52 protein-coding genes and 3 tRNA genes (2 of these 55 cut by a window edge) are annotated in these 56847 nt (G+C 64.1%); 37 read left to right on the top strand and 18 right to left on the bottom strand.

Going from position 1 to position 56847, the window contains the following annotated elements:
• Together ACMT3I_RS10750 and ACMT3I_RS10745 are read right to left on the bottom strand one after the other, a co-directional pair.
• A protein-coding gene (locus tag ACMT3I_RS10750; protein ID WP_414804481.1) for a YajQ family cyclic di-GMP-binding protein crosses the window boundary here: on the bottom strand, positions 1-198 show its start. It extends 291 nt beyond the left edge of the window; 198 of the gene's 489 nt are visible here — the first part of the coding sequence; the start codon lies at positions 196-198; the stop codon falls past the left edge of the window.
• A gap of 93 nt (positions 199-291) precedes the next feature.
• The gene (locus ACMT3I_RS10745; RefSeq protein ID WP_414804480.1) at positions 292-1311 is read right to left on the bottom strand and encodes a LacI family DNA-binding transcriptional regulator; all 1020 of its coding nucleotides are present in this window, start codon (positions 1309-1311) and stop codon (positions 292-294) included.
• 262 nt (positions 1312-1573) lie between these two features.
• On the opposite strand from ACMT3I_RS10745, the gene ACMT3I_RS10740 reads away from it, so the two are divergent.
• From ACMT3I_RS10740 to ACMT3I_RS10730, 3 genes are all read left to right on the top strand, one after another.
• Positions 1574-1655, top strand: a tRNA-Tyr gene (locus tag ACMT3I_RS10740).
• A gap of 250 nt (positions 1656-1905) precedes the next feature.
• Positions 1906-2739, top strand: coding sequence for an inositol monophosphatase family protein (locus ACMT3I_RS10735; protein WP_414804479.1), 834 nt, complete (start codon positions 1906-1908; stop codon positions 2737-2739).
• Positions 2740-3031: 292 nt separating this feature from the next.
• Complete coding sequence (locus ACMT3I_RS10730; RefSeq protein WP_414804478.1) at positions 3032-4417, top strand: M23 family metallopeptidase; 1386 nt, start codon at positions 3032-3034, stop codon at positions 4415-4417.
• A gap of 162 nt (positions 4418-4579) precedes the next feature.
• Here ACMT3I_RS10730 and ACMT3I_RS10725 read toward each other — a convergent pair whose 3' ends face one another.
• Complete coding sequence (locus tag ACMT3I_RS10725) at positions 4580-6253, bottom strand: glycoside hydrolase family 13 protein (RefSeq protein WP_414804477.1); 1674 nt, start codon at positions 6251-6253, stop codon at positions 4580-4582.
• Between the two features lie 175 nt (positions 6254-6428).
• On the opposite strand from ACMT3I_RS10725, the gene ACMT3I_RS10720 reads away from it, so the two are divergent.
• From ACMT3I_RS10720 to ACMT3I_RS10690, 7 genes are all read left to right on the top strand, one after another.
• Positions 6429-7661 carry an extracellular solute-binding protein gene (locus tag ACMT3I_RS10720; protein ID WP_414804476.1) on the top strand — a complete coding sequence of 411 codons (1233 nt, stop codon included), beginning with the start codon at positions 6429-6431 and terminating at the stop codon, positions 7659-7661.
• 91 nt (positions 7662-7752) lie between these two features.
• Positions 7753-9378 (top strand): ABC transporter permease subunit, encoded by a 1626-nt coding sequence (locus ACMT3I_RS10715; RefSeq protein WP_414804475.1) that lies wholly within the window; start codon positions 7753-7755, stop codon positions 9376-9378.
• A complete protein-coding gene (locus ACMT3I_RS10710) occupies positions 9378-10283 on the top strand; it encodes a sugar ABC transporter permease (protein WP_414804474.1) in 906 nt (301 codons plus the stop codon). Before ACMT3I_RS10715 ends, ACMT3I_RS10710 begins: the two co-directional genes overlap by 1 nt.
• 9 nt (positions 10284-10292) lie before the next feature.
• Entirely contained in the window at positions 10293-12146 is a 1854-nt protein-coding gene (locus tag ACMT3I_RS10705) for a glycoside hydrolase family 13 protein (protein WP_414804473.1), read from the top strand.
• A gap of 85 nt (positions 12147-12231) precedes the next feature.
• Positions 12232-12303 (top strand) — tRNA-Thr (locus tag ACMT3I_RS10700).
• 34 nt (positions 12304-12337) lie between these two features.
• Positions 12338-12411: transfer RNA gene (locus ACMT3I_RS10695), tRNA-Met, on the top strand.
• 358 nt (positions 12412-12769) lie between these two features.
• The gene (locus ACMT3I_RS10690) at positions 12770-13021 is read left to right on the top strand and encodes a hypothetical protein (protein WP_414804472.1); all 252 of its coding nucleotides are present in this window, start codon (positions 12770-12772) and stop codon (positions 13019-13021) included.
• Between the two features lie 299 nt (positions 13022-13320).
• On the opposite strand, the gene ACMT3I_RS10685 is transcribed toward ACMT3I_RS10690, so the two are convergent.
• A complete protein-coding gene (locus ACMT3I_RS10685; protein WP_414804471.1) occupies positions 13321-13509 on the bottom strand; it encodes a DUF1918 domain-containing protein in 189 nt (62 codons plus the stop codon).
• 181 nt (positions 13510-13690) lie between these two features.
• On the opposite strand from ACMT3I_RS10685, the gene ACMT3I_RS10680 reads away from it, so the two are divergent.
• The 5 genes from ACMT3I_RS10680 to ACMT3I_RS10660 all read left to right on the top strand — a co-directional run bounded on the left by ACMT3I_RS10680 (position 13691) and on the right by ACMT3I_RS10660 (position 16641).
• The gene (locus tag ACMT3I_RS10680; RefSeq protein WP_414804470.1) at positions 13691-14242 is read left to right on the top strand and encodes a methylated-DNA--[protein]-cysteine S-methyltransferase; all 552 of its coding nucleotides are present in this window, start codon (positions 13691-13693) and stop codon (positions 14240-14242) included.
• Between the two features lie 90 nt (positions 14243-14332).
• Entirely contained in the window at positions 14333-14878 is a 546-nt protein-coding gene (locus ACMT3I_RS10675; protein WP_414804469.1) for an RNA polymerase sigma factor, read from the top strand.
• Positions 14875-15498, top strand: a complete 624-nt coding sequence (locus tag ACMT3I_RS10670; RefSeq protein ID WP_414804468.1) for a methylated-DNA--[protein]-cysteine S-methyltransferase — start codon at positions 14875-14877, stop codon at positions 15496-15498. The genes ACMT3I_RS10675 and ACMT3I_RS10670 overlap by 4 nt, the downstream gene beginning before the upstream one ends.
• Before the next feature lie 25 nt (positions 15499-15523).
• The gene (locus ACMT3I_RS10665) at positions 15524-16144 is read left to right on the top strand and encodes a DNA-3-methyladenine glycosylase I (protein ID WP_414804495.1); all 621 of its coding nucleotides are present in this window, start codon (positions 15524-15526) and stop codon (positions 16142-16144) included.
• A 332-nt stretch (positions 16145-16476) separates the two neighbouring features.
• A complete protein-coding gene (locus ACMT3I_RS10660) occupies positions 16477-16641 on the top strand; it encodes a hypothetical protein (RefSeq protein WP_414804467.1) in 165 nt (54 codons plus the stop codon).
• Between the two features lie 107 nt (positions 16642-16748).
• Here ACMT3I_RS10660 and ACMT3I_RS10655 read toward each other — a convergent pair whose 3' ends face one another.
• The gene (locus ACMT3I_RS10655; RefSeq protein ID WP_414804466.1) at positions 16749-17675 is read right to left on the bottom strand and encodes an ornithine cyclodeaminase family protein; all 927 of its coding nucleotides are present in this window, start codon (positions 17673-17675) and stop codon (positions 16749-16751) included.
• Entirely contained in the window at positions 17672-18688 is a 1017-nt protein-coding gene (locus tag ACMT3I_RS10650) for a proline racemase family protein (RefSeq protein ID WP_414804465.1), read from the bottom strand. Before ACMT3I_RS10650 ends, ACMT3I_RS10655 begins: the two co-directional genes overlap by 4 nt.
• Before the next feature lie 20 nt (positions 18689-18708).
• Here ACMT3I_RS10650 and ACMT3I_RS10645 point away from each other — a divergent pair, with 20 nt between their 5' ends.
• From ACMT3I_RS10645 to ACMT3I_RS10575, 15 genes are all read left to right on the top strand, one after another.
• Positions 18709-19443 carry a GntR family transcriptional regulator gene (locus tag ACMT3I_RS10645; protein WP_414804464.1) on the top strand — a complete coding sequence of 245 codons (735 nt, stop codon included), beginning with the start codon at positions 18709-18711 and terminating at the stop codon, positions 19441-19443.
• 244 nt (positions 19444-19687) lie between these two features.
• A complete protein-coding gene (locus ACMT3I_RS10640; protein WP_414804463.1) occupies positions 19688-21646 on the top strand; it encodes a glycoside hydrolase family 127 protein in 1959 nt (652 codons plus the stop codon).
• A gap of 94 nt (positions 21647-21740) precedes the next feature.
• Complete coding sequence (locus tag ACMT3I_RS10635; protein WP_414804462.1) at positions 21741-23435, top strand: ABC transporter substrate-binding protein; 1695 nt, start codon at positions 21741-21743, stop codon at positions 23433-23435.
• Positions 23436-23441: 6 nt separating this feature from the next.
• A complete protein-coding gene (locus tag ACMT3I_RS10630) occupies positions 23442-24401 on the top strand; it encodes an ABC transporter permease (RefSeq protein WP_414804461.1) in 960 nt (319 codons plus the stop codon).
• Entirely contained in the window at positions 24401-25396 is a 996-nt protein-coding gene (locus ACMT3I_RS10625; RefSeq protein ID WP_414804460.1) for an ABC transporter permease, read from the top strand. The genes ACMT3I_RS10630 and ACMT3I_RS10625 overlap by 1 nt, the downstream gene beginning before the upstream one ends.
• The gene (locus ACMT3I_RS10620) at positions 25393-26277 is read left to right on the top strand and encodes an ABC transporter ATP-binding protein (RefSeq protein WP_414804459.1); all 885 of its coding nucleotides are present in this window, start codon (positions 25393-25395) and stop codon (positions 26275-26277) included. Before ACMT3I_RS10625 ends, ACMT3I_RS10620 begins: the two co-directional genes overlap by 4 nt.
• Positions 26274-27176: an ABC transporter ATP-binding protein gene (locus ACMT3I_RS10615; RefSeq protein WP_414804458.1), complete on the top strand. Its 903-nt coding sequence runs from the start codon at positions 26274-26276 to the stop codon at positions 27174-27176. Before ACMT3I_RS10620 ends, ACMT3I_RS10615 begins: the two co-directional genes overlap by 4 nt.
• Positions 27173-28468: an alpha/beta fold hydrolase gene (locus ACMT3I_RS10610; RefSeq protein WP_414804457.1), complete on the top strand. Its 1296-nt coding sequence runs from the start codon at positions 27173-27175 to the stop codon at positions 28466-28468. Before ACMT3I_RS10615 ends, ACMT3I_RS10610 begins: the two co-directional genes overlap by 4 nt.
• Positions 28469-28530: 62 nt before the next feature.
• Positions 28531-29958 (top strand): aminopeptidase P family protein, encoded by a 1428-nt coding sequence (locus ACMT3I_RS10605; protein WP_414804494.1) that lies wholly within the window; start codon positions 28531-28533, stop codon positions 29956-29958.
• A gap of 70 nt (positions 29959-30028) precedes the next feature.
• Entirely contained in the window at positions 30029-31213 is a 1185-nt protein-coding gene (locus ACMT3I_RS10600) for an NAD(P)/FAD-dependent oxidoreductase (RefSeq protein ID WP_414804456.1), read from the top strand.
• Complete coding sequence (locus ACMT3I_RS10595; RefSeq protein WP_414804455.1) at positions 31213-31539, top strand: (2Fe-2S)-binding protein; 327 nt, start codon at positions 31213-31215, stop codon at positions 31537-31539. The genes ACMT3I_RS10600 and ACMT3I_RS10595 overlap by 1 nt, the downstream gene beginning before the upstream one ends.
• On the top strand, positions 31536-33080 hold the full coding sequence (locus tag ACMT3I_RS10590; protein ID WP_414804454.1) for an FAD-dependent oxidoreductase: 1545 nt from the start codon (positions 31536-31538) through the stop codon (positions 33078-33080). Before ACMT3I_RS10595 ends, ACMT3I_RS10590 begins: the two co-directional genes overlap by 4 nt.
• A complete protein-coding gene (locus ACMT3I_RS10585; RefSeq protein WP_414804453.1) occupies positions 33077-33997 on the top strand; it encodes a dihydrodipicolinate synthase family protein in 921 nt (306 codons plus the stop codon). Before ACMT3I_RS10590 ends, ACMT3I_RS10585 begins: the two co-directional genes overlap by 4 nt.
• An 88-nt stretch (positions 33998-34085) precedes the next feature.
• Entirely contained in the window at positions 34086-35087 is a 1002-nt protein-coding gene (locus ACMT3I_RS10580) for a proline racemase family protein (protein ID WP_414804452.1), read from the top strand.
• A gap of 46 nt (positions 35088-35133) precedes the next feature.
• On the top strand, positions 35134-36663 hold the full coding sequence (locus ACMT3I_RS10575; RefSeq protein WP_414804451.1) for an aldehyde dehydrogenase (NADP(+)): 1530 nt from the start codon (positions 35134-35136) through the stop codon (positions 36661-36663).
• Positions 36664-36727: 64 nt separating this feature from the next.
• On the opposite strand, the gene ACMT3I_RS10570 is transcribed toward ACMT3I_RS10575, so the two are convergent.
• The 8 genes from ACMT3I_RS10570 to ACMT3I_RS10535 all read right to left on the bottom strand — a co-directional run bounded on the left by ACMT3I_RS10570 (position 36728) and on the right by ACMT3I_RS10535 (position 48104).
• Positions 36728-38218 (bottom strand): GH1 family beta-glucosidase, encoded by a 1491-nt coding sequence (locus tag ACMT3I_RS10570; protein WP_414804450.1) that lies wholly within the window; start codon positions 38216-38218, stop codon positions 36728-36730.
• Positions 38211-40547, bottom strand: coding sequence for an alpha-xylosidase (gene yicI, locus ACMT3I_RS10565; RefSeq protein ID WP_414804449.1), 2337 nt, complete (start codon positions 40545-40547; stop codon positions 38211-38213). Before yicI ends, ACMT3I_RS10570 begins: the two co-directional genes overlap by 8 nt.
• Positions 40544-42625, bottom strand: a complete 2082-nt coding sequence (locus ACMT3I_RS10560; RefSeq protein ID WP_414804448.1) for a beta-galactosidase — start codon at positions 42623-42625, stop codon at positions 40544-40546. The genes yicI and ACMT3I_RS10560 overlap by 4 nt, the downstream gene beginning before the upstream one ends.
• Positions 42626-42657: 32 nt before the next feature.
• On the bottom strand, positions 42658-43668 hold the full coding sequence (locus ACMT3I_RS10555; protein ID WP_414804447.1) for an aldo/keto reductase: 1011 nt from the start codon (positions 43666-43668) through the stop codon (positions 42658-42660).
• Positions 43669-43683: 15 nt separating this feature from the next.
• Positions 43684-44553 carry a carbohydrate ABC transporter permease gene (locus ACMT3I_RS10550; RefSeq protein ID WP_414804446.1) on the bottom strand — a complete coding sequence of 290 codons (870 nt, stop codon included), beginning with the start codon at positions 44551-44553 and terminating at the stop codon, positions 43684-43686.
• Complete coding sequence (locus ACMT3I_RS10545; RefSeq protein ID WP_414804445.1) at positions 44550-45518, bottom strand: carbohydrate ABC transporter permease; 969 nt, start codon at positions 45516-45518, stop codon at positions 44550-44552. Before ACMT3I_RS10545 ends, ACMT3I_RS10550 begins: the two co-directional genes overlap by 4 nt.
• 115 nt (positions 45519-45633) lie before the next feature.
• On the bottom strand, positions 45634-46926 hold the full coding sequence (locus tag ACMT3I_RS10540) for an ABC transporter substrate-binding protein (protein ID WP_414804444.1): 1293 nt from the start codon (positions 46924-46926) through the stop codon (positions 45634-45636).
• 155 nt (positions 46927-47081) lie between these two features.
• The gene (locus tag ACMT3I_RS10535) at positions 47082-48104 is read right to left on the bottom strand and encodes a LacI family DNA-binding transcriptional regulator (RefSeq protein ID WP_414804443.1); all 1023 of its coding nucleotides are present in this window, start codon (positions 48102-48104) and stop codon (positions 47082-47084) included.
• A 135-nt stretch (positions 48105-48239) separates the two neighbouring features.
• Here ACMT3I_RS10535 and ACMT3I_RS10530 point away from each other — a divergent pair, with 135 nt between their 5' ends.
• A complete protein-coding gene (locus ACMT3I_RS10530; RefSeq protein ID WP_414804442.1) occupies positions 48240-49031 on the top strand; it encodes an alpha/beta hydrolase in 792 nt (263 codons plus the stop codon).
• A gap of 46 nt (positions 49032-49077) precedes the next feature.
• Here the strand turns inward: ACMT3I_RS10530 and ACMT3I_RS10525 are convergent, their stop codons facing one another.
• The gene (locus tag ACMT3I_RS10525; RefSeq protein WP_414804441.1) at positions 49078-49842 is read right to left on the bottom strand and encodes an SGNH/GDSL hydrolase family protein; all 765 of its coding nucleotides are present in this window, start codon (positions 49840-49842) and stop codon (positions 49078-49080) included.
• A 238-nt stretch (positions 49843-50080) separates the two neighbouring features.
• Here ACMT3I_RS10525 and ACMT3I_RS10520 point away from each other — a divergent pair, with 238 nt between their 5' ends.
• From ACMT3I_RS10520 to ACMT3I_RS10510, 3 genes are all read left to right on the top strand, one after another.
• Entirely contained in the window at positions 50081-51055 is a 975-nt protein-coding gene (locus ACMT3I_RS10520; protein ID WP_414804440.1) for a methionine ABC transporter ATP-binding protein, read from the top strand.
• Positions 51052-51813 carry a methionine ABC transporter permease gene (locus ACMT3I_RS10515; RefSeq protein WP_414804439.1) on the top strand — a complete coding sequence of 254 codons (762 nt, stop codon included), beginning with the start codon at positions 51052-51054 and terminating at the stop codon, positions 51811-51813. The genes ACMT3I_RS10520 and ACMT3I_RS10515 overlap by 4 nt, the downstream gene beginning before the upstream one ends.
• 80 nt (positions 51814-51893) lie before the next feature.
• Positions 51894-52730: a MetQ/NlpA family ABC transporter substrate-binding protein gene (locus ACMT3I_RS10510; protein ID WP_414804438.1), complete on the top strand. Its 837-nt coding sequence runs from the start codon at positions 51894-51896 to the stop codon at positions 52728-52730.
• 694 nt (positions 52731-53424) lie between these two features.
• Here the strand turns inward: ACMT3I_RS10510 and ACMT3I_RS10505 are convergent.
• The gene (locus ACMT3I_RS10505) at positions 53425-53892 is read right to left on the bottom strand and encodes a GNAT family N-acetyltransferase (protein ID WP_414804437.1); all 468 of its coding nucleotides are present in this window, start codon (positions 53890-53892) and stop codon (positions 53425-53427) included.
• Between the two features lie 93 nt (positions 53893-53985).
• Here ACMT3I_RS10505 and ACMT3I_RS10500 point away from each other — a divergent pair, with 93 nt between their 5' ends.
• From ACMT3I_RS10500 to ACMT3I_RS10490, 3 genes are read left to right on the top strand one after another with little or no spacing between them, the layout of a single operon-like run.
• Complete coding sequence (locus ACMT3I_RS10500) at positions 53986-54432, top strand: MaoC family dehydratase N-terminal domain-containing protein (protein ID WP_414804436.1); 447 nt, start codon at positions 53986-53988, stop codon at positions 54430-54432.
• The gene (locus ACMT3I_RS10495) at positions 54429-54863 is read left to right on the top strand and encodes a MaoC/PaaZ C-terminal domain-containing protein (RefSeq protein WP_414804435.1); all 435 of its coding nucleotides are present in this window, start codon (positions 54429-54431) and stop codon (positions 54861-54863) included. The genes ACMT3I_RS10500 and ACMT3I_RS10495 overlap by 4 nt, the downstream gene beginning before the upstream one ends.
• Before the next feature lie 12 nt (positions 54864-54875).
• Positions 54876-56048 (top strand): UDP-N-acetylmuramate dehydrogenase, encoded by a 1173-nt coding sequence (locus tag ACMT3I_RS10490; RefSeq protein WP_414804434.1) that lies wholly within the window; start codon positions 54876-54878, stop codon positions 56046-56048.
• A 23-nt stretch (positions 56049-56071) separates the two neighbouring features.
• Here ACMT3I_RS10490 and ACMT3I_RS10485 read toward each other — a convergent pair whose 3' ends face one another.
• A complete protein-coding gene (locus ACMT3I_RS10485; RefSeq protein WP_414804433.1) occupies positions 56072-56566 on the bottom strand; it encodes a hypothetical protein in 495 nt (164 codons plus the stop codon).
• Between the two features lie 10 nt (positions 56567-56576).
• Positions 56577-56847: the 3' end of a PspC domain-containing protein gene (locus ACMT3I_RS10480; RefSeq protein WP_414804432.1), read on the bottom strand. 1238 nt of this gene lie beyond the right edge of the window; only the last 271 of its 1509 coding nucleotides appear in the window; its start codon lies beyond the right edge, outside the window — the gene reads right to left on this strand; it ends in the stop codon at positions 56577-56579.

The following is a 56847-nucleotide window of genomic DNA, read 5'->3' as shown; positions in this document are numbered from 1 at the left end:
TTCGTACACCTCGAGGATCGCCTTCACGCGTTCCTCGCTGGTGGCCTTCATAAGGACCTTGTCACCGCTCTGCTCAATCGATGCGCCGACGTTCTTGAAGTCGTAGCGCTGAGCGACCTCTTTCTGAGCCTGGTGGAGTGCGTTGTCAGCCTCCATCTGGTCGACCTTGCTGACGATGTCGAACGTTGAATCTGCCATACCTGCCATGTTACCGAGTACGCCGGAATGCGGGCGATCCGCCGCCCATGATGATCCGCTTCTCATAGAAACGATCATCTTCTGATGCGTTTTCTAATAGAGGGATGGGCTGGCGGTGCTCGACCGCACGATCAGCTCGAATGGCATTGGGGTATTCAGGCCTGATTGGTCGTGCTGGCCGGGGTGCAACTGATCCATCAGGATCTCGACGGCCTTCTCGCCCTGTCCCTGCGGGAACTGCGCGATGGTACTCAGGCCGAAGAAATCGGCGAGGTCGTGATCGTCGACGCCGATGACCGACACATCGCGAGGGACGACCATGCCAAGATCACGAGCGGCCAGGATGCAGCCGATTGCCATCTCGTCTGAGGCCGCGAAGATCGCTGTCGGACGGTTGTGCGGGGTGCCGAGCAGCTGTTTCGCAGCCTGGTAGCCACCGCGGATGGTGAAGTCCGCTGGCTGGAACAGCTCGGCAGCCATGGCGATCCCCGCCGCATCCAACGCAGCCTCATAGCCGTACCGACGGCTTGTCGGAAGGTGGAAGTCGAGGTCGTAGTCCTTATTGCCACCGATGTGGGCAATGCGGGTGTGGCCGAGGGCCAGCAGGTGCTCTGTGGCCAGCCGGGCGACGGCGACGTCGTCGACGGTCAGCGTGCGCACGCCCTCAATGGGGCCGCCGACACCGACGAGTGGCTTGTCGAGCGCGTGCAGTCTGGCCACCTCGCTCTCGGTCAGTTCAAGCGAGATGGCGATGACGGCATCCACTCGCTGACGAAGCAGGAAGTGCTCGAACACACTGCGTCGCTCGCCACCACCGCCGGTGAGGTTGTAGAGCGTGAGGTCGTATCCGTTGCGCAGCAGCGACTTCTGGGCTCCCTCGACGACGCTGGAGAAGAACCAGCGGTTGAGGAACGGCACGACGACACCGATGTTCTTCATGCGACCGGATGCCAGGCTCGAGGCGTTCGAGGAGACGACATAACCGAGGTCGCCTGCAGCGGTTTCGACCTTGAGCTTCGTCGCTGGCGAGACGTGTCCGTTGCCGCTCAGGGCGCGCGAAACAGTTGCGGTGGAGACGCCCGCTCGACGGGCGACCTCATCGATGCCGACCATTAAGACCTCGTTGTGCGGTGGGTGGGTGTGTCTGATCTTATCGAGGGCTCGGCGGTTTTCGGACTCCGGGGCCTTCGCGACAGGGATGTGGGAAGCCCGATCGGTTGCCGCCTCGTGTTTTTGGCCGAGAATTCACCGATTCGACACGACTTTTATGCCAATTCTGCGCCGGAGGCGTTCTCAATTTCTCGTAGGGCCGAGTCATGAGTATTCTTGGTACGCGCCTTCGGTCACGTGTTCTACATATGGTCGGGTGTGCACTGGCGAGTTACCCAAGCGGCCAAAGGGATCTGACTGTAAATCAGACTGCTCAGCATTCGGGGGTTCGAATCCCTCACTCGCCACAGACAAAAACCCCGGATCATAACGATTCCGGGGTTTTGTCGTTTAACTCCACATGCGGATGTCGCGCAGGCGGATGCCGTAGCCGCAGGCGGGTGCCGCCAGGGTTGAGTTGGGCGGTGGCCGCAATCTGGGCGCGCGTTATACCGTGTGGCGCGCAGATTTGCGCGCGCCGAGAGGAATTTCGCGCGCCCAGCCCGAGCGGAGAGCTCCGGCCCGCCGTACCGTGCGCGGCGGCGGTAGCGTGGAGGCATGACCACTCCAACGCCACAGGAACTGCTCACGCTCGCCACCACGATCGCACTGGAGGCCGGCGAGCTCGCCCGTACCCGACGCGCAGAGGGCGTCCAGGTCGCCGCCTCTAAGTCGGCACCTGAAGACATCGTGACGCACGCTGACCGTGAGACCGAGGCGCTCATCCGTCGCCTGATCGCTGAGGCTCGGCCGGATGACGGCTTCTATGGCGAGGAGTCGGATGCAACCTCAGGCAGCTCAGGACTGACCTGGATCGTCGATCCGATCGATGGCACAGTCAACTTTCTCTATGGCATCCCCGACTATGCGGTGAGTATTGCCGTTGTGCAGGGTGAAGCTGACCCCGTGACCTGGACGGCACTGGCCGGCGTGGTCTTCAACCCGGCCAGCGGTGACCTCTTCACCGCGGCGGCGGGCGGGGGAGCGTTCCTCGGTGAGCGGAAGCTCGCGGTCAACAGCGGCGTACCACTCAACCTCGCACTGTTCGGCACCGGTTTCTCGTACACGGCAGCCAGGCGTAAGCGTCAGGCGCAGGTGGTCCACGGGCTCATCGGTGAGGTGCGCGACATCCGCCGCATCGGCTCAGCGGCCCTTGATCTGTGCAACGTCGCTGCCGGTCGACTCGACCTCTATTACGAGCGTGGATTGAACCCGTGGGATCACGCAGCCGGCGCGCTGATTGCAGAGGAGGCCGGAGCCCACGTGGGCGGGTTCGGAAGCGAGAAGGCGACCTGGAGTCTGACGATTGCCGCCGCACCCGATCTGTACGACACAGCAGAACCGCTGCTCGCAGAACTTTTTTCAGAATTTATGGCGGACGACGAGAGATAGTGAAGAAAACAGGCACTATCGCCCACCCTGCCAATGCCTGACTGGGCACAGGGTCGTAAAGGTGAACTGTCGGCGAATTTTGTAAGCTGCAATCCGCCCCCTTTTATGGGGGCAAACGCGTGTGTTTCCTTTGTGCTCTCGCGATGCGCGGGTTAGCCTTTTACCAATTCGTTATTTTGGCGTCGGCCAGGATGAGCACCTTCTACCCGTCACTCTTCACGAGAGCACTCACCTTTTGTCACGTCACTCTTCTGCTCCAGACGCCCCCGCGTCCGGTGCAAGCGAACCTGCCATGCAGGTTCCTGTGGTGACGACGGCGACTGCCGATTCGGCACAGCCGCTGACCCGCCGTGAGATCCGTGAACGTGAGCGTCTCGCTCAGCTGAGCGCCCCTGTGGCCGCGGTCGAGGTTGCTGCTGAGGTTGTTGAAGCACCCGTCGAGGACGAGCCCACGGCCGCACCTGCCGCACCTGTTGCTACGGCCACTGTTGCCGCTGTTACGCCTGTTACGCCTGTTGCTCCTGTTGTCGAGGTGCCGGCCGCTGTAGCGCCGATTGACCTGATTTCACCGGCTACGGCCTTGGCGGCCGACCTGCCGACTGTTACCGTGCAGACGGTGGTCATCCCCGTCGTGCACCCCTCTGATGGAGCCGACGGCGTTGACACAGACGGCGTACCCACCACTACGACGTCAACCGAGATTCCGCTGCTGTTCGCCACATCACGACGCGAACAGCGTGAGCAGGCAAGCGCCAAGGCATCGACACCCAAAGTTCGGCTGACCGCCGGTGCGTTCAAGCGGTCTGATGCCAAGGCATCCGCTCATACCTCGCACACGATTTCCGATGCCGAACGTCCCACCCCCGACTGGCGCCCGAGCACGTCGGCCGACAACGCAGCGCGCTCGCGCCGTACGGCCCCTGCTGCGATCACTTCGGGTGCCCCGACGGGCAGGATGCGCAAGTTCGCCGCAAAGGGCGTCACAATCGCCGCTATGGGCTTTGTCGCCCTGATGGCCGTCTCAACGTCACTTCCAGCCGAGGCCCTGCTGTCGTCAGCAGATGTGCAGGCGGCTGCGCTCTCGGCCAAGAAGTCCTCAAATACCGAAGAGACCCAGAGCCTCACCTTCAACGCTGCGGGCTTGACGGCCGACGGCATCTCGGTGGAGCGCGACGGGTTCGACTCCAAGAGCATCGCTGAAGTAGCGGCTGCCAGTGGTATCCGCCTGGAAGCGTCGTTTACGAACAACCCGAACGGCACCGTCCAGTGGCCGTTCTCGGTCGGCGTGCACATCGGTGACGAGTTCGGCCACCGCGACTGCGCCGGCTGCTCATCGAACCACCAGGGCCAGGACTTCAACCCCGGCCTCGGAGCCCCGATCCAGTCGATCGCAGACGGCGTCGTCAGCTATACCGAAGACGGCGACTCCAGCCTCGGCGTGCACATCATGGTTGATCACGTCATCAACGGCGAGATCGTGACCAGCGTCTATGCACACATGATCCACGGCTCGATCCGTTACAAGGTCGGCGACCTGATCAAGGTCGGCGACATCGTCGGACTCACCGGAACCACGGGCATGTCAACTGGCCCACACCTTCACTTTGAGATTCGTCTCGGTGGCCGCAACGGCGTTCACGTCGACCCGCTTGCCTGGCTGTACGCCAACACGAACTAGGCTCCCGCCGCGCGCTATCCGGTTAGTTTCTGGCGCGTGTCGTAGTGGGGCGCGCTGCCCCTACGGACGCTGTGTGCCGCTTAACGCACTGCAAGCCGTGGCCCAGCCCCGAAGGGACTGAGGCACGGCTCGCAGCGACGGGCCAGGTCGTGAGTTACCGGACTATGCGGCCAGCCACACGGTGGTGTCACCCGGAAGAACGCGGCCATCAAGCGGCTCGCTGCTCAACAGGATGTCGCCGCCCGGCAGATCGACAGGCTCGGTACCGGTGTTCGCAATGACGATCACGTCGCCGTTGCGGAACGCAGCGACATCCGCTCCGTAGCCGTCAAGCCATTCCACGGCGCCGAGCGCCAGGTTGTGCTCGCGACGAAGCTTGAGCGCGAGCGTGTAGAGCTCGAGCGTCGAGTTCGGATCACCGATCTGAACGTCGCGAGCAAGGTCTGCCCACTCCGTCGGCTGCGGCAACCAGCTCTGCTCTGAGGGTCCGAATCCGTACGAGGGGCTGTTCGCCTCCCACGGAATCGGCACGCGGCATCCGTCACGGCCGTAGCGCTCGTGGTTGGTGCGGAACCAGGTCGGGTCCTGGCGGGCATCATCCGGCAGATCGATGACCTCGGGCAGGCCGAGCTCCTCGCCCTGGTACAGGTAGCTGGAGCCGGGAAGTGCGAGCATCAGGCTGGTCGCTGCACGTGCACGGCGGAGTCCGACGACCGGGTCAGGCAGGCCGGGCGTCTTCGGTCCGATGCCATGGCCCTGCAGGTTCTCTGCGGTGAGTGCCAGGCGCGAGGCGTGGCGCACGACGTCGTGGTTGGAGAGCACCCAGGTGCTGGGAGCGCCAACTGCACCAAACGCCTCAAGAGACGCATCGATCACCGAGTGAAGCGCGGCTGCGTTCCACGGGGTCTCGAGATAGGCGAAGTTGAACGCCTGGTGCATCTCGTCGGGACGAACCCACTTGGCGACCTGCGACAGCGGGTCAACCCACGCCTCGGCGGCCAGGATGCGATCGCCAGGGTACGTGTTGAGCAGCTCGCGCCAGTCGCGGTAGATGTCGTGCACGCCGTCCTGCGCCCAGTAAGGAGCGGGAGCTGGCGGTTCGGTGCTGATCGCGGGTTCGAGGGTTGCGCTACCGCCGCCCATGCTGCCGCCTTCGACTGGCGGGAAGTAGTCGGGCAGGCCGGCGGCCTTGATCATGCCGTGTGCAACATCGACGCGGAAACCGTCAACGCCGCGGTCAAGCCAGAAGCTCAGGATGTCGCGGAACTGCTCGCGCACCCAGGGGTTGTCCCAGTCGAGGTCGGGCTGAGTCGTGTCGAACAGGTGCAGGTACCACTGACCGGGGGTGCCATCGGCTTCGGTCACGCGGGTCCATGCGCCGCCACCGAACACCGATTCCCAGTTGTTCGGGGGCAGCTCGCCGTTGTCGCCCTTACCCTCGCGGAACATATAGCGGCCACGCTCTTCGCTCCCCGGACCGGCAGCGAGTGCGGCCTGGAACCACGGGTGTTCGCTCGAGGTGTGGTTGGGCACGAGGTCGACGATGACGCGGATGCCGAGGTCATGTGCCTGGGTCAGCATCACGTCGAAGTCGGCGAGTGTGCCGAACAACGGATCGATGTCGCAGTAGTCGGCCACGTCGTATCCCGCATCACGCTGGGGCGATGTGTAGAACGGCGACAGCCAAATGGCGTCGATACCCAGCTGCTCCAACGCGGGGAGCCTGCTGGTGATGCCGGCAAGGTCGCCCATGCCGTCGCCATTGGCGTCCGCAAATGAGCGCGGATAGATCTGATAAATAACGGCGGTTCTCCACCACTCTGTGTTGCCTGTCATAGGCGATACATTACGGCATATCCAAATATATGGAAGCGTTTGCACGCTGGCCTGATCGAGGAATCATCACGAACCGATCTCGAAGCAGAACCATTGAGTTGTCAAGACGACGCTGAGAAGCTATACATGTAATCGCTTGCATTTTTGTCAGCAATCACTACGAAAGGCAACACCAATGACGGTGAAAAAGAAAGGCCTGCTTGCTGCTGGTGCAGTAGCGGTCGTCGCCTCCCTGGCCCTGGCCGGATGTTCTTCAGGAGACACAGGAGCGGGAGACTCGTCTTCCGCCACCAGCACTTTGACGGTCTGGCTCGATTCCGAGCGCGTAGATGCGCTGAAGGATGCGGCTGCGGCGTACGAAGACAAGACCGGCGTCGAGGTCAAGCTCGTGTCCAAGGACAACGCGAAAATCAAGGATGACTTCATCCAGCAGGTGCCGACCGGCAAGGGTCCCGACATCACGATGGGTGCACACGACTGGCTCGGAGAGCTCGTCACGAACGGCGTCGTCTCGCCGATCGAGCTCGGTGACAAGGCTGCAGACTTCCTGCCTGTCGCGCTCAACGCAGCGACATACGACGGCAAGGTCTACCAGCTTCCATACGCTGTCGAAAACCTGGCACTCCTGCGCAACGCAGACCTCGCTCCCACGGCGCCCAGCAGCTTCGACGACATGATTGCGGAGGGCACCGCAGCAGGTGTTCAGTACCCGTTCGTCGTCGAGCAGGGCGCTGACGGCAACCCGTACCACCTCTACCCGTTCCAGACCGGATTCGGTGCACCCGTCTTCGGAACCGACGCACAGGGCGGCTACGACGCCACGAACCTTGAGCTCGGCAATGCCGGCGGCGAGGCATACGCCACGTGGCTCGGTAGCCAGGGCAAGACCGGAACCGGCGTTCTCAACACCGAGATCACTGGCGATATCGCCAAGGAAGCGTTCACCACTGGCAAGGCAGCCTTCTGGCTGACCGGTCCGTGGAACGTGGGAGCAGCAACCGACGCCGGCATCAACGTCGCCGTCGATGCAGTCCCAAGCCCCGGCACCGAGACGGCCCAGCCGTTCGCCGGTGTGAAGGGCTTCTTCATCAGTGAGCAGAGCAAGAACAAGGTTGCAGCAACCGACTTCCTGGTCAACTACATCGCTACCGAAGACGTGCAGCTCTCGCTGTTCAAGTCTGGCAACGTGCTTCCTGCGCTCACCGCAGCAGCGGAGACCGCTTCAGAAGACCCGATCGTCGCCGGATTCGCTGCCGCAGGCGCGAACGCAGTGCCGATGCCGGCCATCCCGGCAATGGGCCAGGTCTGGCAGTACTGGGGCATCGCAGAGGCCGCAATCATCAATGGTGCTGACCCCGTCACCACCTGGCAGAAGCTGACCGCCGATGTGCAGGGCGCAATCGGCTAATAGCTTCATCTGAGCCCTCGGGTTGTCGCTGATAGCGGCGACCCGAGGGCTTTACCCTCAGCACGACCATTGGATTCGGAAAGTACTAAAAATGAGCACCACCATCGAAGAGGATGCTGTCGCCACCGGCGCGCAGAAACCACCGACCAAACGTCAGCTCCAGGCAAAGAATTTTGCCGAGTCTGCATCGGTCGGTGTGAAGACGCTGTTGGTCAAGATCGTGTCGCTCGGCATCGTCGATGCCATCGCGGTCTACGCGTTGTTCATCCTCTTCGCCCAGGCGGAGTGGCTCATCTTCACGATAGTTCTCGTCGTGACGGCGCTCGTGAACTGGATTTACTTCTCGAAGCGCAAACTGCCGGCCAAGTACCTGACGCCAGGCGTGATCTTCCTCATGATCTTCCAGATCTTCGTCATCGGTTACACCGCATACATCGGCTTCACCAACTACAGCACCGGGCACAACGCCGACAAAGACCAGGCTGTTTCGGCTCTGATGAGCTCGGCTCTCGAGCGCGTGCCTGACTCCCCGACCTATGGTGTCACCGTGCTTGACCAGGGCGGCGAGCTCAACCTGCTGGTCACCGACCCGGATGGCGTCGCAAGCGTCGGCAACGCTGATACACCGCTCAGCACGGTGGATGACGCCACGTTCGACGGCGCCAAGGCTGTCGGCCTCGACGGCTACACCACCCTCAACTTCGCGTCAGTACTGCAGCGCACCGACGAGATCACGTCGATGTCCGTGCCGTATTCCGATGACCCGAATGACGGAGCGCTCCGCACGCCGGATGGCAGCAGCGCCTACCTCTTCAAGTCAAGCCTTGAGTACGACTCGGTGGCACAGACCATGACGGATATCGAAACCGGCGTCGTTTACACCGACACCGGTGAGGGTGCATTCACCGCGCAAGACGGCCAGCAGCTGCTTCCCGGTTGGAAGATCAACGTGGGTCTCGACAACTTCGCCCGCGCGTTCACCGAGGAAAGCATCCGTGGACCGCTGATCAGCGTGACGATCTGGACATTCGTGTTCGCGATCATCTCGGTGGCCACCACCTTCCTCCTTGGCCTGTTCCTGGCCATCGTGTTCAACGACAAGCGGATGCGCGGACGCAAGTGGTATCGCGTCGCGATGGTCATGCCGTACGCGTTCCCCGCGTTCCTTTCTGCGCTTGTCTGGGCCGGCATGCTCAGCGAGAGCTTCGGTTTCATCAACCAGGTGCTGCTCGGTGGGGCATCGATTCCGTGGCTGACTGATCCGGTTCTTGCCAAGGTGAGCATCCTGGTGGTCAACCTGTGGCTCGGCTTCCCGTACATGTTCCTGGTGTGCACCGGTGCGCTGCAGTCGATCCCCGAAGAGCTTGAAGAGGCGGCAACCGTCGATGGGGCCAAGCCGTGGGCTGTCTTCCGTCTGATCAAGCTGCCGCTGCTGCTCGTGACCGTCGCGCCGCTGCTGATCGCCTCGTTCGCGTTCAACTTCAACAACTTCAACCTGATCTACATGCTCACGGGTGGCGGGCCGCGTGACCCCGCGGCCAGCGTAAACGTCGGCGCGACAGACATCCTGATCTCGATGGTCTACAAGGTGGCCTTCACCGGACAGACCCGTGACTACGGGCTGGCCAGCGCCTTCTCGATCATAATCTTCATCCTGGTGGCCATCATCTCGATCATCAGTTTCAAGCGCACCAAGGCCCTGGAGGAGTTGAACTAATGTCCGTAGTCACCACACAGTCCGGAGAGATCATCTCCACCAAGCGACCGTTCAACCTCGGACGCTGGTTCCGGGCAACCGGATGGCGCCACGGTATCGGCCTCGTCATGGTTGTCTTCTCGCTCTTTCCGCTGCTCTACGTGGTCTCGGCGTCGCTGAACCCGACGGGCACGCTGACCGGCTCGAACTCCCTGTTCTCGAAGATCGGCTTTGACGCGTACGCTCGGCTGCTGAACAACCCCGACCAGCCTTTCGCTGCCTGGTTCGGCAACACTCTCATCATCGCGAGCATCACCTCACTCGCCACCGTTTTCCTCGGTGCGCTTGCCGCATATGCCTTCTCGCGTATGCGTTTCACGGGGCGCCGCACTGGCCTGCTCACGATCGTGCTTGTTCAGATGTTCCCGCAGTTGCTCGCCGTCGTCGCCATCTTCCTGCTGATGAGCACCATCAGCGACATCTTCCCGGCAATCGGGCTGAACACCCACATCGGCCTGATCATGGTCTACCTCGGTGGGGCCCTCGGCGTGAACACCTACCTGATGTACGGCTTCTTCAACACGGTGCCCGCCTCGATCGATGAGGCCGCCAAGATCGATGGTGCCGGCCACGCGCGGATCTTCTTCACGATGATCCTGCGCCTTGTTGGTCCGATCCTCTCGGTCGTCGGCCTGCTCTCGTTTATCTCGGTGACCAACGAGTTCGTGGTGGCGAGCGTGCTGCTTGTCGATCCGGAGAAACAGACTCTTGCCGTCGGTCTCTACAAACTGGTGTCGAACCCGAACTATGCCGATTGGAGTGCATTCTCCGCCGGCGCCGTGCTCGCAGCACTGCCGGTGGTGATCCTGTTCATGTTCTTGCAGAAGTACATCGTGGGCGGCTTGACCGCCGGCGCCGTCAAGTAAGTTCGAGGCATGATGCTGCTCCCGCACCACGACGGATCCCCGCTCTACGTGTCGACCTCGTCGCCGAATATCGGTGACGAGGTGCGGGTGCGGGTACGCGTGCCCGCCTCGTTTGGCGAGGTGGCTGCCGTTCACGCCAGGTCGAATCCGAATAGGGAACCGCGTTTTGCGCCGGCATCCGTCGTCCGCGCTGACACCGGCTCCAACGGCTGGGACTGGTGGGAAGCTGTCGTTGAGGTGGAGAATCCGGTGCACGGCTACCGATTCCACTTGGCAATGGCCGACGGGCGCCAGTTCTGGCTGAATGCGTCTGGACTGCACGACGTCGAGACACTCGACTCCGAAGACTTCAAGCTGGTAGCGCATCCGGCAGCCCCTGACTGGGCGGCATCGAGCGTGATGTACCAGATCTTCCCCGACAGGTTCGGACGTTCTGCGGCTGCCGACGAACGGGAGGTGCCGGACTGGGCGATCCCCGCTGCCTGGGAGGACGAGGTCGACCAGCTTCCGCCCGGCCGCTCCACGCAGTTTTACGGGGGAGACCTCGACGGGGTGATCGAACACCTCGATCACCTGGAACGCCTCGGTGTCACCCTGATCTACCTGACTCCGGTTTTTCCTGCTGGATCAAACCATCGTTACGACGCGTCGAGTTTCGACGAGGTCGACCCGCTACTCGGCGGTGACGAGGCGCTCGTTCGCCTGGTGGAAGCTGCCCATGCTCGCGGATTCAAGATCATCGGCGACCTCACGTCGAACCACTCGGGCGATCGCCACGAGTGGTTCGTCGCAGCTCTCGGTAACCCGGATGCCGCCGAAAGCGAGTTCTATTACTGGCGGGATGCCGAGCACACGACCTACGAGTCCTGGCTGGGCGTGCCCAGCCTGCCGAAGTTCAACTGGAATTCAGCAGAGCTGCGGGAGCGCTTCGTCGAAGGCCCTGGCTCGGTCGTCGCGCGCTGGCTCAAGCCGCCGTACAGCCTGGACGGCTGGCGCATCGATGTGGCGAACATGACCGGCAGGCTCGGGTCTGAAGACCTGAACTCCGAGGTACGCCAGACGATCCGCCGCACCATGCTTGACATCAACCCGGATACCATCCTGCTGGGGGAGTCGACCAACGACGCCTCAATCGATTTTCAGGGCGATGCGTGGCACGGTGCCATGACGTACGCGAACTTCACGCGGCCGCTCTGGAGCTGGCTGTCTGAGCCAGGCAGCCAGGCCGGCGGTGGCATCGGCTTCGCTGCCAACCAGGTTCCGACATTCACCGGCAAGCAGTTCTTCGACGCACACACTCGGTTCTCTGCTGGCTTCCCGTGGCGCACGCGGCTGGCCACCATGAACGCACTCGACACCCACGACACTCCGCGATTTCGCACGAGTGCCATCGATGGGGCGATTCCGGTCGCCCTCGGATTGTCGGTCACGCTGCCCGGCATCCCCGTGGTGTTCGCCGGCGACGAGTTCGGCCTGATTGGAGTCGACGGTGAGCACTCCCGTACCCCGATTCCGTGGGAGTCGGCATCCGCTCCCGAAACGGAGCAGGTGATCGAGCTATACAGCGATCTGATCGGCCTGCGGCGCAGTCAGCCAGCGTTGAACGGTGGCGGCATGCGCTGGCTTCATGTCGGCGATGACCTGCTCGTCTTCGTGCGTGAGGCGCCGGAGGCATCGGTACTGGTGGCTGCGGCCCGCGCGGGGGCAGAAGCGACGCTACCGATGGCCGCAGTGGCCGGAATTGAGGCAGCGACACGAGAATTTGGAAGCGGGGAGATAGCAATTTCGGGCGACAACTTCCGCGTAATTACGGGCGATACGTCGTTTACGGCGTGGGTTCTGCCCGGGGTTGCGGCACTCTAGGGCGCCTCGTGTACGCAACCGCCCCGGAGGGGTGATAATCTATATCGGTTGCCAAAAGCGGCATGTTTCTTCTCGTAAGAAGCTCGCCCCCTTAGCTCATTGGTAGAGCACTTCCTTGGTAAGGAAGAGGTAGTGGGTCCGATTCCCACAGGGGGCTCAGGCTTGGTCGTAGTAGTCTGCGAACAGGTTTCGGCGGGGTAGCTCAGGTGGTTAGAGCACACGGCTCATAATCGTGGTGTCGCGGGTTCAAGTCCCGCTCCCGCTACACATAAAGGCTCTTTGATTGGGTATTTTCCTGATCACGGGGCCTTTCTCTTTGCCCCGATGCCACCCAGCTTCGCCTGGGCTCGAGATCGGCGCAACGCTCCGATCGGAGCCCCGTTCTCGTCCGGCGAGGGAGCTGATGCCACTCCTCGATGCTCGTGCATAAGCAGCCGCGTGCATAACTCCTGCAATTTGGCTTCGGCGCTGATCCAGGGCGCGGAAGCATCAGACGGCCACTGAGCCGTGCGCGGTTTTTGCAGGAGTTATGCACCAGTGCGGAACAGTGAGGCGCACTTGAGTCCTCACGGCATACCCCGTAGGGTATAAATACCACCCGGGTATCGAGGAGTCAACCGTTTATGAGAATGTCGAGCCTGTTCACCGAGCTGCGACTCTGGGCGCCTCGCCGTTGGACGATTGCCGCCGGTGTTGCCATGGCCGCCTATGTTGCGCTGGCGCTCGTGTCTGGCGCTGTTGTCGCCGTGAGCGGATCTCTCGTCGCACCAGGGCCCTGGTGGGCCTATGCGCTGCCGGGGGCAGGGGCAGCAGTCATGGGGTTGGTCGTCGCCAGCTACTTCGACGCTCCGATCGGTGCGGCCGACGCTGTGTGATCTGCGCTGGCCCGCCCTTGGTTTCATCGCCATCTATCTCTCGACTGATTTGCACAGCGTAGTCCCGATGCTCACGGGGGTCGTTCGCCCCGTGGTCGCCCTCTCTGCGATCGCGCTGCTCGTGTGGGCGCTGGCGGAGCGCCTTGAGGCGGAGCGGGTGGCCCAGGCGAACGACGGCGATGGCGAGGTGTGCACGACCTGTCGCCCGCTCTTTCCCCTTGCGCGGGGCTGAACTCCACATACCCCTCGGGTCTCGCCATGCTGGCCGGCGGTCGGTTCGGCTGGCCGATGGCCAGAAACTAGTCGTGCGTGTGCTCGATCAGGAAGTCTGAACCGGGGTACACGATAGTTTCGTGGCCGTCTTCGAACTTCACCAGGTAAGGCGGGTTGCCGTCGTCGCCACGCACCTCCAGAATCGTGCCGTGTCGGTCGGGAGTCTCGACAGTCTTGCCTCGAATGATGATTCGGTCGCCTGTGTGAGCCTGCATGTGAATACCTCCGTGTCGGCCACGCTACGCCGCGGGCATAATGCTGCACAGTGGGATGACCGCATCTCACGTTGCGCCCTTCCCGAACGTCTTCAATACAGAACGCCTCTCTTTGGTGGATCGTGTAGCTGAAATTCGAGGCTGACTTCGAGAGAATGGGAACGACAGGATGGAACGCGTGATGAGCGACTCAAGCGGTGACTCTTCCAGCAGCGACGCTGAAACGAGCAATGTCGACATCCGCCACCGGATCATCGATTCGCCCGTGGGGGAGCTGACCCTGGTCGGCGCTGGTGACGCGCTGTCTGCCGTGTACTTCGCCGAGCACAAGAGGCGACCAGAGGCCACGACGTGGGGAACCAGAGACGACTCGGCGTTCGAGGGGGCGGTCACCCAGCTCGGCGAATATTTCGCCGGAACCCGGACGGATTTTGACCTGCACCTCGCGCCGACCGGCGACGCGTTCCAGCAGAAGGTCTGGGCTCAACTGCGAGAGATTCCCTATGGCCAGACCCGCTCATACGGCCAGCTTGCCGTCCTGCTCGGCGACAAGAACCTGTCTCGCGCGGTCGGCGCAGCCAACGGCAAGAACCCGATCAGCATCATCGTGCCGTGCCACCGCGTTGTCGGAGCAGACGGCAACCTCGTCGGGTATGCGGGCGGGCTCGACCGCAAGCGGTTTTTGCTCGCGCTTGAGGAGCCAGCGGATGCCGCATTGGGACGATTGTTTTGACATCCACCCACACGATTGTGGCGCTCGATCACGGGACTTGGGCACGCGATCTCACGAATACGCACTCCAGCGCGTCTGCTTAGTGTGACCATGAAACCGTTCGAGCAGGTTGTCGCCGACCACGGCGCTACAGTGCTGCGCGTCTGCCGCGCGGTGCTCGGGACAGTCGATGCGGATGACGCCTGGTCGGAGACATTTTTGGCTGCGTTGCGTGCGTACCCGGCGCTCGAGCCCGGCGCGAACGTCGAAGCCTGGCTCGTGACGATTGCACACCGCAAGGCGATTGACGTGATCAGGGCCAGGGGGCGAGCTCCAATCCCGGTCGAACAACTGCCTGATCGAGAATCGACCGTCGGGGTGCCAGGCCAGAGCGACACCGAGCTGTGGGCCGCACTCGGGATGCTTCCGACCAAGCAGCGACAGGCCGTCGCCTATCACTACGTCATCGGCCTGCCGCACCGGGAGGTCGCCGAGATCCTCGGCGGAACGACCGATGCCGCGCGTCGCGCCGCGGCAGACGGCATCAAGTCGCTCAGGCTGCGCCTGGCTGCAGCGGCGCTCGAACCCACGGCGCTCACTTCTGCGGCGCCAACGCTGACGGCGCTCACCTCGAGAGTGAAGGGAAGCATCCGATGAACACCCACACCGACCCAGAGGTCTCGGCGCTGCTCGCTCCACTGCGCACCGTTGCTGACCCGGATCTCGCGCGCCTGCAGGCCGCGCTCGGGATCGCCGCAGCCGAACGTGGCGACCTTGATGTCGCCTACCGCACGCTCGACACGCCCGTCGGCCTGATGCTGCTGGCCGCGACCGAGCAGGGCGTCGTACGCATTGCCTTCGAGCGAGAAAACCACGACGCGGTTCTCGAGCTGCTCGGGGCAAAAGTGAGCCCGCGGATCCTGCGGGCACCGGCCAGGCTCGACCCGGTTGCTCGCGAGCTCGACGAGTATTTTGCCGGCATCCGTCACCGCTTTGACGTGCCACTGGATCTCAGGATGATTTCGGGTTTTCGCCGCAGTGTCGTCGAGCACCTTGCCGAGATCGAATACGGGCACACCGAGAGCTACGCACAGGTGGCGCTCGCCGCTGGCAGCCCCAGGGCGGTGCGCGCTGTCGGCACTGCCTGCGCGAAGAACCCGCTTCCGCTGGTGATGCCGTGCCATCGCGTGGTGCGCTCCGATGGCTCGTATGGCAACTACGCCGGCGGTCCTGACGCCAAGCACACATTGCTTACTCTTGAGGCAGCAACCAGATGACCGAAGGGATTCGCCGGTGAGTGAGATGGAGACTGTGGCTGCCGCAGCGACCGCTGCAATGATTGCCAGCGTGCGCGGCGACGACGGGTTGGTCAGGCCGATGTGGGCGGCGACGGATCCGCTGATGCGCGAGTACTACGACACCGAGTGGGGCATGCCGGTACGCGACGAGCACGGCATGTTCGAGCGGCTCAGCCTGGAAGCATTCCAGTCAGGACTCTCGTGGGCGACCATCCTGAAGAAGCGCCCGGCATTCCGTGCCGCTTTCGATAACTTCGACCCCGACCTGATCGCCGAGTACACGGACGCCGACTACGAGCGACTGATGGCGGATGCCGGCATCGTGCGCAACCGGCTGAAGGTACTCGCCACAATCACGAATGCACGGGCGACGAGAGCGCTGCGGGATGAGGGCGGGCTCGTTGATTTCGTCTGGTCATTCAGGCCGAGCGAAACGCCGAAGCCACGATCGCACGCCGAGGTGCCCACGCAGTCAGTCGAATCCCTTGCGCTGTCGAAAGCGCTGAAGAAGAAGGGCTTCGTGTTCGTCGGCCCGACAACGATGTACGCACTGATGGAAGCAACGGGCATCGTTGACACGCACCTGCTCGACAGCCATCGGCGCGGCTCGTCGGGCGTCTGGTGAGCGCGGTATCTCCGCTGTCGTCGGCAGCAGTGCCACAGCTCGAGTGCTCGGTGCCCGGGATGCCTTCACCTCAGGGGCCTGGTGCCGCGAAGGGCGCTCGGCAATTTGACAGCGAAGGATGCTAACGCTCGAGCAGCAGCGTGGGCGCCCTTCCGTGCGTACGAACTTTTCCGCCTGTGGTCGTCTGAAGCAGCCGGAATTTGACATGATCAGCCATTCTGAACGGCATTCGACACGCCCGGGTTGCAGCGGCTTTCCCTTATCGGCCCGTTTGGGGGGTAAGCTCTTTGGCCGGAGATAGTCTCCGAGAATAAGAACAGAGAAGAGTCGCTGTGAATCTCCTGCTGATCATTGTTGCAATCGTTGCTGTCCTGCTCCTCATCACGGGTGGCTTGGTGCAGTCGTTGCAGTTCCTGCTGTGGGTCGGGCTCGTCCTCGTCGTCATTGCAGTCATCGCGTTCTTGCTGCGTTCAATTTCCGGCAAGAAAAGCGTCTAGACGCTAAAGCGCCGCTCCATTCGGGAGCGTGCGAACGAGGGCCGCGTGAGTATCACGCGGCCCTCTGTCGTTCTCGCCAGCTGAACGGTGACCAGCCCGCCGCGCCGTCAGCGTCGCAGGACCTCCGCTGCAATGACGAGGTCTTCCCACGACATTCCAGAGCTGGAGAACACGCGAGGACGTGTCTGATCGACGGGCGTCTCACCGGTGATGATGGCCCGGAGCGGAATGAACGCGTCGGCCGTCACTACCCCCTCGCCAAGGGGGATCAGCAGATCTCCCGCCTCCCGCATCGCAACGGCAATGTCTTCGACGACAAGCTGCGACCGGGAGATCAGTGCAGAGGGGAGCTCGCGCGCATCGACCTCATGGGAGCCGACGGCAATGATGCAGCAGCCGTCTGGAACCAGGTCGCCGTCGAAGAGCGGAGTTCTGGCCGTCGTTGCACATACGACGAGCTGGGCATCCCGCACGTCTGCCGCGGTGCCGACGCTCGCAGGCAGCCCGCTCGCGCTCACCCTGGATGCCAGTTGTGCAGCCCTGTCCTGGTTGCGCGCCACGATGGTGACGGTGCGGATCGTCCTGATCGCCCGCATCGCCTCGATGTGACCCCATGCCTGTGGGCCGGATCCAAACACCACGAGATGGTCGACCTGGGCGGGGGCCAGCAGGTCGGCGGCTGCCGCGGAGACCGCTGGTGTACGCAGGGTGGTCAGTGCGGTGCCGTCGAGCAGTGCGACCGGGCTGAGCGTCGCGGCGTCCATTAAGAGGTAGAGGCCCTGGATGCGTTCCTTACCGACGGCGGGATTGTCGGGGGCGACGGTAGCGACCTTGACGCCGACGAAGTCCGCTGATTGCGACGGCATCAGGAGTAGCTGCCCGGCAGTGACGTCGAGAATGCCGCGGTCGAAGTCGGCGGAGGGATCAAGCCCGGCGCGCAACTCGCGCTGGATTGCGCGAATCGCATCCTCGAAGCTCACGCGCGCGAAGACTTCATCCGCGCAGATGAAGGGCAGGGGAGGGGTGTGGGTCACAGCAGGAATCCAGTCGTCAAGGGGTCGTTGTCCGCCAGTATGAATGTGTGCTCGCCCGTGGGGTATGCCATCCCCGCGACGTGCGGGATCACCGCTCCCCTGGCGTCGCCGGAGATCGGCTCGACCCAGCCGCGGAAACGTGTGTCGACGATCGAGTCGTGCGTGAGTACCTGCCCCGGAGCGAGTCGACCGGAATCGGCAAGCAGGGCAAGCCGCGTTGCCGTGCCGGAGCCGCAGGGTGAGCGGTCGATCCGACCGTCGGCGAACACCGTGACGTTGCGCTGGTGCGGGCCATCCGGGGTGTCGCCGAGGTCGTCGAAGATGATGGTGCCGTAGACCCCGTTCAGGCGGTCGTCGTCTGAATGGCGCGCGAGTTCGCTGTCGTTGAGTGCCCACTTGATCTCGCGTCCGATGGCCAGCAGGTCGTCGTAGTGCTCTGGCGTCACCTCCAGCCCGAGAGCGGATGCCGGCACACAGGCGTAGAGGGCGCCACCGAATCCGAGGTCGACGTTGACGTCGCCGCGCGAGGACTGCACCTGCACGTGCCGGGCGACCGGGTATGACGCGACGTTCTCGAAAACCACTGCCGTCACGACCCCGGCCACCTGGCGCACGTGCGCGACAACTCGGCCAGACGGAACATCGATGGTGACCGGTGTGACGCCATCCGGATTCGCCTCGACGCGGCCGCTCTGCACTGCCCACACGCCCAGGGCGATCGTGCCGTGGCCGCAGGCGGTCGAGAAGCCGTCGTTGTGCCAGAACAACACACCGAAATCGGCGCCACTGTCGTCTGGCGGTGTGATGAAGCCGCCATACATGTCGGCATGCCCCCGGGGCTCTCGGCACAGGAGCTGCCTGATCTCATCGATCTCTGCGGAACCCTGCGCAAAAACCCGCCGTTGAGCGACGGTTTTTCCGTCGATCTCGGGCAATCCGTCCACTACTATTCGAAATGGCTCACCGGCCGTGTGGTAATCGACGGTGCGAACAGTCTTTGTAATATGGCACATATCAGGATGCTAGCGACCCGATGGGTTTCGTGCGAGCGTCTGTGTGGCCAGGGTGCATCTTCCAGTATGAGAGCGAGAACACGATGAACGCCTCGGCGATTCACAAGGTTGAACAGTTGGCGAGCCTGCGCGACCGTATCGGTGAATCGCTGTCCGCCGCGATCATCTCGGGGGAGTTGGCGCCCGGCACGCTTGTCTCTGTACCGACGCTGGCCGCTCAGTTCGAGGTGTCGGCAACGCCCGTGCGAGAGGCGATGCTAGACCTTGAGCAGCGTGGCTTCGTCGTCTCAGTGCGCAATAAGGGCTTTCGCGTCACCGACGTGAGTGAGCAGGACCTGAAAGAGATCCTTGAGCTGCGTCAGATGCTTGAAGCACCGGCGATGCGGGCGCTCGCCGCGAACTTCCCGCTCGAAACCTTGCCGACCATGCGGGCAATCGCCGATGAGATCAGTGCCCATGCAGACAACGCGAACCTCACCGGTTTTGTCGAGCGGGATCGCGACTTTCACCTCGGGCTGCTTGAGCTCTACGGCAACAAGCACCTCGTCGACATGGTGCGTGAGCTGCGTCAGCAGACCCGCATGGTGAATCTCGCCAGGATGACGCAGAGCAGCAAGCTTCACGACTCCGCACACGAGCATCACCTGATGCTCGACCTGCTCGAGAAGGGTGACGGCGAGGGTCTCGAGGAGCTCGTCGTGCTGCACCTCGGCCATGTCGTCGGCTGGTGGTCAGGTACGCCAGAGGTCAGCTAACTGACCCATGTACATCCCGCTGCGCCGGCGCGCATAAACACGTGGGGCGCGCGGAATATCGCGCGCCACCCACACAACTCCGCGCCCATGCCCCGCGCGGGATGCGTCGCCGTAGCCCGGCTAATTTTTACACAAATGTAATATGTCACCTATTACATCGATGTGCGCAGCAAGTAGTGTGATGTGTCACACGGCACAAACGAGTGAATCCGCTACGTGCCACGACAATGAGGTGCATCTGACGATGAAGACGACAAACCACCGCCACGCAGCAGTAGATACAGCAGCCGGGCGAGTGCGTCCTCTTGCATCGTCGAGCGCCACCCTGACCTCGGGGGTACTCAGCGACTGGCAGGAACGAAACCGCGTGCGCACCATCCCGCACTCGATCGCCGAGCTGCGCGCCGCTGGCAACCTCGACAACTTGCGTAGCGTCGCCGAGGGCTCTGATGGCACTGATGCCGAGACCGCCTATCGCGGCCGGTACCCCTTCCTTGACACCGACATTTTCAAGACGCTTGAAGGGCTCGCGTACGAGCTTGCGCGCCCTGGCGTCGCCGATGGCACGAGGGCATTCTTCGAAGAATCGGTCGCGCTGATCGAGGCCGCCCAGGCACCAGACGGCTACCTCAACTCGTTCTTTCAGCACCCGAGTACTCCGAAGCAGCCGTGGGAAGACCTGTCGTGGGGCCACGAGCTCTACAACCTCGGCCACCTCATCCAGGCCGGTGTCGCCGCCTCGCGCCAGCTCGGCGACGACAGACTGCTGGCCGTCTCCCGTGCATTCGCCGATCTGGCCGTACAGAAGTTTGGCCCGACGGGCGATGCGCAGGTGTGCGGTCACCCCGAGATCGAGATGGCACTCGTCGAGCTCTACCGAGCAACCGGAGACGACAACTACCTCACTCTCGCCACGCTGTTCATCGACCGCCGAGGTCATGGCACAGTCGACCTCAGCGTGTTTCCCGCCGAGTACTTCCAGGACAACGTGCCACTTCGCCAGCTGCCCTCGGCAACCGGCCACGCGGTTCGCATGGTCTATCTGGCGGCAGGGGCTACCGATGTCGCGCTTGAAACGGGCGACGACGAGCTCCTCACCGAGATGATCAGGCTGTGGGACGACATGGTCGCCACCAAGCTGTACGTGACAGGTGGCCTCGGTAGTCGTCACTCAGACGAAGCGATCGGTGACCGCTACGAGCTTCCGTCCGAACGCTCATACAGCGAGACCTGTGCGGCCATCGGCACCATGCAGTGGGCCTGGCGCCTCTTCATCGCGACGGCAGACGCACACTACCTCGACGTCTTCGAGACCGTCCTGTACAACGGCTACGCGGCCGGCCTGTCAGCCGACGGATGCGGATTCTTCTACGACAACCCGCTGCAGCGCCGCGAAGACCACGAACAGCGTTCAGGCGCCGAAGCAGACGGGCCACTGCTTCGCCGGGCGTGGTTCGGCTGCCCGTGCTGCCCGCCCAACATCATCCGTTGGAATGCTGAGCTGCACGACTACCTCGCCGCTGTTGATGAGAGCACGCTCTACATCGGCCAGTACTCCAATGCCACGCTGCGTGAAGGTGGTCTCGACCTCGAGATGCGCACTGACTATCCGTGGGACGGCACCGTCACTCTCGAAGTGAACGCGGCGGATGACGCGGCGAGCACGCTCGCCCTGCGCGTTCCGGGCTGGTGCCACGCGGCATCCATCACACTCAATGGAGTCATTCAGGCCGCCACGAGCGAAGACGGCTGGCTGCGACTCGATGCCCCTCTCGCAGCCGGCGACATCGTCGAGCTCGGCCTCGACATGCCGGTGCGTGCCCACGGTTCGCACCCGTACGTGGATGCCACACGCGGATCGCTCAGCGTCGCCCGCGGCCCGATCGTCTACTGCGCAGAGCAGCAGGACAACGAGGTCAACCTCGACGACCTCATCGTTTCGGCTGCCGATGTGCACGCGGCGACGACATCCAGAGTGCAGCTGACCACTGACACTCCCGCCGACTCGGTTCTTGTCACCATCCCGGCGCTGAACGTCCCACCGACATCCCCGGGCGAGACGGCCCCGCTCTACCCGGAGCTCGGCACACCCTCTCGCACTGTTGCCCCACAGGGCACGGCGGCGACCGTCAACCTCGTTCCCTATTACCTCTGGGGCAACAGGGACGCACGCGCAATGCGTGTGTGGCTCCGACAGCAGTAGCCGGCACGCACGCAGCAACCGCACAACACAGCACTACTTGGCACCACTTCACAGGGACAAGTCGTTCCGCCTCACCCACGAGAGAGAAGAATCCATGAAGAAGCGCTATGCGATCCTGGGCATCGCCCTGACCGCCACCCTTGCACTGACCGGCTGTTCAGCCGGTGGATCAACGACCGAGAACACTGTTGGCGTCAGCGGGGAACCCGTCACCGGCGGCACGCTCAACGTGCTGGCGAACGCCGATTTCTCCCACCTCGACCCAACGATGGGTTTCGATGGCGGAGTCAACAACTTCTACCGCCTGATCTACCGCACCCTGACAACGCAGTCGACGGGTGAAGGCGCAGAGGGAACCGAGATGGTTCCCGACCTCGCAACCGACCTCGGCACGCCGAACGCCGACGCGACCGAGTGGACGTTCACTCTCAAGGACGACATTTTCTTCGAGGATGGAACGCCCATCACGAGCGCCGATGTCAAGTTCGGCGTCGAGCGTGGTTTCGACCCAGCACTCTCCGCCGGCTCACCGTACGCTCGCATTTTGCTTGCCGACACCGACGGCTACCAGGGCCCGTACATCTCTGGCGACCTGTCATCCATCCAGACGCCTGACGAGAAGACCATCATCTTCTCGCTGAACAAATCGTACGCCGACTTCCCGAGCGTTGTCGGGCAGAACAGCTTCGTTCCGTTCCCGGTCGACGGCGACGTCACCGTAACGAGCCCAGACAAGCAGCCCATCGCATCCGGCCCGTACAGGGTCGAGAAGTACGAGCGCGGCTCCAAGCTCACCCTGGTGCGCAACGAGTTCTGGGATGCCAAAACTGATGACGTGCGCAAGGCATACCCCGACTCGTTCGTCTGGACCTTCGGCCTTGACGGTTCGACCATCGACGAGCGCATGATCGCCAACCAGAACACCGACAAGAACGCCATTGCCGGCTCGGTGCAGGCTGCCTCCATCTCGCGCATCCAGACGGATGCCATCAAGGCCCGGACGATCGACGGTATCCAGGGCTGCACCACATACATGACGATGAATACCACCAAAGAGAACATGAGTAACCCGCTCGTGCGCCAGGCGATCAGCTACGCGATCGACAAGACCTCCGTGCAGGCCGGTACCGGCGGAACGTTGCTCGCTGACGTCGCCAACACCATGCTGCCGCCGACGGTTGCCGGGCAGGCCGACTTCAACCTGTACCCGTCAGAGGGCAACGCAGGCGACCCAGAAAAGGCCAAGGAGCTGTTGGCCGAAGCCGGCCTACCGAACGGATTCGAGTTCACCCTGGACATCCGCAACCAGCCGAAGATGCAGGCGCAGGCCGAAGCTGTGCAGCAGTCTCTGGCCAAGGCCGGCATCACGGTGAAGTTCAACCTCATCGACACCGCGACCTACTACGAGGTCATCGGCACCACGTCGCAACAGAATGACGCAGCGATCACCGGCTGGTGCCCTGACTGGTCGACCGGAGCAACCTTCCTTCCGCCGCTGTTCGATGGCCGCATGATCTTCGACAAGGGAAACTCAAATGTCGCTCAGTTCAATGACGCAGCAGTCAACTCCCGGATCGACGAGATCAACGCCATGACCGATGTCAACGAGGCCAACGCTGCCTGGGGCGCACTCGACGAGCAGATACTGGCGTTGGCGCCGGATGTGCCGCTGCTGTACGAAAAGACAGTCATGGTCGTCGGCTCCAACATCGCAGGCGCGTACTCCCACGCTGGATTCTCGGGCGGCATCGATTACGTGTCGGTCGGCCTCGCGAGCGTCTCGAAGTAGTACCTGATGTCGACGGTTCCCAGCGAGCTGGCCGTCGAGGTTGAGAAGTTGGGGGCGTCACCGATCGGTGGCGCTCCCTCTCCAGCCCGACGAATCCTGTCTTCTCTCCGCGGGTCACCCGCGGTGCTCCTCAGCGCTGCGTTCATCGCGGCAGTCATTCTGCTCGCGATCCTTGCGCCCGTTCTCGCGAAGATTTCGGGATGGGGACCATTCGACTTCGATCCATCGGCGATCAATGCCGACCTGGGTGGAATTCCCATCGGCCCTGGCGGCGGCATCAGCGCAGAACACTGGTTCGGCGTTGAGCCACAGAACGGGCGAGACATCTTCGCCCGCATCGCCTACGGGGCCAGAGTCTCACTGATGATCGCCGTGTCGGCCACGATCGTCACCACGGTGACCGGCGTTGTGCTCGGCATGGTCGCCGGCTTCTATGGTGGCTGGGTCGACCAGGTGATCTCGCGCGTCATGGACTTCTTGATGGCGTTCCCCTCGCTCATCTTCATGATCGCGCTGCTGTCTGCACTGCCGGCCGGCAATCGACCCGTGCTGCTCGTCATCGTGCTGAGTATTTTCGGCTGGCCATACACAGCTCGGATCATTCGCGGCCAGACGATGTCACTGCGCAACCGCGAGTTCGTCGAGGCGGCCAGGGCCAGTGGTGCATCCAGCCGTCGGATCATCTTCACGGAGGTGCTGCCGAACCTGCGAGGAACAATCATCGTGCTCGGCACACTGGCGATCCCCGGCTACATCGGTACGGAGGCCGGCCTGTCATTCCTCGGAGTCGGAGTCATGCCGCCGACACCCTCGTGGGGCCAGATGATCTCGACCGCCGTCGGCTGGTATTCGGTCGACCCCATGTACTTCCTGATTCCGGGAACGTTCCTCTTTCTGACAGTGCTGTCGTTCACCGTTCTCGGCGATCACCTGCGTAAGGCCCTTGACGGACGGGATGCTGCCTAATGGTTCTCTACCTCATTCGCCGCACGGGTCTCGCCCTCGGCATTCTCACACTGATCAGCCTCTTCACCTACGTGATCTTCTTCGTGCTGTCGCCAGACCCCGCGGTACTCATCTGCGGCAAAACGTGCACCCCAGAACGCATCGACATGATCAGGGGTCAGCTCGGCCTCGATCAACCGTTCTGGGTGCAGTACTGGGAGTTCATCCGCGGCATCTTCGTCGGACGCACGTACGGCACGGGGCCAGGGGCCATCGAGTGTGCCGCTCCGTGCCTCGGCTTCAGCTTTCAGACGAACGAGTCGGTCACCGAGATGATGATCTCGCGCCTGCCCGTCACCGCAACGGTCGCCATCGGCGCTGCCGTGCTGTGGCTGCTTGCCGGTATCTGCGGCGGACTGCTCTCGGCAGTGAAGCAGGGAACCTGGTGGGACAAGAGCGCGATGATGGTTGCGCTTGCCGGCATCAGCCTGCCCAACTACTTCGTCGCGCTGATCCTGCAGTACGTGCTCGTTGTGCAATTGCAGATCCTGCCGTTCCCGTCTGCCGTGGCATTCGGTGACGATCCGGTGCTGTGGTTCCAGTCGTACCTGATGCCGTGGATGGTGCTCGCCTTCGGCTACGCCTCCATGTACGCCAGGCTCGTGCGCGCCAATGTGCTCGACACCCTCGACGAAAACTTCATGCGCACCGCCAGGGCCAAGGGGCTGTCGACTCCACTGATCCTCACCAGACACGCGCTGCGCCCGTCGCTCACCCCCGTGGTGACCCTCTTCGGCATGGACTTCGCCGGCCTGCTTGGTGGAGCGCTCATCACCGAGACGGTGTTCGGGCTGAACGGTGTCGGCAAGCTTGCGGCCGATTCCATCGCCAAGAACGATCAACCAGTGATCATGGGCGTCACGCTGCTCGCAGCATTCTTCGTCGTCTTCGGCAACGTGATCGTGGACGTGCTGTACACGTACCTCGATCCCAGAGTGAGGGTCAAAACACGATGACAAGCACAGTGCACACCACCACACCGGCACAGGCGGTCAGCAAGGCGACGCCATCGCTCAACGCTGCGCCGCTGTTGTCGATCGAGAATCTGACAATCACGTTTCAGACTCAGAGCGGCCCCATCGACGTTGTCAAGGACCTCTCGGTCGAACTGGGCGCTCACAGCACGCTCGGCATCGTCGGTGAATCGGGCTCGGGCAAGTCGATGACCTCGCTGGCAATCATGGGGCTGCTGCCCCGAGGAGCGCGCACCAGCGGCAGCATCAAGCTCAACGGGCATGAGCTGCTCGGCAAGTCAGATCGTGAGCTTCGTCGCATCCGTGGCGAGAAGATGGCAATGGTCTTCCAAGACCCACTGTCATCGCTGAACCCGTATTACACGGTCGGGCTCCAGATTGAAGAGATGTACCGAGCGCACAGGGGAGGGTCGCGCAAAGCTGCCAGGGCTGTGGTGATCGAGGCGCTTGAACGCGTCAAGATCAAGGATGCCGGTCGCCGCGTCGATCACTATCCGCACCAGTTCTCGGGCGGCATGCGTCAGCGCATCATGATCGCGATGGCGCTGTGCCTTGAGCCTGAACTCCTGATTGCGGACGAGCCGACGACTGCCCTCGATGTCACCGTGCAGGCACAGATCCTCGATCTGCTTGCCGAGCTGAAGGCAGAATCAGGCTCTGGAATGGTCTTCATCACGCACGACCTCGCTGTGGTCAGCCAGGTCGCACAGAACCTCCTGGTGATGAAGTCGGGCTCCGTCGTTGAACGAGGCACCGCGGAGGAGATCTTCTCGAATCCACGCGCCCCGTACACGAGGGCGCTGCTTGCGGCGCTGCCGCGTATCGACGATCCGTTTGACGACCTGAAAAGGGTGACAGTATGACCGCGCCAGCAGCGCAGCCGGAGAGCATCCTCACCGCACGCAACCTCACCAAGGAGTTCATCACCCGCGGCGACGGCGCCTTCAGCGCGAGCAAGAACCGTTTTCTCGCCGTCGATGACGTGAGCTTCACCGTACCGACGGGCCGCACCCTCGCCGTCGTCGGTGAATCAGGCAGTGGCAAGTCGACCACCGCGCGTCTGGCCGCCAAGCTGCTCGATATGACAAGCGGAAGCCTGGAGTTCGAGGGCGCGGATGTCACGAACGCCCCAGCCAAAGACCTCGCGTCGTTCCGCAGCAACGTTCAAGTGGTGTTCCAAGACCCGTTCTCGTCGCTCAACCCCAAGCACACCATCGAGCGCATCATCTCAGCGCCCCTTGACTACCAGGGCATCACAGTGCCCGGTGGCACGGCTGCGCTGGTACGCGACCTGCTCGATCGAGTTGGCCTGAATCCTGACCATGCCCAGCGCTACCCAGCCCAGTTCTCGGGCGGGCAGGCGCAGCGCATCGGCATCGCCAGGGCACTGGCCGTGAAGCCGAAACTTGTCGTGTGCGACGAGGCTGTGTCGGCGCTTGATGTGTCGGTGCAGGCTCTGGTGATCAACCTGCTGCGCGACCTGCAGAAAGAGCTGGGCCTCAGCTACATCTTTATTGCCCACGATCTTGCGGTTGTGCGGCAGATTGCCGATACGGTCGCAGTCATGAGTCAGGGCACGATCGTTGAACACGGCAGCAGGGACGAGATTTTCACTAATCCCCAGCATCCATACACGCAGACCCTGCTCTCTGCAGTACCTCGCATCAATCCGGAGTGGGAGCGTAAGCGTGCGGCGCTGCTCGTGGCCGAGCATGGTCGTGCTGATGACGCTGCCGCAGAAGAAGAAGGAGTCCTGGCATGATCACAGCCAGCTACACGGTGCCGGGAATGAGCATCACTGATCACGAGGTCGAGGTTCCGCTCGACTGGTTCGACGAGTCGTCGACGGCACACATCACCGTGTTCGCCCGGGAGATCGTCGACCCGGTGCGTCGACGTGACGACCTGCCGTACCTGGTCTTTCTGCAGGGTGGCCCCGGCGGCAAGGGCCCACGGCCTACCGGCCCTGATGGCTGGCTCGGGCACGCGCTCGCCACGCATCGCGTTGTTCTGCTCGACCAGCGCGGCACCGGTCGGAGCTCGCGCATCGACGGCAGCGTCATCACCGCGATCGGCGATGACGCTGCCCGCGCTGCGTATCTCAGGCACTTCAGGGCTGACTCGATCGTGAAGGACGCTGAGTTCTTGCGCCGTACGGTCTTCGGCGGCAAGCCCTGGTCGACACTCGGCCAGAGCTATGGCGGATTCCTCACCCTGAGCTACCTGTCATTCGCACCAGAAGGCCTGAGCGCCTGCTACGTCACGGGCGGCCTGGCCAGTGTGAAGCCAGACGCCTCCGAGGTATACCGCCGCACGTACCCGCGCACCGAAGGCAAGAACCGCGAGTACTACGCGCGCTATTCACACGACGAGGCGCAGGTTGCACGTATAGCCGATCTGCTCGAGACGGGGGATGTGCGGCTGCCGGATGGCGACATCCTGACGGTGCGGCGTTTTCAGAGCCTCGGCATCGACTTCGGTATGAAACCCGGTTTCGAACGGATGCACTGGCTCGTCGACGAGGCATTTGCCACCGGACCAGATCGCCTGAGCGACACCTTTCTCAGCCAGGTCCTTGGCCGGAGCTCATACGCAGACAATCCGCTCTTCGCCGTGATGCAGGAGAGCATCTACGCCTCTGACACCACCGGTTCGACGGCTTGGGCCGCCGAACGGGAGCGCGCGCGCCTACCGCAGTTCGCCGAGTCTGCCCGGCCACTGCTGTTCACCGGCGAAATGATGTACCCGTGGATGTTCGAGGAGATCCGCGCGCTCCGACCCTTCAGCGGAGCGGTCGAGCTGATGGCCACCGCCACCGAATGGACGCCGCTGTACGACCTCGACGTGCTGGCCTCGAACGAGGTTCCGGTGGCTGCTGCCGTGTACTACGACGACATGTACGTCGACTCGCACCTCCAGCTGGACACCGCCGCTCGCGTCGGCAACGTCCAGGCCTGGGTTACCAATGAATATGAACACGATGGCATCAGGGCGGACCGGGTATTCACGCGGCTCACCGAACTCGTTGCCCAGAATGGCGGAGCACGACAGTGACAGATACCCACACCCACCAGCACACAGCGGCCGCGACATCCGCAGCGCCCGTGACATCCTCGATGCCGCGACCCAGGAATCCTGATCCCAGGCTGCCACGCCTGGCCGAGGTGCCGGGGTTCGTTGATTACATGGGCACTGGCTGGGGTACCCCGGATCGCACCGCGCCTGTCGAACCCGGCGTGGCCGCTGCGGCAGCAGCTCACCGCGAGCGGCTGAGCACCGCGCTCCCCGGCCACGCGATCGTGGTGGCAACGGGCCGTGCGCCTGTGCGTGCCAACGACTCGTATTACGGCTTCCGTCCAGACAGCAACTTCTTCTGGCTGACCGGATGCGACGCAGAGGACGCCGTGCTCGTCATGCAGCCGGTCGCAGGCGGTCACGACGCGACGGTCTATATTCCGGCTCCGGCATATCCAGGCGAGGTTGGCTTCTTCGCCGATGCCGCCCATGGTGAACTCTGGGTGGGCTCTGCGCCCGGTATGCCCGAATGGTCTGCAGCGCTCGGCCTGACCGTCAAGCCACTCTCGGCTCTCGAAGCCGACCTGCGCTCGGTGAAGGATCCGATTGCTGCCGGGCAACTGGCGTCAGCGCCCGCTGAACTTGGTGTGCGCCATCCGTCACGCGAACTCGGCCGGATCCTCGCGGAACTGCGCATGGTGAAGGACCAGTGGGAGATTGACGAACTTCGCCGCGCAGTCGATGCCTCTGTCGAGGGATTCGCGAGTGTGATCAAGGAGATCCCGACGGCCATCGCCGGCGGAGGAGAGCGTTGGTTGCAGGGCACGTTCGACCGCCACGCCCGCACCTACGGCAACGGCCCCGGCTATTCGACGATCGTGGGCAGCGGCAAGCATGCGCCGACGCTGCACTGGGTGCGTTGCGACGGCCCGGTGCTCGAGCAGGAGCTGCTGTTGCTCGACATGGGTGTGGAAACCAGGGCGTTCTACACGGCGGATGTCACGCGCACCTTCCCGGCGTCGGGAACCTTCAGCCCAGAGCAGCGTCTCGTACACGACCTCGTCGAGAAATCTCACCGGGCCGGGCTTGCCGCAGTGCGCCCCGGACGTTCGTTCTCTGACTTCCACGCGGCGTCGATGGAAGTGATCGCCAACGGCCTGCACGACTGGGGGCTGCTCCCTGTCTCCGTCGACGAAGCGCTGAGCCCGACAGGCCAGCAGCACCGTCGCTATCTGGTGTGCGGCATCGGCCACCACCTGGGCCTCGACGTGCACGACTGCGCGCAGTCGAGCTACGAGTCGTACCAGGGCGGCATGATGACACCCGGCATGGTGCTGACCGTCGAGCCCGGCCTGTATTTCCACGCATTCGATGAGACGGTGCCGCCCGAGTTGCGCGGCATCGGCGCGCGAATCGAGGACGACATCCTGGTGACCGCAGACGGGTCTGACGTGCTCTCCGACGCCCTGCCGCTTGATGCCACCGGCCTCGAGCAATGGATGCGAAACCCGAAGATCAGCCGCTCATAATCCGCGTGGAATTCGGTCGCCCATGTGGGCCAGTAGTGTGTAACATATTACTAAATCGGGAGGACGCACAATGGCACAGGATGTGATCATCATTGGCGCAGGCATCATCGGTGCCGCCTGCGCTCGCGCCCTCTCGGTTGCCGGTTTCGATGTGACAGTCGTGGATCGTGGCACAGTCGCCGGCGGTACGTCATCCGCGTGTGAGGGAAACTTGCTGGTGTCTGACAAGGGTGCCGGCCACGAGCTGGTGCTTGCGCAGTACACCGCAACGCTCTGGAAACAGGCGGCCGCCGATCTGCGTGAGCAGCTCGGCGACTCTTTTCCCTCGGTTGAGTACGACCCGAAGGGCGGCCTCGTTGTCGCGACGACGCCAGAGGGAGCAGCCCCGCTGCTTGCCTTTGCCGCCGGACAGCGCGCTGCCGGGGTCGATGCCAGGGTGATCAGCACCGACGAGGCGCGGATTCTCGAGCCAGACCTCGCCCCGTGGATCCAGGCCGCCGTGCATTACCCCGAAGACGCGCAGGTGCAGCCCACGATCGCCACCGATGCGCTGATGGCCTCGGCCAGGCTCTCCGGCGCCCGCGTGATTGAGAACACCGCTGTGCTCGGGCCACTGCTCGACGCAGACGGAGCCATCGCCGGCGTGATCACCTCTGAAGGTTCGTTGCGCGCGAAGCGTGTCATCGTCGCTGCCGGTCCCTGGTCGGCCGAGGTCGCGGCGCTGCTCGGGGTGCACCTTCCGGTGCGGCCACGCCGCGGAGAGGTCCTGGTCACGTCCCGGATGCGCCACCGCATCTTCCATAAGGTTTATGACGCCGATTACGTGGGTGCCGTCGGCTCAGACGACAGCGCGCTGCAGACCTCGAGCGTCGTCGAATCGACCGGGGCCGGAACCGTGCTGATCGGCTCATCCAGGCAGCAGGTCGGCTTCGACGGTCGGCTGCGAGTCGACGCCCTCCACGAAATCGCCGGCAAGGCCATGCGGCTGTTCCCCTTCCTCGCCGATGCGGCAATCATGCGCAGCTATGGCGGCTTCCGTCCGTTCATGCCCGACCATCTGCCCGTCATCGGTGAAGACCCTCGGATGCCAGGCCTCTGGCACGCGACAGGTCACGAAGGCGCCGGAATTGGGCTCAGCCTGGCCACCGCCGAGATGATCAGGGACCTCATGCTGAACCGACAGACGGCAGTGGACGCCGCACCATTCTCATTGGCCCGCGCATCGTTGGCGCCTCACCTGACGGAGGTGGCCTGATGGCTCCGCGACTTCTTCCATTCGGCTCTGATCCCGTTCGACCTGCTCCACCGACACCGGTGACGATCACCGTCGACGGTGAGACCACCACCGGCGTGACCGGCCAAAGCCTGGCCGGTGTGATCCTGGGCAGCGGCACCCTCGGCTTCCGCCGCACCTCGGCGAACAACGCGCCGCGCGGTGTGTTCTGTGGCATCGGGGTCTGCTTCGACTGCCTGGTCGAGGTGAATGGCCAGCGTGATGTGCGCGCGTGCCAGCGCCGCGCATCCTCTGGCGATGTCGTCGTCACGCAGCACGACGACCTGCCGGGCGGTGAGGGCGAATGAGCGGACTGACCGAGGCGACTGCACCGGCATCAGCACTGCCCCCACGCAGCGTCCTCGTGATCGGCGCCGGCCCTGCCGGTATGGCCGCTGCCAGGTCGGCCCGTGCCGCCGGTGCGACGGTGACAGTACTTGACTCCTCCGACCAGCTCGGCGGCCAGTTCTGGCGGCACCTGCCCGAGGCGCGCCCTGCAGCGAACGAGCGCATCCTGCACCACGGCTGGGACACCTTCCGCACGCTCTCGGCCGCACTCGAGGGAGATGACGGATGCCGCGTCATCCGCTCGGCCCAGGTGTGGGCGATCGAGCTGCGCGACGATGCGCCGGGTACCGTGCACGTCGTCATCGGCGAACCCGACGGCGTCGGGCGTGACCGGCTCGTGCTGCACCCCGACACGATCGTGCTGGCCACCGGCGCCCACGACCGCACGCTACCGTTCCCCGGCTGGGACCTGCCCGGCGTCTTCACCGGCGGCGCTGCTCAGGCGCTGGCCAAGGGGGAGCGCATCGCCGTCGGCGACCGGGTCGTCGTCGCAGGCGCCGGCCCATTCCTGCTTCCCGTCGCTGCGTCGCTGGCCGCGACCGGGTCTCGGGTGCTCGGCGTCTATGAGGCCAACCGGATTCCGGCGCTGATCCGTGGCTGGCTGCCCCGGTTCTGGCAGCTGTTCCCTGCGGCGAGCAAGGGCGCAGAGCTCGGCGGCTACGTGGCAGGTCACCTCAAGAACCGCATCCCGTATCGTCTGGGCAAGGCTGTCATCGCCGCGCACGGAACCGACAGGGTGGAGGCCGTCACCGTGGCATCCGTCACCGCGGACTGGGCACCGATTCCCGGTACAGAGAGGCGGATCGCCGTTGATGCTGTCTGTGTGAGCCACGGCTTCGCCCCGCGCCTCGAACTCGCGATTGCTGCCGGCTGTGAGCTGACTCCTGAGCGTTTCGTGCAGGTGGATGCTGGCCAGGAGACCACGGTGCCCGGTGTCTTTGCCGCGGGGGAGATCACCGGCATCGGCGGGGTCGACCTGGCGCTGGCCGAGGGCGCGATCGCCGGGCACGTCGCGGCCGGCGGCAGTGCAACCGACGAGGTTCTGGCGCGGTCAGTTCGTAAACGCACCACCTTTCGCGGCTTCGCTGCGCGGATCGAGGGGGCCCACGGCATCCGTGACGGCTGGCCGAGCATGCTCACCGACGAAACGATCGTCTGTCGCTGTGAAGAGGTGAGCTACGGCACGCTCTGCAGCACGGCAGACAGTACGCACTCCCACTCGCTCCGCGCGTTGAAGCTCAGCACGCGGGCAGGACTGGGCATCTGCCAGGGCCGGATCTGTGGTCGCACGGTTGAGGCGCTGCTCGGCAGTCGCACCGGCGGCCTGAGCGATGGCGTCAGCACCGATCGCCGTCCGATTGCGGCCCCAATTCGGCTGGGGGAGCTTGCCGCTTCGCCGTGTGCCGCCCACGAGTTCTCTACCGACATACCTGTCACCGAATCGCACGACTTAGACGAATTACCAGAATCACACCAAGCACCTACGAAAGGACCGAAATGACCAAGCAGGCATTCGATCTCGGTGGCGTCATCGTCGCCACGACGCTCGCATTCAAGGAAGACGCGTCAGCTCCGGCCGGACTCGCCGTCGACTACGACAAGTTCGCAGCACACTGCGACTGGCTGATCAGCAACGGATGCCGCGGCGTCGGCCCGAACGGATCACTCGGCGAGTACTCGTCGCTCACCGACGAGGAGCGCCGCAAGGTCGTTCAGGTCGCTGTCGAGGCTGTTGACGGTCGCGGACTCGTCGTCGCCGGCGTGCACGGCGTCGGCTGGCACCAGGCCAAGAAGTGGGCAGAGTATGCGAAGGAAGACGGTGCCGACGGAGTGCTGCTGCTGCCGCCGACCCTCTACCGTGCCAATGAGGCCGAGGTCATCGAGCACTACACGCGGGTAGCCGAAGTCGGCCTGCCGATCATGGCGTACAACAACCCGTACGACACCAAGGTCGACCTCACCCCAAGCCTGGTGGCGAAGCTCGCCCAGATCCCTGAGGTCGTCGCCGTCAAGGAGTTCTCCGCCGACATCCGTCGTGTGCTTGAAATCAAGGAACTCTGCGACATCGACGTCATCGCCGGCGCAGACGACTTGCTCTTCGAGTCGCTCGTCGCCGGAGCAACCGGTTGGTTCGCCGGCTACCCGAACGCATTCCCGCGCGAGGCAGTCGAGATCTACAACCTGGTCAAGGACGGCCGCATCAACGAAGCGCTCGAGATCTACACGCAGCTGGTCACCGTGTTCCGGTGGGACTCCAAGACCGAGTTCGTGCAGGCCATCAAGCTCTCGATCGACATGGCAGGCGGCAGCTACGGCGGACCGACTCGGCCGCCGCGTGGCCCGCTGAGCCCCGCGGTCGAGGCGCAGGTTCGGGCCGACACCACGAAGGCGCTCGACTACCTCGCCACCCGCGGCTAAAACCGACACACACGCGCTGCCTCGTCGGCCCCTCTTTCTTCGGGAGGGGCCGACAGGGCAGCGGAAGCACTACTGAGAGGATTGCACCATGCGCTCCACGCGAATGTATACAGCGGTTGACTCGCACACCGAGGGGATGCCCACCCGGGTGGTCACCGGCGGCATCGGCGTCATCCCTGGCGCGACGATGAACGAGAAGCGCCTGCATTTCATGGAGCACATGGATGACATTCGCTTGTTCCTGATGAACGAACCGCGCGGCCACGCCGCCATGAGCGGGGCGATCCTGCAGGCTCCCACTCGAGCGGATGCCGACTGGGGCGTCGTGTACATCGAGGTGTCTGGCTGCCTGCCGATGTGCGGTCACGGCACCATCGGCGTGGCCACTGTGCTTGTCGAGACCGGCATGGTCGAGGTCGTGGAGCCGGTCACGACAATCCGCCTGGACACCCCGGCCGGCCTGGTGATCGCCCGCGTCGCCGTCAGCGACGGTCACGCCGATTCCGTCACCCTGGAAAACGTGCCGTCGTACAGCGTGCGCCTCGATGACATCGTCGACGTGCCCGGCTACGGCCCCATCAGCTACAGCCTCGCCTTCGGCGGCAACTTCTACGCCATGGTCGACCTCGATGCGGTGAATCTGCCATTCGACCGCGCTAACCAGCAGGACATCCTCGCCGCCGGGCTCGCGATCATGGATGCCATCAACGCCACGAACCCGCCGAAGCACCCCGAGATCGAGGGGCTCGACCACTGCCATCACGTCGAGTTCATCGCGCCGGGTTCGACTGCCGAGTACTCCAGGCACGCGATGGCGATCTACCCTGGCTGGTTCGACAGGTCGCCATGCGGCACCGGTACCTCAGCTCGGATGGCCGAACTCTGGGCCCGCGGCGAGCTCGGCCTCGACCAGGACTTCGTGAACGAGTCGTTCATCGGCTCGCAGTTCACCGGCCGCCTGATCCGCGAGACAACCGTCGCCGGGATCCCGGCTGTCATTCCCACCATCACCGGACGAGCGTGGGTGACCGGCATCGGCCAGTACCTGCTCGACCCGACTGACCCTTTCCCCACCGGATTCCAGTTCTAAATTTCAGTTTTACAATCCAGTTTCAGTTCTAAGGAGCGTACGTGCGATGAACGCCGCAACGAGTACAGCAGCAGTCACCACCCCCGAACAGCTCGACGAGATCGCCGCACGCGCCGCCTCGGCCACTCCTGTCTGGGCGGCGACGCTTCCAACAGTGCGGGCAGCGGCCATGGTGGCAGCAGCGGATGCCCTGATGGCAGCCCGCGACGAGCTCGTCGCGATCGCGCAGGTCGAAACCGGCCTCACAGAGGCGCGTCTGACCGGTGAAGTTGGACGCACCGCTGTGCAGCTCAAGCTTTTCGCCGAGGTCGTCGTCGACGGTTCGTACCTCGACGTACGGATCGATGAGGCCGACCCGGCATTCGTGCTCGGCGCGCGCCCCGACCTGCGTCGCTATCGCATCCCCGTCGGTCCGGTGCTGAACTTCGCGGCAAGCAACTTCCCGTTCGCGTTCTCTGTCGCCGGTGGTGACACCGCTGCTGCGCTGGCTGCCGGCTGCCCTGTCATCGTCAAGGCGCACTCCGGTCATCCGCAGCTGTCGAGTCGCACCGCGCAGATCGTCGCCGATGCGCTCGAGGGTGCAGGCGCTCCGACCGGCATCCTGCAGCTGATCAGTGGTCAGGCCGAGGGCGTGCAGATGCTGAAAGATGAGCGCATCGCCGCCGGTAGTTTCACCGGCTCGATCAGGGCAGGTCGCATCCTGGCCGACATCGCCGCAGGCCGCCCTGCCCCGATCCCGTTCTATGGTGAACTCGGCAGCGTCAACCCGGTGTACGTCACGCAGGCCGCGCTGGACGAGAACGCGGATGTCATCGCCGCCGGCTACCTCACCAGCGTCTCTGGCTCTGCCGGTCAGCTGTGTACCAAGCCCGGCTTCCTGTTCGTGCCGAGCGGTCACACCCTGGCAGAGACGCTCGTTTCTGGTGCCTCAGCCCTCGGTGAACACCGGCTGCTGAACCCCGGTATTGCCGCCGGTTACGTGGCCAGGCGCGACGCGATCCTTGCTACAGAGGGCGTTGAGCCGGTCGTTGCCGGTTCGGTTCGTCTCGACGACGATGGCAACGCCTGGGTGACCCCCACCATCGTGCGCGTTTCAACCGCTGACCTGCTCGCCGGGCGCGCCACCCTGACCGATGAGGCTTTCGGTCCGCTCTCTGTGATCGTTGAGTACGACGATGCTGCGGCGCTCGCCGAGATTTCGAGTGAGCTGTTCGACGGCAACCTCACCGGAACGGTGCACGCCGGAGGCGGCGAAGACAGTGCAGCACTGCGCTCGATCATCGACTGGATCGCCCAGCACGCCGGCCGTGTGCTGCTCGGCGGCTGGCCGACCGGTGTCGCGGTGACCCCTGCCCAGCAGCACGGCGGTCCATGGCCGGCGACGAGCAACGACAGTGGTACCTCGGTCGGCAGCGCGGCGATCAGCCGCTTCCTGCGGCCTGTCGCCTACCAGAGCGTGCCGCAGCAGTTGTTGCCGACGCCGCTGCGCGACGACAACCCGTGGAACGTGCCGCAGCAGCGCAATGCTGCCGGATCGTCGCAGACCTGGGGCTCGCTGAACGGTGGCGTTCGCTAACACAACAAGGCCGGGCCCCACCGAATGATTCGGTGAGGCCCGGCCTTGTTGGTGTCGCTCGTGGTTAGCCGAGCGGCTGGATGGTGCGGGTGGCGATCACCTTCGAGTACCACTTGGCGCTGTCCTTGAGGATGCGCTCCTGCGTCTCGAAGTCGATGTAGACGATGCCGAACCGCTTCGAGTAGCCGTAGCCCCACTCGAAGTTGTCCATCAGCGACCACACCTGGTACCCGCGCAGGTCGACGCCGCGAGCCATGGCCCTGTGAGCGGCGGTGAAGTGGCGCTGCAGGTAGTCGGTGCGCTGCTCGTCGTGCACAACGGAGATGCTCTCGCCGGACTCTGCGGTTTCAGAGGTGACGACATCGACGAAGGATGCGCCGTTCTCCGTGATCATCAGCGGCAGGGTCGGGAACTCCTCGTGCAACGACACCAGCAGTTCTTCGAGACCGGCCGGCTCGATGTTCCAGCCCATCTCGGTGTACGGGCCGGCCTGCGCGATGAACTCGACGCGGTCTGCACCTGGCCAGGGCGATCCACCCATGTCCTTGTGGCCGTCGTTGTTGGCTCGGGGGCTGACGCCGTCCCAGATCCGAACGAGGGTGGTCGAGTAGTAGTTCACGCCGAGCAGGTCGAGCGGCTGGTGGATCAGCTCAAGGTCGCCAGGCAGGATGAACGCCCAATCCGTGACATCCGCTGTGTCAACGAAGACGTCCTCAGGGTATGCGCCGTGCAGCAGCGGGCCGAGGAAGACGCGGTTGGCGAGTCCGTCGATCTGGCGCACTGCCTCCGCAGCCTGTTCGCCCTCTCCCCGGATGACGTGCAGGTTGAGGGTGATCGAGAACGCGGGGTCGTTGGTGACGACCTTCTTCAGCGCGGTGACGGCGAGGCCGTGTGCGAGGTTCAGGTGGTGCACGGCGGCGAGAGCCTTCGCGCCGTCGGTGAGGCCTGGGGCGTGCGCGCCAGAGCCGTAGCCGAGGTAGGCAGAGCACCACGGCTCGTTGAGCGTCGTCCAGGTGATGACCTTGTCACCGAGTGCCTCGCCCATGATGCGGGCGTACTCCGCGAAGGCGTATGACGTGGCGCGGTTGGTCCAGCCGCCCTTGTCCTCAAGGGCCTGAGGGAGGTCCCAGTGGTACAGGGTCGCGATGGGCTTGATGCCGCGAGCGATCAACCCGTCGACCAGGCGCGTGTAGAAGTCGAGCCCCTTGGTGTTGGCAGGGCCGGTGCCCGTCGGCTGGATGCGAGACCACGAGATGGAGAAACGGTATGCCTCAAGACCCAGCTCCTTCATCAGGTCAAGGTCGGACTCCAGGCGGTGGTAGTGGTCATCCGCCACGTCACCGGTGTCGCCGTTCCAGACCATTCCTGGCGTGTGGCTGAAGGTGTCCCAGATGGAAGGGCCGCGGCCGTCTTCGGTGGCAGCTCCTTCGATCTGGTACGAGGCCGTGGCCGAACCGAAGATGAAGTCGGTGGGGAACTCCAACCCCCAGTCGCGGTAGTCGGCGTTGCCGACGGACACGGCCGCAGAGCGCGTGGTGGTGGGTGCGTTAGACATAGGTAAGGACGGCCTTTCCATTCGATGTGGTGACGATGTCGCCGCCGGCGAAGCGAACACGGATGTCCGCGCCTGTGGTCGACACCTCTGCTGTTGTGCCGGTTGTGGTCACGGTGACGAGGGTCTCTGCACCCGTCTCAGGGCTCACTACTCGGGTGGTGGTGGGCTCCGTTGTTGCGCCCGGGTACACCGTGACGAGCAGGCCGTCGAGGTAATCGTAGTCGGGGCGGTCGGTGCGGTCTCCGGTGGCGAGCACAGCGCCGCTGCGGATCCAGATCGGCATGCTCAGCACGGTGTGGGTTTCGCTGCGCCAGGTCGATCCCTGGGCGACTTCACCGGTGAGGTAGTTCGTCCAGGTGCCGGCAGGCAGGTAGTACTCGACGCTGCCGTCTGCACTGAAGACCGGTGCGACGAGGATGTCGGCGCCGATCATGTACTGGCGGTCGAGGTAGGAGCACGAGGGGTCGTTCGGGAACTCCAGCTGCATCGGGCGCATGAATGGCAGCCCGCGCTCGTGGGCTTCGAGGCCCACCGAGTACAGGTACGGCATCAGCTCGAGCTTCAGCTTGGAGAACTTTCGGGTGACCTCGACGGCCTCCTCGTCGAATGCCCACGGCACCCGGTAGCTGGAGGAGCCGTGCAGGCGGGAGTGGCTGGAGAACATGCCGAACGCGACCCAGCGCTTGAAGACCTCCGGGTCTGGCTTGCCTTCGAAGCCGCCGATGTCGTGGCTCCAGAATCCGAAGCCGCTGAATGCGAGCGACAGCCCGCCGCGGAGGGTCTCTGCCATGGACTCGTATGAGGAGGAGTTGTCACCGCCCCAGTGAATTGGCATCCGCTGCCCGCCGGTGGTCGCTGACCGGGCAAACAGCACGGCCTCGCCCTGCCCGCGGTGCTCTTCGAGCACGTCGAAGACGGCCTGGTTGTACAGCTGGGTGTACCAGTTGTGCATGGCCTCAGGCGACGAGCCATCGTGCCATACGACGTCGGTGGGTATGCGCTCGCCGAAGTCGGTCTTCAGCGCGTCGATGCCCTGTTCGAGCAGCACGCGCAGCTTGGCCTGGAACCAGGCGGTCGCTTCGGGGTTCGTGAAGTCGATGAGGCCCATGCCGGCCTGCCACTGGTCCCACTGCCAGATGCTGCCGTCTGCGCGGCGAACGAGGTAACCGGCATCCGCTGCCTCATCGAACAGCTTGGAGCGCTCGGCAATGTAGGGGTTGATCCAGGCGCTGAGGCGGAGCTCTCGCTCGTGCAAGCGGGCCAGCATGCCCTCTGGATCCGGGAAGACGCGGGCGTCCCACTCGAGGTCTGTCCAGTTGAACTCGCGCATCCAGAAGCAGTCGAAGTGGAAGACAGACAACGGCAGGTCACGCTCGCGCATGCCGTCAATGAAGCTGTTCACTGTCGCTTCGTCGTAGTCGGTGGTGAAGCTGGTCGACAGCCACAGGCCGTATGACCAGGCAGGCACCTTCGCTGGGCGACCGGTAAGTGTTGTGTACCGCTCGAGGACGTCCTTCTGGGTCGGGCCCTGGATGACGAAGTACTCAAGTGCTTCGCCTGCGGTGGAGAACTGCACGCGCTCGACCGACTCTGAGGCGACCTCGAACGAGACGTGCTCGCTGTGGTTGACCAGCACGCCGTAACCGCGGTTGGTCGTGTAGAACGGGATGTTCTTGTACGACTGCTCGCTGGATGTTCCGCCATCTGAATTCCAGATGTCGATGGTTTGGCCGTTCTTGACCAGGGCGCCGAAGCGCTCGCCGAGGCCGTAGACGAGTTCGCCGACGCCGAGGCTGAGCTGCTCGTGCACGTAGGTGCTCGCCGGGGCCAGGCCGGTCGTGGTGATGCCGACTTCGCCCACGGGTTCGGTGGCGATGGGCGCATCGGAGGCGAGGCGCATGTAGCCGACCGACTTGTGCTTGCTCGAGGTGAGCACGCGGCCGTCTGACTCGAACGTGAGGTTCCACGGGGCGCCTGGCGTGATGCGAGCGGTGAGGCCACCGCTGGTCAGCGTGCCAGAGGCCATGGCGCCGTCGACCGATTGGGTCTCTGCACTACCAACACCCTCTGTCGCGCCGACGAGGTCGAAGCCGGCAGCTGGGCGCCTGCCCTTGTGGTGCTCGATCCGCACCCGGATGACGCCCTCAAGCGGGGATGACAGCGTCACGGTCAGCATGGGGCGGTTCAGCGTGTCGCCACGGGTCTCGATGACCTTGGTGGGGGCGTAAACGCGGAGAGTGTCCCCGTCGGGCATGATGTCGTACGCCTCCTGGGCGTACAGGGCACTCACGCCGGGGCGTGCCTGCCAGAAACCATCGGTGAACTTCATACGGTGTCCTCTCGGATGACGGCGACGGCTCCGGCGGCAACGGAACCGCCAGAGGTGAACCGGGTGCCAGACACGAGGTCGAGTCCGGTTGCATCGAGAGCGAGCGGCCCTGATGAGTGGTTGATGGCAAAGAGCCAGGTGGTGGGGGCGGCGTCAGTATCCGTCGTGACTGCGACGCGGCGGACGAGCTCAAGACCGCGGTCGGCCGGTGCGACGGGGGTGAGCCCCGCACGATCGATGAGCAGGTCGAGCAGCGCGCCGGTTGAGGGACGGTCGAGCTGGGTCGAGACGTACTGCGCTGTCCCTGCGCCGACTTCCCTGAGGGTGATCGATGGAAGTCCGGCGAGCTCTCCTGACGTGTAGCGGGCAACGACGGATGCTGTGGTCACTTCCATCAGCTCACTCCAGATGGTGCCCGTCCACGATCCGTCGCCGGTGATGTCACCCGCAAGGCCGACGGTGTCACCCTCAAACAGCGGGAAGAACTCTTCGACGCGCACGCCGAGGAGATCGCGCAGGGCGCCTGGGTAGCCGCCCTCGATCACTCGGTTGTGCTCGGTGACGATGCCGGAGAAGCTCGTGACGACCAGGTGGCCGCCGTTCTCGACGTAGGAGGAGAGGCTCGCGGCATCCGCTGCAGCCAGCAGGAAGAGGGTGGGCGCCAGCACCGCCGTGTACCCCGCGAGCGGAGACGACGGGTGCACGACATCGACCTGGATGCCCCTGGCCGTCAGCTCGCGGTGCATGGCGAGGGCGACGTCGAGCGAGTTCACGTCAATGGTGGGCTTCGCGCCCGACTTCAGGGCCATGGCGGAGTGATAGTCGAACAGGATGGCGACCTGCGATGGCTGCACGCGGCTGCCAACCACCTCGCGGATGCCCTGCAGCGTCTTGCCGAGCGCGGTCACCTCGCGGAAGATCTTGGTGCGTGCACCGGCGTGCGGCACTACGGAGGAGTGGAACTGCTCGCTGCCGGCTGTCGACTGGCGCCACTGGAAGAACAGTGCGCCGTCTGCGCCGCGGGCGATGTGGGCCAGGCTGTTGCGGGTGAGCTCGCCGGGGGCCTTCGCGCGGTTGCGCGGCTGCCAGTTCACCGCAGAGGTGGAGTGCTCGATGAGCAGCCACGGGTCACCGCCCGACATACCGCGCACGCGGTCGGCGGAGAACGCCAGTTCGCCGTAGGTCTCCGGGTCGTTGCCCATCGTGTAGTGGTCGTTGGCGACGAGGTCGACGTCTGTGGCCCAGCGGGCGTAGTCGAGGCCGTTGGGGTGGTTCTGCACCATGAAGTTGGTGGTGATGGGGATGTTCGGGGTGACCCGACGCAGCACCTCGCGCTCTGCCAGGTAGTAGTCGAGCAGCGCGTCTGAGGTGAAGCGTTCGAAGTCGAGCAGCAGGCCTGGGTTGTGGCTGGTGCTGGTGTAGCGCGGCGGAACGATCTGCGTGAACGCGGTGTAGTGATGCCCCCAGAACGCGGAGCCCCATGCGTCGTTCAATGCCTCGATGGTGCCGAACTTCTTCTCGAGCCAGACCTGCCAGGCGCGGCCGGTCTCGTCGTCGTAGCTGTGGGCGTTCTCGTTGCCGAGCTCGTTGCTCACGTGCCACAGCTTGAGTGCAGGGTGGGTCGCGTAGCGGGTGGCGATGGCCTCGACCATGCGCAGCGCGTAGCGACGGAAGGTTGCAGAGCTTGGATACCAGCCCAGGCGGCCACCCTGGGAGTTGCGTACACCGTGCTGGTTGACGGTGGCGATCTCCGGGTGCGCCTGCATCAGCCACATGGGCGGAGCTGCGGTGGGCGTGGCCAGGTTGACGCCGATGCCGGCCTCTGCGAGCAGGTCCATGATGCGGTCGAGCCAGCCCCAGTCGAAGACGCCGTCGGCGATCTCGAGCAGGCCCCAGGAGAAGACGCCGACGTTCAGCGAGTTCACGCCGGCTTCGGTCATCAGCGCGATGTCCTCTACCCAGACGGACTCTGGCCACTGCTCTGGGCTGTAGTCGCCACCGAGGGCGAAGCCGTCTGCGATCCAGGGGAAGGTGGTTCCGACCGGTACATCGGCGGAGCGGGACACGAAGTCCGTCATGGGTGGGTCACTTTCTCTTGCAACGAATGGGGTCAAGGCCAGGTGGTTCCGGGCGGTTCCTGCCAGACGGAGCGGTCTGGCACGAGCTGTTCAAGCTCGGCCCAGAGCTCCTGCGGAATGTCGACGGCGTCGGCCGCCACCGCCTGCTCCACTTGTGCGACGGTGTTGCCCCCGACAATGGTGGATGTGATCCGCGGGTCACGAGTGCTGAACTGCAATGCCGCGGCCGACAGGCTCACCCCTGCGCGCTGGCAGGCCAGGCCCATCTCGTAAATTGCGCCAGACAGAGCGGATGACGTGGGTCGATACGCGTAGGTGCGTGCGACCTCCGGCCATCTGGCGAGGGCACCGCTGCCGAGCACAGCGGCATTGATGACGCTGACGCCGCTCTCTGTCGCCACGTTTAGCAGTTGGTCTGAGGAACGGTCAACGAGGGTGTACCGGTTGTGGGTAATGACGGCGGTGAACAGGCCGGTCTCCACGTAGCGCTGGAGCATGGGTGCGGGGCCGCCGGAAATGCCGATCTGGTCGACCAGCCCACGGTCGCGCATCTCGACGAGTGCTCGCACCGGTCCGTCGACCGCGAACGCCTCATCCCAACCGATCAGCTCTGGGTCGTGCAGGTACAGCATGGGGAATCGGTCGAGACCGAGCTTGTCGACGCTCTCATCGAGACTCTTACGCATCCGCTCGCCTGAAAACGAACCGGTGACGGGGTCACGATCGAGTTTGGTCTGCAGCACGACTCCGGTCGGGAGCCCGCCGCGGCGACGGATGGCATCGCCGATGTAACTTTCGCTGGCCCCAGCGCCGTATTCATTCGAGGTGTCGATGAAGATAATGGCGCCGGAGCTCGCCGCAACAGCATCCGCATCAGCAGCAGCGTCGAGCATCGCCTCGAACACCGTGACCTGGTCGTCGCCGAAACGGGCGCGCGACCAGGACGAGGTGCCGAGGCACAACCGGGAGACAGCTGGGCCATCCGGTCCGAGGGTGCGCGGTGCCGTGGGGACCGCCGCCTCGTGCTCGATCTGTGCTGACATGACCTGTTCTGTTCCCTAACCCTTGACCCCGCCGGAGAGCAGGTCGAGGCGCCAGAAGCGCTGCAGGAAGAGCATCAGTGCGATCAGCGGGATGATGGAGATCGCGGCGCCCGTGATGGCCACCGAGTACAGCGCAGGGGTGCCTGAGCCCTTCGACAGCAGCGTGTACAGGCCGACGGTCAGCGGGTAGCTGTTCTGGTCGCTGAGCATGATGAACGGCAGCAGGAAGTTGTTCCAGATGCCGACGAACTGCAGCATGAAGACCGTCACCATGCCGGGGAGCATCATGGGCAGGCCGATGCGGAGGAAGATCTTCCACTCGCCGGCGCCGTCGAGACGGGCGGCCTCGATGGTTTCTTGCGGAACAGCGGCAGAGGCGTAGACGCGGGACAGGTAGATGCCGAACGGGCTGATGATGAGCGGGAGGAGCACAGACAGGGTTCCGCCGGCCAGGCCAACCTGCGAGAGCAGGAGGTACTGCGGGATGGCCAGGGTGATCCCTGGGATCAAGACGCCGGCGAGGATCGAGTAGAAGATGACCGTGCGGCCCTTGAACTCATACTTGGCCAGGCCGTAGCCGGCCATGGTGGAGACGAACGTCGACAGCACTCCGCCGAAGCCGGCGTAGAGAAGCGAGTTGGCAGCCCACAGGCCGTACTGTCCTCCGCCGTAGCTGAACAGGTCAGCCAGGTTCTCCATCAGGCCACTGCCTGGGATGAACGAGAATGTCGTGAAGAGTTCGCTCGGCGACTTCGACATGGCGGTGAAGACCCACAGCACCGGAACCAGGCAGTAGAGCGCACCGATCATCAGGATGGTTGTTGGCCAGACCTTGCCGCGATTGGTGGCCAGCTTGGCCGTCTCGCGAGTTGCGGCGGCGGTCATGACTTGTCTCCCTTGTTGCGGCGGTTGCTGAGCCAGATGACGATTCCAGACAGGGCGACGGTTCCGACAGCGAGAACCACGGACAGCGCCGCGGCGCCGGGGAGGTCATCGGTGAGGAACGCGTTGCGGTAGATGGTCATCAGTGGCACCCAGGTTTGACTGATGATGTCGGTCATCGGCTTCAGCGTTGTGGGTTCGCTGTAGAGCTGGAGGGCGCCGATGACGGAGAAGATTCCAGTGAGGATCAGCGCTGGGACAACGAGGGGGATCTTCACGCGCAGGGCGATCTGGATCTCGTTGGCGCCGTCGATGCGTGCGGCCTCGTAGATCTCGCCTGGAATGCCGCGAAGCGACGTGTAGATGATGATCATGTTGAAGCCGACTCCACCCCAGATGGCGATGTTGGCGATTGATCCGAAGATGCCACCCGGCTCAAGGAACGGGATGGTGCCCCAGCCGAGCGCCTTCGTGATGTACGAGAAGGGGCTGGTGGATGGCAAATACATGAAGCCCCAGAGCAGGGCGGCGATGACGCCGGGCACGGCGTACGGGATGAAGATGGCGGTCTGTCCGAACCGGCTGGCGCGCACGCCTGGGGTGTCGAGCAGCAGGGCGAAGAGCAGTGCAAGGCCCAGGGTGACGGGCACGGCGATCACTGCGTATAGCGCGAGGTGCCAGAACCCGCTGCCGAGGGCGGGGTCGGTGAGCACGGCGATGTAGTTGTCAAAGCCGGCGAAGACCAGCGCTTTGGTGCCGAGGATGCCGCCGCCCTGAATCTTGTACGCCGTGAAGCTGAGGTACGCCGCGTACATGATCGGGACGAGCATGAACAGCACAAACAGCACAACCGCGGGCCCAACGAACAGGTACGGGGCGAAGCGGATGCGCGAACGCGGTCGCTTCCGCGGTGGGACGGAACCCGTGCGCGTGAGTGGCGCCGCCGGTCTGGCGGAGGTGACAGTCATCGATTCTTCCTTCTTCAGGAGGGGGCCGGCGCTCTGGCGTGCGCCGGCCCCCTCGACGCGACTGGCGTCGCGAGTGAGCTCGGTGTTGCGGGTGTTGCTGAGGTGCGTTGCTGGACTACTTGTTGGTGATCTCGAAGCCTGACTTCTTCATATCGGCGACAACGATCTTCTGCACGGCGGTGAATGCGTCGCGCCATGAGGTTCCAGCGGTTATGGCCTTGTTGAGCTCATCGGTGAATGCGCTCTCCGCCACGTTGACGTTCGGACCCCACGTGACAGGGATCGCGTTCGACGAGATGGTCGCGGCGAGTTCGTAGAAGTCGGTCTGCTGCGGCATCAGTGCCGGCGGAGCGCTGGACTTAGCCGTTTCCTGGCCGGAGATGGCGGCCGGGTATGCGTTCTGCACGGTGAGCAGCAGGTCGGCGCCTTCTTCGCTGGCGTTCAGCCATGAAATGAACTCTGCAGCCTGTTCAGGGTGGTCTGAGTCCTTGGTCACGATGTTCGCCGAACCGCCCTGGTAGGCGACGGACGGGTCTCCGGCGGTCCACTCAGGGAAGTTGGACATGGACCACTTGCCGATGGTGTCTGGTGCGACGCCCTCGATGACCCCTGGGGCCCAGAGGCCACCCGGCCAGGACAGCATGGTGCCGCTGTTGGCCTTGGCGTTCCACTCGGGGGTGAGGATCGGGTCGGTCGAGATCAGGTCGGCTTCGACGAGGCCCTGGAAGAAGTCGGCCACCTTGAGGGATGCGTCGTCGGCGATGCCGACGGTCCAGGTGCCGTCTTCGACTGACCACCACTTGGAGCCGGCCTGGTTTGCGACGCCGGCGTAGAACGCCCACTGGTCTGCAGGGAGCGATGCGAGGTATGCGGTCGGGTCAGCGGCGCGAACGGCTGCTGCTGCGGTGGCGAACTCAGCCCAGGTGGTTGGGACGGGGATGCCCCACTGCGCGAGCAGGTCTGAGCGGTAGAAGAACGCCATCGGTCCGATGTCCTGCGGAAGGCCGTAGATGTGGCCGTCGAAGGTGGTCTGCGAGAGGGTTCCCTCGTCGTACTTGTCTGTCACATCTGAGACGAGGTCGGTGATGTCCAGCGGCACATCTGCAACGATCAGCGACGGCAGCGTTGGGTACTCGACGGCGGCGATGTCGGGAGCGTTTCCGGCGCGGCTCGCGGTGAGGAGCTTCGCGGAGGAGTCTTTTCCGCCACCGGCATCCGTGTACTTGACCTGGATGTTGGGGTTGGCCGCGTTCCAGGTGTCGACCATCTCCTGGGTGCCAGGTGCCCAAGACCAGAAGTCGAGCGTCACCTTCTCATCGCTGTCGCCAGAGCCGGCGGAGCATCCGCTGAGTAGTACAGCGCTCACGCCAACGGCTGCAATTGCGGTGACGAACTTGCTTTTCTTCATTTCAAAACTACTTCCTTGTAGGCGAACACCGCGTGGTGTTCCCACTTTTTGAACTGGCGTAAATGCTGCCTCGTGACCTGGCCATCGAAGCGCTTCGATATTGTGGGGGCGTCCTTTTCGTTTGAGTCGGTGGGGCTGATGGAGGAGGGGCCGCGCTAGTCGGTCACGATGGTGAAGGGACGAGCGGTTGAACTCTTGCGGATGTAGACCGGATCGATCAACTCGATGTGCGGGTTGGCGAATCCGCCCAGCTGCTGGATGACGAGTTCGACGGCACGGCGGCCCGACTCGAGCGATGGCAGCGGGATGACGTCCACCGGCGGGACAAAGTGATCGGTGGAAAAGCTGGAGCACGCAGAGACGATCGACAGCTCGTGGGGGACTGCGATCTCGCGTTCTCGCAGCATCTCGAGCAGGATTCCGTGGATGTTTTCGTTGCAGTTGAGGACGATGGCCGTCATCGCAGGTAATTGTGCGCGCAGGCCGTCGTACGATTCCTCGACTCCTGCTCTCGTGGCTTCTGTGGTGTGGCACGCGGTGTCAATACCGGCAGCCGCCCCAGCGGCGAGGAATGCGTCTCGGAAGCGCGGGGCGTAGTTGGAGCCGCGTACATACAGGTTGTTGGCATGGCCCATCAGGCCGATCGAGGTGTGGCCGAGGGCGACGAGCTCGTCAATGGCCAGGCGTGCTGCGCCTTCGAAATCGAGGTCGACACAGGTGAGTCCGTCGGTGTCGTTCGGGATTCCGATGAGTGCGGTCGGCAGGCCCAGGTCGCGGATGACGTCGACACGTTCGTCGTCGACAGTCACGTCGAGCATGATGACGCCGTCGACGAGAGAGCTGGACGCGACGCGACGGAGGCCAGCAATGGCCTCGCCCTCGGTGAGCAGGAGCACGTCGTAGTCGAAGCTGCGGGCGGCCGTCACGACGGAGAGCACGAATGCCATGAGCGCTGGCGGGTGGGTGTCAGCGTGCATCGGGGCTGTTAGGGCCAGGATGTTGGTGCGGGAGCCGGCCAGCATGCGAGCGCCGGCGTTCGGCCGATAGCTGAGTTCGGTCACTGCCTGGGCAATGCGCGTCTTGGTCTCGGCCGCGATGGGGCGTTTTCCCGACAATGCATACGAGACAGTGCTTATGGAGACACCAGCGACCCGAGCTACGTCGTTGATGTTGGCCACAATAACTCCATTGTTTCGGCATTGTCTAAGCGCTTCGATGAATCGCGCGCACATCAAAGCTAAGTCATTGATGCGCTCCATGCAAATCATTTGTGGCTTTATGCAACTTATTGCTGGCCTGACTACGATTGCGCCATGACCGACACGTCTCACACTGCTAATCCCGCCGCCGTACCCTCGCTCACTGACGCCGACCTGACATTTCGAGCGGCCTCGACATCAGCTTCGACATCGGTCTCGATACCAGCGCCCCTGCTGCTCGTACTCCCCGGCGGCTCGTACCGCATGCACGCAGACCATGAGGGTACGGCCATCGCCGACTGGCTGTCGCAGATCGGCTTGAATGCCCTGGTGGTGCGCTACCCGGTTGACCCGAACCGATACCCGAGCGGGCTCAAGCGCGTGCAGGATGTGCTCATCGCCGCCCGCACCGGCGCGTTGGACCTCGGCATCGACCGCACGCGCATCGGCGTCGTTGGTTTCTCGGCAGGCGGCCACGTCGCCGCTTTGCTCTCGGCGGGAGTGGCATCCGCTCCGGTTTCAGCCGAGGGGCGGGTCGACCTGTCGATCCTGGCCTACCCGGTGATCTCGATGGCCCACGAGCCGCACTCGCAGTCACTCGCCAATCTGCTCGGCGATGACGACACCCTCGACAATCGGCGAGCACTCAGCGCTGAGTATTTGGTCGGCGCGCAGACGCCACCAACGTTCCTCTGGCACACGGCAGATGACGGTGGCGTGCCGGTCAGCCACTCGCTGCGCTACGCAAGCGCCTTAGCCGCTCACAACATTCCCTTTGACCTGCATGTCTTCGAACGTGGCGATCACGGCAAGGGGCTCGCCTCGGGCCACGGACCTCTCGAAGCGTGGAGCGCACTCTGCGAAGCCTGGCTGGCTGAACACGGGTGGGTGTCGGTGCCCGAGTAGGCAGTCTCGGAACAGCGCGCAACGGCGGTCGAGGGTCAGGATGCCGTCAGTCGAGGACTACCGGTTCGAGCACCGGACGCTTGGGGAGTCGTCCGTCGCCCGATGAACGTCCGGTGAGTCGGCGGCCGATCCACGGCAGCACATGCGCGCGGTAGTACGCAGCTGTGTTGCGGCTGCCACCGAGTGGGGCAGACGCGGTGTCGGCCAGAATCGCATCCCATGCCTCAGGCACGGGTACATCGAGGGCGCGCAGCACGTTGGACGCCACCTTGGTGTGCCCGATCGCGTTCAGGTGCAGCTTGTCTGCCGACCAGTAGCGGATGCTGCGCAGCTCGGTGTCAGCCCAGTTGTCGACGACGGTGACGCCGGGGCGATCGAATGCCGGGCGCACAGCCTCGGCCAGTTTGTCGCCGCGCTTCTGCATGAGGGAGCCCATGGGCAGATGCTGGCTCGGGTTGGCGCCACTCAGCAGCACCACGTGCGCACCCGTCGCGCGCGCCTGCTCGACAACCTGATCGAGAAGGTCGACGACGTAGGAGATCTCGACCTTCGGGCGCATCAGGTCGTTGCCGCCGCCGCAGATGGTGAGCAGATCGGGTGCGAGCGCAAGTGCGGGCTCCAGCTGCTCGGCAACAATCGGTCCGAGCAGCTTGCCGCGAATCGCCAGGTTGGCATAGCCAACGGGGGAGGGAGAGGCCGCTGCGAGTCCGGCAGCGACGAGGTCCGCCCAGCCGCGTACCCGGCCATCGGTGAGCTCGTCGCCGATCCCCTCGCTGAAACTGTCACCCATAACGACGAAACGTTCGTACATTGCTGCCTGCTTCCTGCAACCGATCCTCCGGCCGCCTTGTCGAGGGTACGCGTGTTGGCGGCCACACTTCAGCTCGACGAACGACACCGTGCAAAATGCAAAAATACGAGCGGTTCTGCAACAAATTGTCATATTGATTTGGCTCTGACATAGCTGATTGACAAGATCAAACAGCGACGGTAACAACTCACCTCGCCTCATTTCTGAACTTGGGTGAACCGTGATTTCCGTTAGCCACGTGTCGAAGACCTTCGGGTCAGGCGACTCCGCCACCCTCGCGTTGAACGACGTGAGCCTCAATGTCGCCGAGGGTGAAATCTACGGTGTCATAGGCCAGAGCGGCGCAGGCAAGAGCACGCTCATCCGTGCAATCAACCTGCTCGAGCGACCGGATTCCGGAACCGTCACGGTCGACGGCGACGATCTCACTGCACTGTCACCTGCCGACCTGCGGGCAGCACGCCGCAAGATCGGAATGGTCTTCCAGCACTTCAACCTGCTCTCGTCGCGCACCGTACAGGGCAACGTCGAGCTCGGTCTCGAGATCATGGGCGTCGACTCAAGTACGCGCAAACGTCGGTCGATGGAGATCCTCGATCTCGTCGGACTTGCAGCCAAGGCCACGTCATACCCGTCTGAACTCTCCGGAGGGCAGAAGCAGCGCGTCGGTATTGCCCGCGCGCTTGCCGGTAACCCCAAGGTTCTCTTGTCGGACGAGGCGACATCCGCTCTCGATCCCGAGACCACCCGGTCGATTCTCGACCTGATCAAGACGATCAACGCGCAGCTCGGGTTGACCGTGTTGCTGATCACGCACGAAATGGATGTCGTCAAAGGCATCTGCGACTCGGCCGCACTGATCGAGAGCGGCCGCATCGTCGAGCAGGGCAAGATCGTGTCGCTCATCTCGACGCCGGGCTCGCGGTTGGCGCGCGACCTGTTCCCGCTCGGTGAGGCTCCCCGTCTCAGCGGCAACACCGTCATCGACATCACCTTTAGTGGCGGCACGGCCGACCGACCCGTCATCTCTCAGCTGGCGCGTAATTACGGACTCGACATCAGTATTCTCGGCGCCGTCATCGAGACGATCGGTGGCAACCAGGCCGGCCGCACCCGCCTCGAACTGCCGGGGACCCCGAGCAGCAACGCCGTGCCTATCCAGGACCTGCGGGCTCAGGGACTGCTCGTCGAACTCGTGGGAGCATCAGAATGATCGATTCGTCGGCACCAGGTTTCTGGTCTGGACTCTTCCAGGTGCTGCTCGTCGGCACCGGGCAGACCCTCTATATGGTCGGCGTCTCGCTGCTGATCACCATCATTGTCGGGCTTCCGCTCGGCATCGTGCTTGTCGGTACTGAAGCTGGCGGCCTGTTCGAGAAGCCGTTCGGTTCGCGCCGCCTTGGCATTGTCATCAACCGGGTGCTCGATTTCGTGGTGAACCTCGGCCGATCGGTGCCGTTCATCATCCTGATGGTGGCGCTCATTCCGTTCACCCGACTGCTCGTCGGCACATTCATCGGGTCGACCGCAGCGATCGTGCCACTCAGCATCGTCGCCATCCCGTTCTTTGCCCGGATGGTCGAGATTGCCATCAAGGAAGTCGATTCAGGACTCGTTGAAGCGGCCGACTCGCTCGGTGCGACCCGCTGGCACATCGTGTCGAAGGTGCTGGTTCCCGAGGCCCTGTCGTCGATGATTCTCGGCCTGTCGACGACCGTCACCTCGATCATCAACTTCTCGGCGATGGTGGGAACAGTGGCCGGTGGTGGCCTCGGTGATGTCGCGGTGCGCTACGGCTACCAGCGCTACAGCGCCATCCACATGGTCGCGGTCATCATTGTGATCTTCATCATCGTCATGATTCTGCAGGGCATTGCAACGTCGCTCGCCCGCCGGTTGTCCCACACCGGCCGCTCACAACGCAAGGTCACCAGCTCGCGGGTGCTCGTACCCGCCGCCAGCAGCAGCTGACCTCGCGCTTGCAGAAGTCGTTTTCCGTTTTACCCGCACCTCCTCCCTGCCCACAGCCTCGACCTGAGAAGAGTCATCCCATGAAGTTCTCCGCCCGCGCTTCGCGCCTCGCCGGTGCAGCCATCGCCATCACCGCTCTCGTCGGTCTGGCCGGCTGTGCAGCCTCCACGCCAGACACCGCTGCCCCCGCGGCAGATGGGTCGGACCTCGGCACCATCAAGGTCGGCGCCCTCGCCACCCCGGCCGGCGACATCCTGAAGTTCGTCCAGGACAACCTGGCAGCAGACGCCGGCCTCACCATCGAATTCGTTGAGTTCACCGACTACAACACGCCGAACGCCGCGCTGTCCGACGGTTCGATCGATGCGAACCTGTTCCAGAACGCCACGTTCCTCGAGACGTACAACACTCAGGCTGGTGGCGACCTGGTCAGCGCCGGAACGATCTACCTGCCGAGCGCTGCGTTCTACAGTGACAAGGTGTCGAGCCTGAAGGAGCTCAAGGACGGCGCCAAGATCGCCATCCCGAATGACCCGACCAACGAGGGCCGCGCGCTCAAGCTGCTCGCTGCCGAGGGCCTGATCAAGACCACCGACGAGCCGACGACCATCGCCGATGTCACCTCGAACCCGAGCAACTTTGCCTTCGTCGAGATCGAGAATGCCACGCTCGCTCAGGCCGTGCCCGACGTCGATGCAGCATTCGTCACGATCTCCTTCGCTCTGCCCGCTGGCCTCACCGGTGACCAGGCGATCCTCACCGAGGGTGCGGGCAGCCCGTACTCCAACATCCTGGCTACCCGCCCGGAGCTGAAGGATGACGCGCGCATCGCCAAGCTCACCGAGCTGCTGCTCGCGCCGGAGACGGCCGCGTTCATGACCAAGACCTGGGGTGGCCTCGTCGTTCCTGCTGAGTAGCGCGCTGCTCGTGTAGGCACTGCTGCTGCTGCTGCTGCTGCGGCCGCTATTCGCGCTGCTGCAGACGCTCTCAAGCACGTCGTAGTTCGAATCACCGGATGCCCGACCACCAGCTGGTCGGGCATTCGTTGGTTAAGCGGCGTGTTGAGAGGTTTAAGTGGCGTGTTGAGAGGCAAAGCGCTTCGCTAGGCAGGGTTGCTGATGCATAACTCCTGCAGAATCAGTTGCCCTGGTTCATCGGCCTCGGAAACACGGGGCAGATTTCCACATGCTCGGCGAATTGCAGGAGTTATGCAACAGGAACCCGGACCCCGGCCTGTACGGCCAGGAGGAAGACGGCCTAGGGGCGAGGCGCCCCGTCAACAGGGGGCACAGGTGCGAACAGGGGTACTGATGCATAACTCCTGCAGAATCCGCTGACCTGGTTCATCGACCCCCGGAAACACGGGGCAGGTGTCCGCACGCCCGGCGGATTGCAGGAGTTATGCAACCCGGAACCCCTAAACAGGAAGCCAGGGAGGCCAGGGAGCTAGGGAAGCCAGGGAGGCCAGGAAGCCAGGGAGGCCAGGAAGCTAGGGAGGCCAGGAAGCTAGGGGAGCCGGGAGCCGGGAGCCGGGAGCCGGAAGCTAGGGGAGCCGGGAGCCGGGAGCCGGAAGCCAGGGAAGCCAGGCACCAGCCAGCTCAGAGGGCGGAGCTAGGAGGCAGCCTGTGTCGGATTCAGCAGGAGTTCGAAGCCGTGGGAATTCTCGTACTGCCCATAGTTGCCGATCTCGCGGTAGCCGAGTTCGCGGTACATGGCCAGCGCCTCCGGCTGGGCGGGGCCGGTCTCGAGGATCAGCCGGCTGTAGCCGAGCTCTGTGCCTGCGATGTCGACCAGCGCGCTGAGTACCCGGCGGGCATGGCCCTGCCTGCGGTAGTCGGGGTTGGTCCACATGCGCTTGACCTCACACGTGGTCTGGTCATAGCGACGGATGCCACCACCTGCAACAGTCACATCGCCATCGAGGAGTACCAGGAACGTGCCAGACGGAGCATCGAACTCGGCGGCGGGAACGTCGTTGACCGCATCGCCGGGACCGTAACGCATCTCGTACTCCCAGCTGAGTCCGTCGAGAAGGGGAGCAGCTTCTGGGGATTTGAATCCAACACGCGCAAATTTCACGCGCACTAGTCTGCCAGCTGAATGGCGATGGTTCGTCCGTGTCGGTTCAGGTGGCATCTGCGCAGGCCGTTGGCGTCCAACTACACTCGAATGGTGCCAGTGAACCCCGAACTTCAGGGCCGGGTCTTCCCGCCCACATCGCCCTATCTGGTCGGACGCGAGAAGGTGCGCGAGTTCTCCCGCGCCGTCTTCGCGACCAACCCGATCAACCTCGACCCCGAGGCAGCCCGCGCCGCAGGCCACGCCGACATCGTCGCGCCACCGACCTTCGCCGTCGTGGTGCAGGAGCAGACGCTCGCGCAGCTGCTTGCCGAGCCGGATGCCGCCATCGACTTCACCCGCGTCGTGCACGGCGACCAGCGCTTCAGCTATACCCGCCCGATCGTGGCAGGCGACGAGCTGACGGCGACGCTCACCGTCGCCAGCGTCAAGTCGCTCGGCGGCCACTCGATGGTCACTGCCGAGTCGAACATCACCGACGCGACGGGCGCCCACGTCGTCACCGCGACCTCCACTCTTGTCGTCAGGGGAGACGAATGAACGCCGTAACCGCACCCGCGCTTGAGTCCCTCACCGTCGGTGACGTGGTTGCCGGCGCCAGCTTCACGCTGACCCGCGACTCTCTCGTCCGTTACGCCGGAGCATCCGGTGACTTCAACCCGATTCACTACCGTGACGATGTCGCGCAGTCTGTCGGCCTGTCCGGTGTGCTCGCGCACGGCATGCTGACCATGGGCCTGGCCATTCAGCCCGTCGTCGACTGGGCTGGCGACCCCGCTCGCGTCGTCGACTACCAGGTGCGTTTCACCCGCCCGGTGCCGGTCGACGGCACAGACGGCGCCGTCGTGACCGTCGTCGCCAAGGTCGGCGCCATCGATGCGGATGCCGCCATCGCGCGCATTGACCTCACCGTCACGTTCAACGAGCAGACAGTGCTCGGCAAGGCTCAAGCCCGCGTCTCGCTGGCATAAGGACACCCCGCTATGACCGAACCGATTGCCATCCGCGACCTGACCACCCTGCGGGTCGGTGGGGCGCCCAAGGCGATGGTGGCACCGGCGACCGAAGCTGAACTCGTGGCCGCGGCCGTCGAGATCTGGGCGCAGGACGAGAACTGGATGCTGCTCGGCGGCGGCTCGAACACCCTCGCTTCTGACGAGGAGTTCGATGGAACAGTCATTCGGCTCGTGACGCGGGGTATCGAAGTGCTGGCTGGTGCTTATGCGGGTGCGGGTGCTGATGCAACTGCTGCGGATGCCGGCGACCGGGTTCGCCTGCGCGTGCAGGCCGGTGAGCCGTGGGACGATCTGGTCGCGTACACGGTGGCGCAGGGCTGGGCTGGGCTCGAGGCGCTCTCGGGAATCCCGGGTGCGGCCGGTGCGGCTCCCGTGCAGAACATCGGCGCATACGGACAGGAGATTGCAGCAAGTCTCACCGCTGTCGATTTTCTCGACTACGACTCGTACGAGGTGCGCAGGCTGACGGCTGACGAGTTACAGCTCGGCTACCGCACGTCCGCGCTGAAGCAGGGCCTGCGCGGCATCGTGCTGGCGATCGAACTTGACCTGCACGACACGACCGCTGAGTCCGCGGTGCTGGGTAGCGCCATGAGTCAGCCCGTTGCCTATGAGCAGCTGGCCGGATCTCTCGGTGTGCAGCTCGGTGACCGCGTTGACATCCAGGCATTGCGCGACACGGTGCTCTCGCTGCGCCGCTCGAAGGGCATGGTGCTTGATGCCACTGACCCCGACACCGCCAGCGCCGGCTCGTTCTTCACGAACCCCATCGTCACCGAAAGCTTCGCCAGGACGCTGCCGGAGTCGGCACCGCGCTGGGCGCAGGAATCAGTGATCCCCGACCGGGTCATTCCGATCGAGGACTACTACGGTGTCGGTCCGGTTCCGGGCGTCGAAGAACTGCGGATGGTGAAGCTGAGCGCCGCCTGGCTCATCGAGAACGCCGGAATCAAGCGTGGATTCCGTCTGCCGGGATCGCGCGCTGCAATTTCGAGTAAGCACACCCTGGCGCTGACGAACACCGGTGGCGCAACGGCCGAGGAGATCGCGCAGCTTGCCCGCTTTGTGCAAGGCCGTGTTGCGTCGGAGTTCGGTGTCATCCTGCAGCCCGAGCCGGTGCTCATCGGGGTCGAGCTCTAGCTAAACCGCCGCACAACCAAGGGCTAGTCCGCGCGCCTGGACGCTGCCACGATTCCGGCCACCACGAGCAACAGGCCCGTCGCGATCACGGCGCCGAGCAGCCACAGCGTGGGGTCAGGGCCAGTCGGGACGACGGTCCAGACGACCATGAATGCGGCGAAGACCAGCAGGAGCACACCCCACACGATGGTGCCGAACAGCGGACGCCAGCTGGGGGGAGTGGATGCCGAAGCGGATGCCGAAGCGGATGCCGGATCGGCGCTGCCTGCGGGTGCCCAGGCCGAGGCGGCCGGCCCCGACCCGGGCGCAGGCTGGGTGGGAGGCGTCGGCGGTGGCGGCGACATCCGCTCGTCCTGGGCAGTAGTCGAGACAGCCGGGGCGAAGAGCTCATCCAGTGGGTCTGTCGGTTGAGGGACGGTGGGTTGAGGGACGGTGGGCTGGGCATCCGTCGGCACGGCGTCACTCGGCACGCCATCGGTCGGCTGCGGCTCGGTCGGGGAATCCGGTGAGGTTGTCATGTGCATTCTCCTAGCGGTCGGTGTCGGCATCGACGATGGATACCTGGCCGGCAAACGACCAGACACGGATCTCAGTTACGGCGCCAGCCTCACCCGAGTTGAAGGTGCGGGAGTCGTGGAAGAAGACTCCGCCGCGCTCATTGGAGGCACGGGTGGTGCCCTGGTCTGACTCGTCGTCGATGGCGCCGGCGAGCAGGTTGCTCTGCACAGTGACGGTGCGATCGGTCGGCAGGATGAGTTCGGTCTCGCCGAATCCGAGCCAGACATCGATGGTGCGGCCG

Source organism: Leifsonia sp. A12D58 (assembly GCF_047530025.1).
Taxonomy (GTDB): Bacteria; Actinomycetota; Actinomycetes; order Actinomycetales; family Microbacteriaceae; genus Cryobacterium.
The sequence above is the reverse complement of the archived record's forward strand: the minus strand, read 5'-3'. Positions and strand labels throughout refer to the sequence as shown.

Bases quoted from the DNA above. Each gene is read 5' to 3' on its own strand.
- ACMT3I_RS10650 (WP_414804465.1), bottom strand. From the start codon at position 18,688: ATGTGCCATATTACAAAGACTGTTCGCACCGTCGATTACCACACGGCC.
- ACMT3I_RS10710 (WP_414804474.1), top strand. From the start codon at position 9,378: ATGTCCGTAGTCACCACACAGTCCGGAGAGATCATCTCCACCAAGCGA.
- ACMT3I_RS10665 (WP_414804495.1), top strand. From the start codon at position 15,524: ATGGAGACTGTGGCTGCCGCAGCGACCGCTGCAATGATTGCCAGCGTG.
- ACMT3I_RS10625 (WP_414804460.1), top strand. From the start codon at position 24,401: ATGGTTCTCTACCTCATTCGCCGCACGGGTCTCGCCCTCGGCATTCTC.
- ACMT3I_RS10605 (WP_414804494.1), top strand. From the start codon at position 28,531: ATGCCGCGACCCAGGAATCCTGATCCCAGGCTGCCACGCCTGGCCGAG.
- ACMT3I_RS10515 (WP_414804439.1), top strand. From the start codon at position 51,052: ATGATCGATTCGTCGGCACCAGGTTTCTGGTCTGGACTCTTCCAGGTG.
- ACMT3I_RS10715 (WP_414804475.1), top strand. From the start codon at position 7,753: ATGAGCACCACCATCGAAGAGGATGCTGTCGCCACCGGCGCGCAGAAA.
- ACMT3I_RS10610 (WP_414804457.1), top strand. From the start codon at position 27,173: ATGATCACAGCCAGCTACACGGTGCCGGGAATGAGCATCACTGATCAC.
- ACMT3I_RS10585 (WP_414804453.1), top strand. From the start codon at position 33,077: ATGACCAAGCAGGCATTCGATCTCGGTGGCGTCATCGTCGCCACGACG.
- ACMT3I_RS10735 (WP_414804479.1), top strand. From the start codon at position 1,906: ATGACCACTCCAACGCCACAGGAACTGCTCACGCTCGCCACCACGATC.
- ACMT3I_RS10670 (WP_414804468.1), top strand. From the start codon at position 14,875: ATGAACACCCACACCGACCCAGAGGTCTCGGCGCTGCTCGCTCCACTG.
- ACMT3I_RS10550 (WP_414804446.1), bottom strand. From the start codon at position 44,553: ATGACCGCCGCCGCAACTCGCGAGACGGCCAAGCTGGCCACCAATCGC.
- ACMT3I_RS10555 (WP_414804447.1), bottom strand. From the start codon at position 43,668: ATGTCAGCACAGATCGAGCACGAGGCGGCGGTCCCCACGGCACCGCGC.
- ACMT3I_RS10575 (WP_414804451.1), top strand. From the start codon at position 35,134: ATGAACGCCGCAACGAGTACAGCAGCAGTCACCACCCCCGAACAGCTC.
- ACMT3I_RS10485 (WP_414804433.1), bottom strand. From the start codon at position 56,566: ATGACAACCTCACCGGATTCCCCGACCGAGCCGCAGCCGACCGATGGC.
- ACMT3I_RS10680 (WP_414804470.1), top strand. From the start codon at position 13,691: ATGAGCGACTCAAGCGGTGACTCTTCCAGCAGCGACGCTGAAACGAGC.
- ACMT3I_RS10720 (WP_414804476.1), top strand. From the start codon at position 6,429: ATGACGGTGAAAAAGAAAGGCCTGCTTGCTGCTGGTGCAGTAGCGGTC.
- ACMT3I_RS10530 (WP_414804442.1), top strand. From the start codon at position 48,240: ATGACCGACACGTCTCACACTGCTAATCCCGCCGCCGTACCCTCGCTC.
- ACMT3I_RS10690 (WP_414804472.1), top strand. From the start codon at position 12,770: ATGAGAATGTCGAGCCTGTTCACCGAGCTGCGACTCTGGGCGCCTCGC.
- ACMT3I_RS10645 (WP_414804464.1), top strand. From the start codon at position 18,709: ATGGGTTTCGTGCGAGCGTCTGTGTGGCCAGGGTGCATCTTCCAGTAT.
- ACMT3I_RS10590 (WP_414804454.1), top strand. From the start codon at position 31,536: ATGAGCGGACTGACCGAGGCGACTGCACCGGCATCAGCACTGCCCCCA.
- ACMT3I_RS10510 (WP_414804438.1), top strand. From the start codon at position 51,894: ATGAAGTTCTCCGCCCGCGCTTCGCGCCTCGCCGGTGCAGCCATCGCC.
- ACMT3I_RS10595 (WP_414804455.1), top strand. From the start codon at position 31,213: ATGGCTCCGCGACTTCTTCCATTCGGCTCTGATCCCGTTCGACCTGCT.
- ACMT3I_RS10705 (WP_414804473.1), top strand. From the start codon at position 10,293: ATGATGCTGCTCCCGCACCACGACGGATCCCCGCTCTACGTGTCGACC.
- ACMT3I_RS10640 (WP_414804463.1), top strand. From the start codon at position 19,688: ATGAAGACGACAAACCACCGCCACGCAGCAGTAGATACAGCAGCCGGG.
- ACMT3I_RS10685 (WP_414804471.1), bottom strand. From the start codon at position 13,509: ATGCAGGCTCACACAGGCGACCGAATCATCATTCGAGGCAAGACTGTC.
- ACMT3I_RS10635 (WP_414804462.1), top strand. From the start codon at position 21,741: ATGAAGAAGCGCTATGCGATCCTGGGCATCGCCCTGACCGCCACCCTT.
- ACMT3I_RS10600 (WP_414804456.1), top strand. From the start codon at position 30,029: ATGGCACAGGATGTGATCATCATTGGCGCAGGCATCATCGGTGCCGCC.
- ACMT3I_RS10495 (WP_414804435.1), top strand. From the start codon at position 54,429: ATGAACGCCGTAACCGCACCCGCGCTTGAGTCCCTCACCGTCGGTGAC.
- yicI (WP_414804449.1), bottom strand. From the start codon at position 40,547: ATGAAGTTCACCGATGGTTTCTGGCAGGCACGCCCCGGCGTGAGTGCC.
- ACMT3I_RS10540 (WP_414804444.1), bottom strand. From the start codon at position 46,926: ATGAAGAAAAGCAAGTTCGTCACCGCAATTGCAGCCGTTGGCGTGAGC.
- ACMT3I_RS10630 (WP_414804461.1), top strand. From the start codon at position 23,442: ATGTCGACGGTTCCCAGCGAGCTGGCCGTCGAGGTTGAGAAGTTGGGG.
- ACMT3I_RS10730 (WP_414804478.1), top strand. From the start codon at position 3,032: ATGCAGGTTCCTGTGGTGACGACGGCGACTGCCGATTCGGCACAGCCG.
- ACMT3I_RS10545 (WP_414804445.1), bottom strand. From the start codon at position 45,518: ATGACTGTCACCTCCGCCAGACCGGCGGCGCCACTCACGCGCACGGGT.
- ACMT3I_RS10560 (WP_414804448.1), bottom strand. From the start codon at position 42,625: ATGACGGACTTCGTGTCCCGCTCCGCCGATGTACCGGTCGGAACCACC.
- ACMT3I_RS10490 (WP_414804434.1), top strand. From the start codon at position 54,876: ATGACCGAACCGATTGCCATCCGCGACCTGACCACCCTGCGGGTCGGT.
- ACMT3I_RS10725 (WP_414804477.1), bottom strand. From the start codon at position 6,253: ATGACAGGCAACACAGAGTGGTGGAGAACCGCCGTTATTTATCAGATC.
- ACMT3I_RS10615 (WP_414804458.1), top strand. From the start codon at position 26,274: ATGACCGCGCCAGCAGCGCAGCCGGAGAGCATCCTCACCGCACGCAAC.
- ACMT3I_RS10675 (WP_414804469.1), top strand. From the start codon at position 14,333: ATGAAACCGTTCGAGCAGGTTGTCGCCGACCACGGCGCTACAGTGCTG.
- ACMT3I_RS10620 (WP_414804459.1), top strand. From the start codon at position 25,393: ATGACAAGCACAGTGCACACCACCACACCGGCACAGGCGGTCAGCAAG.
- ACMT3I_RS10525 (WP_414804441.1), bottom strand. From the start codon at position 49,842: ATGTACGAACGTTTCGTCGTTATGGGTGACAGTTTCAGCGAGGGGATC.
- ACMT3I_RS10570 (WP_414804450.1), bottom strand. From the start codon at position 38,218: ATGTCTAACGCACCCACCACCACGCGCTCTGCGGCCGTGTCCGTCGGC.
- ACMT3I_RS10580 (WP_414804452.1), top strand. From the start codon at position 34,086: ATGCGCTCCACGCGAATGTATACAGCGGTTGACTCGCACACCGAGGGG.
- ACMT3I_RS10745 (WP_414804480.1), bottom strand. From the start codon at position 1,311: ATGGTCGGCATCGATGAGGTCGCCCGTCGAGCGGGCGTCTCCACCGCA.